Source organism: Pseudomonas sp. 6D_7.1_Bac1, from assembly GCF_025465945.1.
GTDB lineage: Bacteria > Pseudomonadota > Gammaproteobacteria > Pseudomonadales > Pseudomonadaceae > Aquipseudomonas.
In genome coordinates this window covers 1-57,671 of sequence record NZ_JANLNW010000004.1, presented here as the reverse complement: position 1 = coordinate 57,671, position 57,671 = coordinate 1, and the positions used below count along the sequence as shown (strand labels likewise).

The window sequence follows — 57,671 nt, the reverse complement described above, 5'->3', positions numbered from 1 at the left end:
ACCCGCCAAGCCCGCAGCGAAGCCCCAGAGTGCGGCGCCGCCATTGCCTGAAGCAGCCTGTGCTAGAGACGCGGACAGCGTTACATGGGGATAGAGGTTCGCTGTCGCGACTCCAACGGCGGCATTGGCCATCTGCAATTCAGCCTCTGCTTGCAGTACATCGGGCCGGTCGTGGGCCATCTCAGAGGGCAAGCTCACTGGCACGTTTGACGGCAAGACAAACTCGGCAAGATCGAAGTCAGGCGCGATCCAGTCCCCTGGGCCTTTTCCCGTCAGAATCGATAGAGCGTGCCGTGCCGAATCACGCTGCTGAGCGAGGGGCGGCAACAGCGTGCGGTCCTGAGCGAGCCGCGTCTCGGCCAGCGAAACGTCGATCTGCGTGGTGGTGCCATTGGTGTGCGCCATGCGCACGAGCTCGAGATTCTTTACGTCATTGGCGAGCAGTTTCTCGACGGCTTCCATCTGTGCGTTTGCAGAGGCAACCAACAACGCTTGGCTCGCGACATCGCCAGTCAGGGTCAGTTACGCCGCTTCGTATCGATGCTTCTGAAGATCCGTAAACGCTTCCTGCTGCTCGACCTGCCGCTTGTTACCGCCGAACGCGTCAAGGTCGAAGCCGACCCGCGGGCCAATCGAATAGAAGTTGGAGACCGATGGCTCGGGCCCGTTGTGTACCCGTTGACGGCCAGCCTGAGCGCCAAAGTCGACCTGCGGATACAGTGCGCCCTGCGCCGCGGCGACAGAGGATGCCGCTTGCCGGATCGTTGCGTCTGCGGCCACGAGCTCAAGATTGCCGTCAATTGCCCGGCGTACAACCTTGTCGAGTTTCTGCGAATGGAAGGCAGACCACCATTCACCGCTGACCTTCCTGCCCAGGTCGATGTGTTGTTCACCGAGCTTGTTGCCACTCTGGCCAAGACGCTGCTCGGCCTGTTGATCGTAGTGCTGCGACAGGCTTGCCGCGGGCGTTTGAAAGTCAGGGCCGACGGTACAGGCGGACAGGAACATAAGAGCCGACACCGCACCAATTGTCGTTGGGAGCCGATGTCTGTTGATGACGAATGCATGGGATTTCATTTGGCAGACTCCACGATAACTAGTTGGTCGGAACGGGTTTGCGAAGAAACATAACCAGCGGGCTCACCACCACCATTGCCAGCATCAAGATCTTGAACTGGTCGATAATCGCGATAAAAGCCGCCTGGCCGGTGATCATTTCGTTGAGTCCCCCAAGTGCCTGCAAGGACATCGACGCCATCATCGAATGTGCAGCGGCGCGATAGGGCGTCAGATTGCTTGCCAGCGCCAGGTGCATCGCTTGCGTATTGTTGAAAAAGAAGGTTTGCACGACCGCAACGCCGATCGTGCTCCCGTAGACACGTGCCAGATTGAACAAACCGGTACCTTCCGGGCGGAACTTGGGGTCGAGTGTGCTGAACGCCACCTTGGTGATCGACGGCATCAAGACACCGAGGCCAACACCCTGGATTGCACCGGCAATCGCCACGGGCGACCAGTCCATCCCAGGCGAGTAACCGAGCATCAGCCAGTTGGCATAAACCACCACGGCTACGCCTGCCGCAACGAAGGGTCGACGGTCGATACGATCGGGAATGCGGCCCATCAGGATGAATGCACCTACAAGCCCTACACCTCGCGGTATCGTCAGGTAGCCTGTCGTGTTCGGAGGGAACCCCAGCAGCTCATCCAACATCGGGGATGTCAGGGCCATCGTCGGCAACAGCACAAAACCGAGTGCGAAAAAGATGATCGTCGACAGCACGAAATTGCGGTCTTTGAACAAATTTTTGTTGAGAAAATGCACTTTCGCAGTCAGTACATGAACAACGAACAGGTAGAGCCCTACTGCTCCTGCCACCGCTTCCAGCCAGATCTCGGGCGAAGCAAACCAGTCCAGACGCTCACCACGATCCAGCAACATTTGTAACCCGATCATGCCTAGCGTGAAGGTGCCGACGCCAAAAAAGTCAAAAGACGGACTTTTCTCGGACTTTTTCTCGGCAAGCAAAAGCGTCAACACCAGGAAGATAAACACCGATAGCGGAAGGCTGATGTAGAAGATCGAGCGCCATTCGTAATGTTCGCTGAGCCAACCACCGATACCCGGGCCGCTGACGATGCCCAAGAGCACAATGGCCGTGAACATCGAACCAAATTTCGCGCGCCGCGCAGGTGGCAGTGCCTCTATTGCAATGGTCATCGAAAGCGGTGCCAGCACGCCACTCGCAGCGCCTTGAATAATGCGCGCACCGACGAACTCCAACGGGGTCGCCTGGGCGCCACGCGCGCGCTAGCTGCCGGCTTCGACGGCGTCGAGATCCACGGTGCGAACGGTTATCTGATTGATCAGTTCATCCAGGATGGTACGAACCTGCGTACCGACTCCTACGGTGGCCGGGTGGAAAACCGCGTCCGTTTCCTCCTCGACGTGACCAAGGCAGCCATCTCGGTGTTCGGTGCTGATCGCGTGGGGGTGCGCCTGTCGCCGGCCGGCGAATTCGGCGGCATGGCGGACAGCAATCCGATGGCGACCTTCGGTTATGCTGCCGGTCAACTCAACCCATTGGGCGTCGCCTACCTGCACATTATCGAGCCCCGCGTAAAAGGCGAGGTGGATATTCGCGAAGGCGGAGCGCCGGTGGCTGCACAGCATCTGCGAGTGATATTCAACGGCCCGATCATCGCCGCCGGTGGCTTTGATGCCGAGTCGGCTGCCGCTGCGGTCCGAGACGGAGACGCCGACCTGGTCGCCTTTGGCCGAGATTTCGTCGCCAACCCTGATCTGCCGCATCGCGTGCAGAACGACCTGCCGCTCAATGCCTACGACCGCAGCACGTTCTACACCAGCGATCACCGCGGCTACAACGACTACCCGTTCGCTACGGTTTAAATCCTGCATGCAGGCCGACTGACGCTGTGCAGGTCAGTCGGTCGGTAAGGGCACCAGCAGCGGACAACGCCCCCCCTTTTCCGCTTTCATGGAGGAAGTACTCTTGCTCGCCGTCCCAGTGGAGCCAAGCAAGAGCACTCGGTTGTTTCAGGTGGGATCGCTATCGAGAAAGACATAGAGCGCCGCTATCTTCCCATCGCGAACGATGATCACATCCCAGCCCGTGTAATCAGGTGACTCACCGCGCGGACCAGAGCCCCAAGCCAGGCGACCGGCATTGTGGAGCGCCTGCGGCTTACTGTGCGGGGTGTACACGAAGTGCGGGTGCATCGCGCGAAGATCTCCGGCAAGTTTGTCCAGCGCGTCGTGCCCGACAAACACACCTGGAGGCACGTAGATCATGCAATCCTCTGTGTAGAGTTCCATGATGGCCTCACGACGACGGGACGCGTCACCTTCACCAAAGACCTCCTGAAGGTTGCGAAGCAGCAGTTCATTGATGCGAGCACTCATGATTCTTCTCCTTAGTCATTGACTGTTGAGCGAGTGGGCGTTGCGTTATTGAGCCAGCGCCAAAGTCTTGTTGATGGCCGTAACGACTGCGGGTCGCGCCGAGACGTCTTCGTACCAGCGAGTCACAAACGGGAACTGGGCGAGAGAGGCGCCGATTGCCTGGTGACGCCACACCCACCCGAAATGTGCGATATCGGCAATGCTGTAGGTCTCACCAGCCACATAAGGACGCTGCTCAAGATTGTGGTTGAGCACCCCCAGAACTCGATCGACTTCCGATAAAGCACGTGCTTGGGCTTCAGCTTGCGGTGACGACTGCAGGTTGACCAGGAACGCCTGCAGGAACGCGGGACTCAGGCCGGACGCGTGGAAGAAGAGTTGTTCGAATACCTTGCCACGATGAATGCCATCATTCGCAAGCAGTTGCCCGGTTTTCTCTGCGAGGTAGACCAGGATGGCGGCGGACTCACCGAGCACCACATCGTCGACGCCTGGCTCGGAGGAGCGGTCAATAAGCACGGGCACTTTGGCGTTGGGATTCAAGGCTCTGAAGGCTTCGCTCTTCTGTTCCCCCTGACGCAAATTGACGGGGACGAGCCGGTAGTCCAGCCCCAACTCTTCCAGCGCGATGGAGACCTTGAGGCTGTTGGGCGTGGCAAAGGCAAACACTTCAAGCATGGTCATATCCTCTTTCATTCAATTGACGAACCATCCGCCCAGGCCAGTCGTCAGACTTGGGCCTGCCCTCCATCGACGAAGAGCTCCGTACCCGCGATGCAACCTGCGTCGGAGGAAGTTGGGTGAGACAAATCTATGGCCATGCGCTATTTTTCGAAATAGAAATGAATGAAAACCATCGTTGCAGGAATGTCATGTCGAAGCTGCCAGATTTCGAAGGACTCGCGATGTTCGGGAAGGTCGCCGAAGAAGGTTCATTTGCGGCGGCGGCGACAGCCATGGGTGTCTCGGTGGCGACGGTCTCGCGGGCCGTTACCCGCCTCGAAGAGCGGTTAGGAGGTCGATTGTTCAACCGCACCTCCCGACGACTTGCGCTCACGGACTATGGCCGCTCGCTCGCCGATCGAGCGGCAAGGATCTACGCAGAGGCCGAGGACGCCGAGGATTTCGCACGTGAGACATCGAGTCGACCACGCGGTCTCGTAAAGCTCGCGGTACCGCTTTCCTTTGGGGCGCGCTGGGTCGCCCCGTTGCTGCCCGAGTTCTTTCGGACCTATCCAGACATTTCCATCGATCTTCATTCCGCAGACGCGCAAGCTGACTTGATTGGCGAGGGCTTTGACGCCGCCCTGCGCATCGCGGTCATGGAGGACTCGTCACTCGTTGCCCGTCTCATTGCACCGGTGCGCCGGTTCCTGGTGGCGTCCCCTGACTATCTGTCCCACTACGGTCGCCCGCAACACCCGAGCGAGTTGGGTGCTCACCAGTGCCTGAGTTACATCAACAGAAATAGGCATGACATCTGGCGCTTTACGCACACAAAGAGCGCTGAGGAATGCACTGTTGTGCCCGTCGGTGGGTTGCGGGCAACGAGCGTGGAGGTATTGTTACCTACCGTCCTTGCCGGACAGGCCATCACCGAGATTCCCGAGTTCATCGCGACACAGTATTTGCGCGACAAGCAGCTTGAGCCGCTGTTGACCGATTGGCGCTTGCCTGAAGGGGGTCTTTATTTCGTCACCCCCACGGCTCGTGCACGGCCAGCGAAGGTAAGCGCCTTGGCCGATTTCTTTACCTCCAGACTCGCCGCGGCGCAATGGAGAGTCGAGACAGTCCTGGACCAGAAGCCATGAAACCGGTGAAGACGGTGAAGACGGTGAAGACGGTGAAGACGGTGAAGATTGCGGCGCGGAAAAGCGGACGCAACAGACTCTATGTTCTCTCCATCATCGCCAACAGCAATCCCAGCGTGCCGCATAACAGCAAAGTTAAACCCAAGGTCTGGGACCACGCGGCAACTATCATGGGCAAGTCCTTGGTGATTACGTAGCATCAGGTTGATTCGTGTCCTGGCGCAACTGCATGAGTTCTGCGGATGTCTCAGCCAAGAGCCGTCTGGCCTCTGTTGTCTGATCGTTGGCCAGCGCTACAGCCTCGTCAAGCTGCTTGGCTTCATCTCGCAAAAGACCTAGCTGCTCTTGCAGCATTTCCTTCGCCCCTTGCGCCTTGGCAACGGTCGTTTTCATTCCATTGATTTCACCTGTGAGGCGCTGCATTGAACCCTCCTGCGCCGCCATGACTTTCGCTTGCTGTCGTGCCTCGCTCAGCAAACGCTCGTTATCCCGATTCAACCGAGTCAGCTCATCCTGCTTGATGATCAGGGTCTGCTGGAGTTGGCGCAGCTCAACCTGAACCTGTTGCAACTGTCCTTCGTGCCGACGCTGCTCCTGGTCACGCTGTTCCTTGATGGCGTTGCGGTAATGCTCAAGCGCATCCCGTGAGTGCAGGTGCTTTTCCTCCAGGGATCGGATCTGCTCATCCTTCTCTTGAACGCGAAGCTCCAGGTCACTGCAGTTTTGGCTCAGGCGAGCATTGCGGGTGATCTCGGCTTGCAGGCTTGTCTGGCTGGTCTGCAACTCGGCTGTCTGAGCCTCCAGTGCGACACGTTGGCTATCGAATTGGCGCTGCAAGGAGACGAGTTCCGAGTGCGAGGCGCCGAGCTTTTCCTCCAGGTCGGATCGTTGCTTATCGAACATCGCCTGAGCGTGAGCGATGGCCTCCCTACCCTCCTCTGTCATTCGCTCCAGCAAGCGCGATACGAGCTCGGTTAACTCTTCGCTCAACCGTTCTCGGGATGCCTGTGGGCGCGGATCAAAGTCCTCTATCTCCTTCAAATAGCGGTGAATAGTGGTCTTTGAACCCGTATTTCCAAGCTCTATACGCACGGCGTCAATGCTGGGGTTCTCTCCGCGAGCCAGCAGCGCTTCACGCGCTTTCTGCACAATTGCCTTGTTTACGCCACCACGGGCCATTTTCTGCTCCTACGATTTCGTACTGTTTTACATACCATGTATTTACGTTCTATTTTTATGCGAAGTAAAGACCTATAAAGCCTCAGTCATCTGATAAAATAATTGAGCGTTATCGCATCAGATAGGCAAAAATCGTACTTTCCAATGCCGGAAAAGGTACGTTTACGGTGGGGTCGAGATGAACAAGGCGGATCGCTACCTGCAGGCCGGCACCCGGGAAAACACCCGCCGTAGCTACCGTGCTGCAGTCGAACATTTCGAAGTGACCTGGGGCGGGTTTCTGCCGGCGACCGGCGACGGCATCGTGCGTTACCTGGCGGAATACGCCGACCAGCACACGGTCAGCACCCTCAAGCAGCGCCTGGCGGCGCTGGCCCAGTGGCACATCACCCAGGGCTTTCCCGATCCGACCAAGACCCCGGCGGTGCGGCAGATGATCAAGGGCATTCGCACCTTGCATCCGGCTCAGGAGAAGCAAGCCGCTCCCCTGCTCCTGCAGCACCTGGAACAAGCCGTTCATTGGTTGGAGCGTGAGGCGGAGCAAGCAGCAACGCGGCACAACCTGACGGGCATGTTGCGCAGTCGGCGCGACATCGCATTGATACTGATTGGATTTTGGCGTGGGTTTCGAGGGGATGAACTATCGCGATTGCAGGTGGAGCACACCCAGGTGCAAACCGGTGTGGGCATCACCTTCTACCTGCCGCACAGCAAAGGCGATCGCCAGCACCTGGGAACGACCTTCCGCACACCCGCACTGAAGAAGCTCTGCCCGGTTCAGGCCTATGTGAATTGGATCACCGTGGCAGGGATTGCGCAGGGCCCAGTCTTCAGAAGGCTCGATCGTTGGGGACACCTGGCGGAGGATGGCTTCAATGCCAACAGCCTGATCCCCTTACTGCGCCGGATCTTTAGCCGGGCGGGCGTGCCTGGCGAGTTGTACACCAGCCATTCATTGCGTCGAGGGTTTGCGACGTGGGCTACCGCTAATGGCTGGGATATAAAGGCGCTGATGACGTACGTCGGCTGGAAAGACATGAAGTCGGCCATGCGCTACATCGACACGGCCGATTCATTTGGGGAATTAGCTATGGCGCATTCGCCCCCTCCTTCGCCAATTCCTCGAAAACATGCCAACGTTCTCGCCGAAAAGCTCCAGGAAGTGACATTAATTCAAGTTACCTGATAACCGCTCAACAGGGGGCGATGGCTGGCTGGTGAAGCGCGACGCTAAGCGGAGCTTACGCCCCTGTGCAGAACTGAGGATCCTGGGGAGTCCTCATCAACCTTCAATACGCTACAGTCAAACCCCAGGGGTGGATTTTTCGCCTCGTGTCAGTTGGTAAATTTGCGCCGACTCAAGCACAGCTTCAGCTGTGCCATATCGCGCAATCGATAGCATCGCTTGACCAATTATCTCTGTGCTTAGCACCTTCTCAGGAAAGACATAACGCACAAACGTGAGGAGTGGGCCTGTCAGACCGTAAAAAATTCGGTAAGACCTGGTCTTTGACTTAGCGCCGTGCAACGGCTGGATAACGGCGGGCCGCAGTACGTGCACTCGCTTAAAAGGAAGACGAAGCAAACTGTTCTCCGTCATGCCGCGTACCCGGGCCCACATCGTTGAACTGTTTTCGGTGCTGTCGGCACCCGCCCCCGAAACATACAGGAACGTCGCTTCGGGATTGAGCGTGCAAAGACGCTGCGCAACGGCCAGCGTCAAACGGTAAGTCATCTTCGTGTACTGCTCCTCCGTCAAACCAGCAGCCGTGACGCCAAGGCAAAAAAAGCATGCATCAACATCGCGCAAGTCATCGTCGCCCAAGGTGGACGGCTCTGCTGCGAAGTCTGGTCTTATTACTTGCTCAAGCTTGGCGTGCTGAATATCCAGAGGTGTTCGACTGATCGAACGAACAGACTCAACATCCTGCGCGCCCAGACATTCGCGCAGGACGCCGCTACCGACCATACCAGACGCACCAAATATCAATATTTTCATGGGGATAAGCTGGCCTCAGTTATTTGGAATGTTGCCCAGTTCACGTGTTGATTTCCAAGGCCTTCCACAAACCACGCTTATGGACTCACCCCTAAGGCCAACCAAGGCACTCAATCAATTCAGTCAGGTAGTCTCGGTAGGCTATTTCAGTTCACTCGATTGCGCCCGTTGCGCTTGGCTCGGTAAAGCGCGTCATCGGCACGGATCAGGAGGCTTTCCACAGTGTCACCCGTTTTGGCAAGAGCGACGCCAAATGACGCAGTGACTGTGTCGAGCACCTCGTCAGTGCCCCGTGCCTTGATCCGCAACGACTGAATTTTCAGACGCAGCTGTTCAGCGAAGGTATGGGCGATAGTGGTATCGGGGCAGTTCTGCAGGATCACGCAAAACTCTTCGCCACCATAGCGTGCAGCCAAGGCTTGCGCTGGAAGTGAATTGCGTAACACTTGACCAACATGCTCAAGTACGCGATCGCCCAACGGATGACCATACTGATCATTGAATTGTTTGAAATGGTCGATATCCAGCATGACCAACGCCACTCCATCAGGAGCGTTGCACAGCGCACGCTCCAGCAAGCGAGTGAAGGTGGCTCGGTTCAGTACCTTAGTCAGACCATCCAGCGTCGCGGCCAGTTGGGCTCGCTCGAGCTTGTTCCTCAGACTTTTAATCTCGTTTTGTGCAGAGTGCAGCTGAGAAAGAAAAAGCGCTTGCTGATCCTGCATGACCTGGGTGCTCTGTTGCAGCTCGCTGAGTATAAGCGGTAACATCTGGTCGGCCGGTTCTGCAAGCATTTCCAGGCAGTGCCCAAGACTGGCCTGAAAACTGACACTGCCATTCACACTACGTGAGAGATCACGTGCCATGTCATCAACCAGATTGATCGCTTGTTGCTGCCCGGCGCGGGCATCCTCCAATTCGTCGCGAATGATGTAGTCGCGAAACAGCTTCGAAGCGGATTCGGGAGGGAAACAGTCGAAATCTTTGACAACCCTTTCCAATTGACGATTGAGCTCCGGTTCCTGACCTTTGCTGTAGGTGTACCAGAGAGCATAGTGCACGGGATTTGGTGGAATGTTGTGACGCACCATCAGTGGTACAGCCTGCTTCAGCAGAGCCGCTGCCTCGCGGGAGTCCTCGGGATACAGCGCTAGAGCAGTTGCGCGCGTCTCTGATTGGCTCATAACGTCCCTGTGGTTGGTTTTATTGGCAACTATGAAGTCGGGACAGCATATCCGCACGTATAGCAAACGGCCATCCCAATGTATGCCTGCCACCCACTGGACTCACTACAAACCGGGCTCGACTACAGAAATTTGCTGATGAAATAGCCCCAACCGTTGCGGCGAAGCCCTTTGTTTACGCCGTTGGCGATTAGTGTTTAGACATCAAACCATGAAGAACACCGAGCCTTAGCCCCGGCTCGGACGGGGTCATATGCAAGATGCCAAACACCTTGAACGCCGCCAGCATGACCACCAGGCCGCCGGGCAAGATGCTCAGGCGATGGGTGGGTAAGCCCGCTAATTTGAGTTGTTTCACATGCCCCACTTCCAGCAGGCGTAACGACAAGCGCAACAGACCGCCGTAGGTGATGCCGCTTTGGCCATAGTCGTTCAATCCGTTGGCCTTGAGCACTTTGGCCAGCACCCGTGCGGTACCTGACGAGCCGATAGTCTGCTGCCAACCCAGTGCGCGATAACGACGCGCCACTTTTTCAAACTGTAGAGTGGCCACACGCTCAGCCTCGAGCAGCGCCTGAGCTGTAATACCACCGCCCGGAAAGTAACGTGCACCAAAGGTACCGCTGCCGATGGCAATACTTTCGGTCAACAGGGGGTGAACACCCTGCCCCAGAATCAATTCAGTAGAGCCACCGCCAATGTCCACTACCAGTCGCTTACTCGCTGTACCAGGTATCGTGTGGGCAACACCGGCGTACACCAGTTGGGCCTCTTCATGCCCAGAGATGACATCAATCCGAAAACCCAGGTGCCGCTCCGCGCTGGACAGAAAAAGTTGAGCATTATCGGCTTCGCGCACGGCACTGGTCGCCACCGCACGCACACGACCCGCCTCAAAGCCGCGTAACTTTTTGCCAAATCGCGCAAGCGCTTGCCATCCCCGATCCAGCGCCAACTCGTCCAGCGCCCCACCCCGGAATCCCTCTGCCAGACGGACCGGCTCTCGCAGGGTTTTCACTTCTTGGATAACGATCTGCTGGTTCCGTTTGACTGATTGGCCAATCATCATGCGAAACGCATTGGAACCCAGGTCAATGGCCGCAAACAGGGAGGCGTCTCCTTTCATACGGTTATTCCTTGCAAATTCATCAGCCAGCAGACGGAGCTCTGCAGAGCGCTCAAGACGGTTTGCGAGGATCTTGCCATTGGTTCGATGACGCCAAGATGACACCGACGATCCATTTTCAATCGAAGCAGCGGACACAAACTCCGGCTGGCGTGCAGTGATCGATACCTGGCGCGTCAGTGTGCCGCAGTCGTGGGATCGGCTGTCGGGTCCGTCATGCGATATACCAACACCTCCCCCTCAACGAGGATGGTCACTTCATCACCTGGCCGCGGGCATAGATGGCCTGGTAAACGTGCAGTCAGCACTGTAGATGAGGCAGCATCACCGCAGAGACTCAGGTGTACGCAAGCATCGTGGCCGTAATAATCCACCTTCAATACCCGCCCCCTGGCCTTGGCAGCACCGATACCTGCGTCGTCATGAAAGGGTACAAGCCTTATCTGTTCTGGTCGCAGCAACACCTGTACCGCTCCCTCGGGCATCCCGGCCATCAGTCGCAACTGTCCCAAGGCACAGATCACATGTGTGCTATCGGCTACCCCAGGCAACAGCACGGCATCGCCAACGAAGCGGGCGAGCTCAGGGCTCACCGGCATACGGTACAACTGCTCGGGGCTCGCCACTTGTACCAGTTGGCCATTCCATAGCACTGCCACCCGGCTACCCATCGACAACGCCTCGGACTGATCATGAGTGACCAGCAAAGCGGTGGCACCCGCAGCAGACAGGGCCTGCGCCACTGCCTGCCGGGTTTCCACCCGCAAAGCGGCATCCAGCGAGGAAAACGGCTCATCAAGCAGTACCAAGGCAGGTGCGGGCGCGAGTGCACGCGCCAGCGCAACCCGCTGCTGCTGCCCGCCTGACAGTGCATGCGGTGATCGACTGGCAAAGCTGGTGGGCAACCCGACCAGTTCCAATAACTCGTCCACCCGGTACCGCGCCTTGCGCAGTTGGCGTGGCAGGCCAAATACGATGTTGTCGGCGACCGACAGGTGCGGAAATAGCGCGCCTTCCTGTGGCACATAGCCAATGTTGCGCTTCTCGGACGGAACAAATACGTTGGGGCCGGTTACCCTCTGGCCATTGATCTGAATTGTCCCCGCATCACCGCGCTCGAAGCCACACAACAAACGCAACAGGGTGGTCTTGCCGCTGCCGGACGGGCCGAGAATGGCGACCAGGCTGCCGGAGGACACCGATAAATCGACGCCACGCAACACCGGGGTGTTGCCGAACTTTTTGCTAAGGCCATGAATGTGTAGGTCAGCCATGATCGATGCCTATGGTTGGATACTACCCAGTACTGCCGATTTGCCGAACAGCGACATCAGCAGCCAGGTGGAAAAGAGCGAAATACCGACCAGCATGGCTGCATACGGCGCTGCTGCGGCAAAAGCCAACGCAGAGGTATCGACCCAAACCTGAGTGGCGAGGGTCCGCGTGCCAATGGGCGATAGCAATAATGTGGCGGTCAGCTCTGTGACGATGGTGATGAATACCATCGACGCAGCAGCACCGATGCCTGGCCCGGCCAGCGGCAAAATCACACGCCATGCCGTTTGCCACCCGCTTAAGCCCAACGAGCGGGCCGTATCCTCAAGGCGGGGTTCGATCTGGACCAGCGCAGCGTGCACACCAACCAGTGCCAACGGTAAGAACAGGATCGAATACGTGAGCACCAACAACGCAGCACTCTGGTAAAGCGGCTGAATGATATGGATCGAGATCGAAATCACCGCCAAGGCGATCACAATCCCCGGAACGCCTTGTCCCAGATAAGCAATACGTTCGAGCACAGTGGCAATTCGGCCTGGATAGCGCACCAGTAAAAAGCCCAACGGCAGCGCCAGCAAAGTAGTGAGTGCCGCCCCGGCCAAGCCAAACCCGAGAGAAGCACAGGTGGCGTTGATCAGTTGCTCTACCGACACCTCGACCGGAGTCACAGCAGCCTCGCTGTGTTGCAGCAGCCAGTAACCGATCATACCTAGCGGTAACCCCAGCGTTGCAGTCGTCAAGCCGGCAAACCCGGTCCAAACCAGCCATTTCCCCCAGCCCAGTTCGTAGCGAATGGCTGATCGGCGCGTGCCGCGGTCGAGCCGATCGTAGCGCGTGAGTCCGCGTACCTTGAATTCCGCCACCAGGCAAATCAGGCACAACAGCATCAGGATGCAAGCAAGCAAGGCCGCACCGGATCCATCGAAGCTGGCGCGATACTCGGCGTAAATTTCGGTGGTAAAGGTGCGGAAACGCAATAGCACGAACGCGCCAAACTCAGACAATACGCTGAGGGCAACCAGTAGCACTCCCCCCAGCAATGCGGGTTTGAGCTGCGGCAACACCACGCGAAAGAAGCACCTCCACGGCCCGAGCCCGAGTGAGCGGGCGGTTTCCTCCAACGCCGGATCCATGCCCCTGAGCGCAGCGGATACGGGGAGATAAACCAGTGGAAAGTAGGCGGTGGTGACGACCAGCAAGGCGCCGGCGAAGTCCTGCAACGACAGGCTGAAGGATAACCACGCGTAGCTGGTGATGAAGGGCGGAACGGCAAGCGGCACGGCCGCGAGCACCGCCCAGATACGTCGGCCGGGCAGATGTGTACGCTCTACGAACCATGCCACGCCAGTACCGATCACCGCAGAAGCGAAAGTGGCCGTACCTACAATGAGTAAGGTATTGAAGGCCAGCTCCCCGACGAGAGGGCGAAACAATAGCTCGATCGCGTCATCGTATCCGAAGCCTGCCGCCTGCTTCAGCGTGAAGACAAGCGGCAACAGCACCAGCAGCGCCACACCGAAACAAACGACAAAAAGCCCGAACGGCGTACGCCGTTCGGACTTGGCTGCAACAGCCAGGTTTTCCATTTACAGCAAGCCGGCCTGACGCAGCAACTTGGCAGCGTGGCTATCGTCACCCAGCGCTTTCATATCCAGCGCTGGCGGTGAAAGCTGGCTGAACGGCGTGAGCAGAGGGTCGGGAGCCACACCTGCGCGTAGCGGGTATTCGTAGGTCACCTTGCTTTGCGCCATCAGTTGTTGAGCGCTCTCGCTGGTCAGGTACGCGAGGAACTTATGCGAAGCGTCCTGGTTGTGTGCGGTCTTCAGGACTGCGACGCCCGACACGTTGATCAGCGCGCCGACATCAGCGTTACCAAAGTGATAAAGCGCACTGTGCGTACCCTTGTCACCCAGTTCGGTATGCAGGCGAGCCCAATAGTAGTTATTGATGATGCCGGTAGCGACCCCGCCACGGTTGACGGCAGCGGTCACGCCTTCGTTGTCGTTGAAAATCTGAGCGTTGGTGCGCAGGCCTTTCAGCCACTGCAAGGTGGCGGCTTCACCCTTCATCGCCAGCACTGCGCTGACCAGTGGCAGAAAATCGCCATCGGACGGAGCAATGGCCAGCTTGCCTTTCCAGGCTGGCTCGGCCAAGTCGAGCAGAGAGGTTGGCAACTCAGCAGGTTTGATCAGCTTGGTGTTGTAGATCAGCACGTTCTCACGCGCCACCACCCCTACCCACTCGCCGCTCGGCGAATTGTAGCGGGCCGGGATAGTGGACAAGGTGGCTGGCTCCACTTTCGCCAGCAGGCCCTTTTCTTCCAGCAGCATCAGTTCGGGAGAGTTCGAGGTGAAATACACATCGGCTGGTGAGGCGCTGCCTTCGGCCAGCAGTTGCGCCGCCAGTTCCGGCCCCTCACCGGTACGCACTTTCACCGAAATACCGCTCTGTTTTTCGAAATCCTTGACCAGCAGATTGACGGTCTGCTCATGCTGCGCGCTGTACAGCGTCAATGAGGCCGCCTGAGAGATGCCCGAGGCCAGTACCGCAGCAGCCACGAAAGCGAGTTGGAAAGTACGCGGCAACTTGCCGTTGAAAACCTTGAAAGACATTCGCAATGCTCCAAATACAACGATGGTTACAGCCTATGGAGCACATCCTCTATAGACGATGCGCTCCTGCTCAACAGCCCTTACCCTTCCAGCCCTTCGAACAACTTGGCGCCGATGAACGAACCCTCTGTGACCCCGGGTGGACAGGCGAAAATCGCGCTTCCCACATGGGTGGTGAACTGATTCATGATGTCTTCGGTGGCCAGTTTCTTGTTGAGCTTGATAAAGCCGGTGCGCGGGTCGCGTTGATAGGCGATGAAGAACAACCCGGCGTCCAGCATGATGCCCTGGCGCCATGGCGGCCAACGCTCGGCATAAAAACCGACACCGTCGTTATAGGAGTAGGCACGACGCAGGATTTGCGCACCGTCGTTTTGCGCGGCGGATGACAAACGCGCATGCGCGTTGGCCGGGATCACCGGGTTGCCGTCCTTGTCTTCAGCGTTCAAGTCTAAAGGGTCGAACTCGTGGGCCTTGCCCAGCGGTGCGCCATTGGCCTTGTAGCGGCCGACGACTTCCTCCTGAAAACCAAGCTCTGTCTTGTCCCAGTGCTCAAGTGCGATGCGAATGCGGCGCACCACAACATAGGAGCCCTCCTTCATCCAGCCGCCTTCATCGCCAGCCCAAACCACCTTGTTCATCGCATCACTGCTCTGAGTGGAAGGATTGTTGGTGCCGTCTTTGAATCCCATCAAATTGCGACCGGTGCCGCCTGCCGCCGGTGGACTGGCGAAGCCGGACTGCATCCACTTGATCGAGGCGACGCCACTTGCCAGGCTGACCAACTCGCGCAGCGCATGGAATGCCACTTGCGGATCATCGGCACAGGCCTGAATGCTCAGGTCTCCACCCGATTTTTCCGCAATCAGCTGGTCGCCATTGAATTTCGGCAAGTCGACCAGCGCTTCCGGGCGGCGCGCCGCCAGACCGTAGCGGTCCGCGCCGTCGCGGATGAACAGCCCCGGCCCAAAGCCAAAAGTAAGGGTCAAGCGAGCAGGTGTAAGCCCCGCCGCCGAGCCACCATCAAGAGGTGCAGCATCCTTGGGTTTGTTCAGCGGCTGCGCGGATTCACCACGGCTCATACGGTTGGCCGCGTCGGTCCAGCGCTTCAACAGCGCGATAACATCCGCCCGTGCGCTGGTTTCAAGATCGAACGCGGCAAAAATGGAGTGCGTTTGCTGCGGCGTCAAGATTCCGCCCTGATGCACGCCAAAGAAGGGTTCAACCATGGGCTTTGCGCTGGCGGGACGGTGACTCTTGGCCAGGCTTTCTGCAGCGGCCACACCGCTGGTCCCGATCGCACCCGCGGCAACGGCCAGACTGCCGGCAGCGCTCAAGAAGCCGCGCCGAGACAGACCGGGCGTGCTGGAGTCGTACTGGCTCATTTGGCCAGGACCAGCATGTTCACGTCGTCTTCCACGTAGTAGAAACCGTCACCAGCGGGCGTCATGGCAATGCCGAACAAGTCGCCATTGCCTGGCGGTGTTTGTGCTTTGTTGGCGTCGATCCACTGGGCATAGAGTTGCTTACCGCTTTGCGGGTCGATCTCCACCACCTTGCCGTTCAGGCCGTTGGTCACCAACAGATGGCCATTAGGTGCGGTGGCCATCGCCAGCGGACGCAGTAACATCCCATCCTTGGTCAGCGTGCGGCCGACACCCGCGCTGGTGGTACGGGTCGTGGCATCCCAGATTTCGCTGATGCGGTTGGCGAGCGTATCAGAGACGTACAATTTGTCGTCCTTGCCCATCGCCAGGCCTGTAGGTCCGACAAGAAACACGCCTTTGTCAGCCTGTGCGCTGAAACCGCTGCCGACGACGGTCTGGCTGTTGATCACCGGTGGTTTGCCCTCCGGGATCGACAGGTCCAGGCGCAATACCGTGGACTGCATCACCACCGGTGGAGTCCCTTTGGCGCTGCCGAGACCAAAGCCCGCATTGCTGACAAACAACGTCGCGGTAGAGCCGTTGTCGATCACCGCCATGTTGCCCCAGGGATCGTTGATGTTCGGGCCGGACCAGACATCGACGACCTTGCCGTTCGGGTCGAGCACCACCAGGCACCCCGCGCCCTTGGTGTCGGTGGTCCCGTCATTGCTTGGTGTACTGCCGACGATCACCCAACCACTCTTGAGCATGGTCATCGCTGTACTGAGGCCTACGCCCCCCGGGCACTGAGGCAAGTCATGGGGCAATTGGGCAAACAACGACATCTGCCTGGTGGTCGGGTTGTAATCGACAATGGTCGTGCCGACACCCTGCAGGTTGGCGGCGTTGTTGAAGTTATCAACCAGCACATCACCCTTCTGGATTTTCCCTGCGGAAACCGGCGCCACTGCAATGGCGTACGGGTTCTGATCGCCATTATCCGGGACCGTGGAAGTCAGGGTGATGTGCTTATGGATGTTCTGCAAAAAGCCCTGCGGCTCATCTGCGTGCACCACCATGCTGGCGTTAACGGCAAACAGCGTGGCTAACGCCACCATGCCTTTGCCCAGGCGCGGCAAGCTCAAATGCGTCATGCAATACTCCTAATATCTCGAACTCATCAGGCCCTGTTTGACAGGGCAAAATAAAACAAGCGCTCCACCCTGCTCGGCTTAGAGCGTGATGTTGGTGCGTAAACCCCATACCAGGGTGTTGCCGAGTCGTTGTGTCGAATCGTTCGGGCTCTGGCCTGCGCCAGGGTTGATCGTGTACTGAACGTCCGGTTGCAGTTGCCACCAGGGTGTCAACTGATACTGATAGGTCGCTTCCACATAGGTTTCGCCGTTACGCACCCGGTTATCGGCATCGATATCCAGCCCACGAACATGGCTCCCGACCTTGGAATAACCCATGCCCAGGCTGACCGTATCGGTGTCGCGCCCTGCGAATGGGGCGGTAAGGGTTACCCCGGCATTGGCACTGAAACCGATCAGGTTGCGATCGCCCGGCGCCTCCATGACCCGGGCAAACACGCCCACCGAACGCGCGCTGTCTGCGGCCTGGCGCCAGACCATCTGGTCGGCCACGGCATAGACGCTGTAGTTACCCGAATGCTGGGTCGGATCACCATTGCTGGCCGGATCGGCGAGCGACAGCCCGTCGGTGCCGTAGCGCTGGTCGGCGAAGTTCTGCGTGTTGTACCAGGCGCCCAGTTTGTAGGTGCCCGGCAGGCCGGCGTTGGCCGTCTCCGTTTGACCCAGCGAGGCTTGGTTGACGCCGTACTGCAACTCGGCAATGTACAGCGCGCCGGTATGCAGATCGAAGTTGGTGCCGTGGGCGTTTTGCCGTTGTGGATCACCGTCGTTGGTGCCGGCCGGGTTACCGTCGTAGACGCCCGCGAGTACGGTGATCGCATCGGTCGGATGAGCACGCAGGCGTATCCCCAATGCGGACAACGGGTAGGCGGGGCCACCGGCCGGCATGTCGTAGGACGGCACCGCCGGCCAGCCGAACATGGTGTTGACGAAGGTACTGGCGTACTGGCTGACCATGAACTCCTGGTCGATGCTCTGCTGCCCGGCCCGGACGTCCAGGGTCTCATCGAGGAATTTCTGCTGATACCAGGCTTCCCACAGACGGGTACCGGTGTCCGCCTCGATGCCGCTGGCGGTTTGCAGGGTGCCCAGCTTGTCCGCGCTCAGGTTACGCCCGTGAATGTTCACTGCACTGATGTTGAGGGTGCCGCCTGCCAGGCCGAAGAGCTTGAGGGTGTCGAGCTTCAGCGTCATGGTCGTGAGACCGTCGTAGTCCCCACCGCGCTTCAAGCCGCCCTTGGCATTGTTCAGGTATTCGCTGGTTTCCGTCAGCGCCAGGGTCACGCCATAACCCGCGAGGGCCGAGCGCAACCCGCCGATATCGCCGAGCATATTTTGGCGAGTCCAGAAACCGGTCCACTGGTCGGCTGGCGCGGCCTTGATGGCCAGATCAGCTTCGGGCAGGTCAACGGGGTTGATATCGTCGGCCACCACTGACGGAGTGCCGGCAGATTCTGCTTGCGCTGCAAAAGCAGGGCTGACCCATAGCCAAGCCAACGAGCAGGTAATGGCTGTGGCAAGAGCTCGGCTCGGTTTTGATCGATGGTACGACATTGCCCGCATCTATAACTCCGTATCCTTTGGCCTTCCCTACCCCGCAGCTCGCTCGATCGCAGCTACGAATAGGTATCGCATGAGAATGGTAATGAGAACGACTAGCGAATTCGGGCGCATCTTAGCGCCTGGATTTTTTTAATACAAATTGTTTCTGCGAGTGATTTTTCCGTCCCCGATGAGCGTGATTTATCCAGACTCTGGACGGGTGCGGTAGGAACGGCAGTCACTTGCCCCCCTCAGCACAGGCCGAAGAAAAAACTTAACGTTGTGTCGAGAGATGAGTTGATTGCTACAGGAAATGGCGGAAGGCAGCGGGAGTCGAACCCGCCCGGGAGCGGTTGCCGCCCCCAACCGGGTTTGAAGCCCGGCCGCGCCACCGGACGCGATTGCCTTCCTTGAAGTCAGTCCTCGGGTCGCTGTGCCAGAGCATTGTCTGCACGAATACGACGCTGGTCGCCAAACCGCCGGGTCAAGCCGATCCGGTCGAAGAACTCGAGTATCTGGATGCTGCGTTTGCGGCCGATGCCTACTTTGTCGCGAAACGCCGCCGCCTGAATCACCGGGTTGTCGGCGACCAGTTGCAACAGCATAGCCACCAATTCGCGCACCGTAGTGTCAGGGTAAAACAGGTCACGAACGACTTGGTGAACGCGCCCTAATCTGGCCATCTTGCGCAGCAGCAAGCGCACAGCCGCTTCGTCACAACCCAAAGTGCTGGCCAGGTTGCGGACCCAGGGTGGGTCGAAGCCAGTCTGTTCGAACAATGGCTGCAACCGTTGCCACAGGGCCTCGTCCTCCTCACTCAGTCGCACCCGGTGTTCGGGTAAGTGCAGCCACGGTCCACTGGCTGCAATGGCGCCGCTGGACAGCAGTTCGTCGAGCAGGCTGATGAATGTCGGTCGCTCCAGCGACGTGGCCGCGAACCGGCGCAAGCGATCCCGGTCGGGTCCCAGTTCGTCCGGTTCACCTTGATGAAAGCGCGCCAGGTGCTCCAGCAACGCAGCTTTCAGCGCCTCCCACCGTACGGTGTTGAACAATAACGGACCTTGGCGCGTAGCAATGACACGAACATCTGCCGGCAATTGCCAGGTGCTGCGCAGGCGATTGAACTGGCGCTCCAGGCGCAGCGGGTCGAGCCCGGTGTCACTGTTGGCAAGCAGCACCGGCAGTATCTGCTCCAGACTTTCGCTTGCGGCCAGGGTCTGCAACTGCGCCAGCCTGCTCGGACTGCGACGCTGGCGGGCCGGTGCAAACGGGTCAAGCACCCGGCCGCCGCCGAGGGTGCGCCGGGCGCTCTGGTCACGCAGAACCAGGCGGTCGCCATGCACCGCCTGCAACGGCGTGTTCAGCAACAGTTGCGCGAACATCCGCTCACCCGGCACCAGGCGTGTGCCTTGCAGCAGTGCGATCCGTGCAGTGACATTCTGAGTCCCCAGATGCACATGGACGGGGGTGAAATGCTCGAAGGCGCATGGTTCGCTGGCCAGCAACTGCATCTCGATGTCCAGGCGCTGCGTAGGCGCGAACAGCCACTCGGCCAGCAACCAGTCGCCACGATGGATCTGTTCCAGGGCCAGTCGCTCGGCACTCAGGTTCAACGCCACTCGCTGACCGCCCCAAGCCTCGACGGCGACGTGGTTCTGCGCATGCAAACCACGCACCCGCACAGGCTTGCCAGCCTGGCCCAACAGGAGGGTGTCGCCCACCTTCACCTGCCCGGCCAGGGCCGTGCCGGTGACCACAATACCCGCTCCGGCTACGCTGAAGGCGCGGTCGATTGCCAGACGGAATCCGCCGCAGGCGCTGCGCTGCCGGACCTCACGCTGAGCGGCCAACAATGCTTGGCGCAGAGCCTCGATGCCCTCCCCGGTCAGGCTCGACACGGCGAACTGAGCCGCGCCGCAATAGGGCCCAGGTTGTAGTAATGCCGCGACCTGGCTTTTTACCGATTGCACCCGTGCCGGTTCGACCCGGTCGCATTTGCTGATCGCTACCAGTGCCTGGGGGATACCCAGTAGCTCGACGATCGCCAAATGCTCGCAGGTCTGGGGCATGACCCCGTCATCGGCAGCCACCACCAGCAACACCAGGTCAATGCCCTGGGCGCCAGCGAGCATGTTGTGGATGAAGCGCTCGTGACCCGGTACGTCGATAAAGCCGGTCAGGGCCGCCCCGGGTTCCAGCGGCGCGTAAAGGAAACCCAGGTCGATAGTGATGCCGCGTTCGCGTTCTTCCCGGCGACGGTCACCGGCCTGCCCCGTCAGGGCCTTGAGCAACGCTGTTTTGCCATGGTCGATGTGTCCGGCGGTGCCGACGATCACCTTGCCTCCCCCGCCCCTTGCATCAGGTCCAGTTGAGCGAGCCAGGCCGCCTCGTCGTCCAGTTGCCGCAGGTCCAGCCACAGGGCATCGTCGTCGATACGACCGATCACGGGGATGGGCAAGGCCCGCAAGGCTGCTTCCAGGCCATGCAGTTGCCGTCCCCGCAACCGCTTCGGCACCTGCGGGCGCAGGCACAGGGCGGCACTTGGCAACCGGGCCACCGGTTGGCTGCCGCTGCCGATCATGCCCAGTGCCGGCAACGCGGCCACCCTCCAACCGTCGCCCAACACGTGCGCCAGCAGCGGACGCAAGCGTTCGACTTGAGCAAGGATATCGGCTTGCGGCCGAGTGAGCAGGCGCAGGCTGGGCAAGCGTTCGGCCAACCGATCCGGGTCACGGTACAGCCCCAGCACGGCTTCGAGGGCGGCCAGGGTCAGCTTGTCCACCCGCAAGGCCCGTTTGAGCGGGTTCTTCTTGATCCGGGCAATCAGGTCCTTGCGACCGACAATCAATCCCGCCTGGGGACCACCCAGCAACTTGTCACCGCTGAAGGTGACGATATCGGCCCCGTCGGTCAGGGCCTGGCGCACCGTAGGTTCGGCCGGCAGGCCCCAACGGGTCAGGTCCAACAAACTGCCGCTGCCCAAGTCTTCAAGCAATGGCAGTCCGTGCCGGTGGGCCAGTTGCGCCAGTTCGGCGGTCGGTACCTGGGCCGTAAAGCCCTGAATGCTGTAATTGCTGGTGTGTACGCGCATCAACAAACCACTGCGTGGGCCGATGGCGGATTCATAGTCGCGGGCATGGGTGCGGTTGGTGGTGCCGACTTCATGCAGTTTGACCCCGGCCCGAGCCATGATGTCGGGGATGCGAAACGCACCGCCGATTTCGATCAGTTCGCCACGGGAAATGATGCCCTCTTTGCGCGCCCCCAGACTGTTGAGCGCGAGCAACACGGCGGCAGCATTGTTGTTGACCACCGTCACCGCTTCAGCACCGGTCAGCTCGCGTATCAGGTCTTCGATCAGGTCGTCGCGGTCACCGCGCTTGCCACTTTCCAGGTCGAATTCAAGATTGAGCGGATAGCGGGCAGCCTGTTGCACTGCTTCGATCGCGTCCTCAGGCAACAGCGCCCGACCAAGATTGGTATGCAGCACCGTGCCGGTGAGGTTGAACACCCGTCGCACCCGACTGCGGTGTTGGGTTGCCAGACGCTCGCCGGCCCTCCCCGCCAATACCTGAGCCGTGAGCTCAATGGCGTCAAGCTGGCCCCGTTGAACCGGTTCGCGCAGGTCATCGAGCAACTGTCGCAGGGTGGCAAGCAAGGCGTCGCGGCCATAGCGTTCGGCCAGAGGTTGGCACGCGGGGCTGCGCAGCAGACTGTCGATGGAGGGCAAGTGCGGGGGGACGGTGGCGAGTCTTGCGGGCATCAAGCAGGCTCCCTGAAACGGTTGACCGTCGCGGTAGCGCAATTGAACAGGCGCCGGTCCCGGAAACCTGAGTGTAGCCGCTGTGATCAATCTCCCCCAGGCACCAGCATCAGGTTCGGCGCCAGGCGCTGGTAGCCTTCCAGGTCCAGGCGCATGTCCAGCGTCAAGCTCGCCAGGTCCGCCGAGAGAGCTTCGGCGTCAGCGTCATTTTCCAGGTAGAGCAGTTTCAGGTAGCTGTTGCAGCCGGGGCAGATTTCAGCCCGCAGTGGCGCCTGGTTGGCCGTATGGCGGTCATCCTCGAAACTGACGTAATTGAGCCCCTTGCTTTGCTCGCAGTAGACGCATTTGACCCGCACCACATGCCATTCGCAGGCACACAGCGAACACACCAGGTAACGCAGCCCATTGTATTTGCCCCGCTGGTGAATCACTCCGGCCATGGCCGGCGAACCACAAGCCGGGCATTGGGCAAGGCTGGCGCAAGGCTTCAGTTCGCACGCCGGCAGGCTGAGCAACCAGTGGCTCCAGGCCGCCTGCAAGGCCGCGCCCAGAAACGGCACCAGCGCCGCCGGCAGCCCCGCATACTGGCCACTGAGCAAGGCAATCGCCCAGACTTTGCGTTGCCCGACGCTGGCGTTGTGCAAGGTTGCCACGGCACTTTTCACGGCAGATCGCGGCGGTGCCTGGTAACGCCGCAGCAAGACGTCCAGGTACGGTAGCCAGCCGTCCTCGCGCACCAGACTGTCGGCGGCCAACGGTGGCAAGCCATGCTCCTGACACAGCAACAGGCGTTCGGGGGCGGGTGCCTGCGCCAGCGGCGGCTCGTCCAACAGGCTCTGCTGGAGGTGGCACAGACCGGCGACCAGATGCAGGTAGTCGGCCAGTGGATGCCCGCTGGCCAATCGCTCCAGGCGCACAGCACGCAAGGTGAACAGGTTGTGCGGCGGCAACCGCAGGAACGGTGGCGTGCTCGCCGATGCCTCTATTTGTCCGGGCTCGAGTATCGTGCTCAAGGCATCATCCTTTTTTGGTTACCTGGCTGTCGGGCTTCTCGTCGCGCGTCACCTCGCGGTACCAGAGCTCATGGTGTTTCTTCGCCCAGGCGCGACTGACCCAGCCATGCAACATCGCGCTGACCGAGCCCTTGATCCAGATGCCGGCGTAGATGTGCACGATGATGCTCAGCACCAGAACGAACGCCGCCAGAGCATGCAACAGCATCGCCAGGCGAATCGAAGTGATACCGAAGTATTGACTGAAATAAACCCGCCAGATCACCACCCCGCTAAACAGCAGCACCAGCATGCAGACCAGCAGGGTCCAGAACAGCAGCTTCTGCCCGGGGTTGTATTTGCCGATCGGCGGCACGCCCTCCTCCTCGTTGCGTATCACCCGGTCGATTCGTTTGAGCCACAGGCGGTCGTTGGCAATAAAAAAATTGGCCCGCCAGAAGCGGATGACCAGCGCCATGAAAAACACGAACATCAGCACCCCCATGAACGGGTGCAGAATGCGTGTCCAGGGCCCGCCGCCGAATAGCTGGCTCAGCCAGAACAACGACGGGTGGAACAGGGCCAGACCCGACAGGGCCGCCATAAAGAACAGAATCGCCACCAGCCAGTGATTGGTGCGTTCGTTGGCGTTATAGCGCTGGATCGTTTTGTCTTTCATGGTCGTTTCCCCTCCTGCGATCCAGGTGTGTTCGGGTCATAGACATGCACGGCCGGGTCGACCTCGTGCACGCTGGGGTCCTTGCCGGGCGGGTGCTCGTCTTCCTCAACGCGCTGTGGGCCGATGCGCACGTAATGGAAGAATCCCGCCAGCACCGCAGCCCCCATTGCCAACAACGCCAGTGGTTTGCTTACGCCTTTCCACAGCCCTACCAGCGGGCTGATGACCGGCTGATTCGGCAAGCCGGCGTACAACGATGGCTGGTCGGCGTGGTGCAGGACGTACATCACGTGGGTGCCCCCGACACCGGCGGGATCGTAGAGGCCCGCGTTGTCGAAGCCCCGCGACTTGAGGTCAACGATGCGTTCGGCCGCATGCTCTTTCATGTCTTCCTTGCTGCCGAACACAATGGCGCCGGTCGGACAGGTCTTGACGCAGGCCGGCTCCAGCCCGACCGCCACCCGGTCCGAGCACAGCGTGCACTTGTAGGCCTTGTGGTCTTTTTGCGAAATGCGCGGAATGTTGAAGGGGCAGCCGGTGATGCAATAACCGCAGCCGATGCAATGGTCCTGGTCGAAGTCGACGATGCCATTGGCGTGCTTGATGATTGCCCCGGGGCTCGGGCACGCAGCAAGGCAGCCAGGTTCGGCGCAGTGCATGCAACCATCCTTGCGGATCAGCCATTCCAGGTTGCCGGCGTCGGTTTCGTGCTCGGTGAAACGCATCAGGGTCCAGGTCTGGGCGCTGAGGTCCTGAGGGTTGTCGTAGGTGCCGTGGTTGTGACCGACCTCGTCGCGCAATTCATTCCATTCCGAACAGGCCACCTGGCACGCCTTGCAACCGATGCACTTGGTGGTATCGATCAGCTTGGCGACTTCCTCTTGTTGACGTACCGAGGGTGGCAGAGTCGTGGTGGCCGAACGGGCAATGATGTCTTGGTTGGCCATCAGATTTTCTCCACGTTGACCAGGAACGACTTGGATTCCGGGGTCTGTGTATTGCCATCACCGAGAAACGGCACCAGGGTGTTTGTCAGGTAGCCATGCCGGGTTGCCCCAGTGAAACCCCAGTGCAACGGGATGCCAATCTGGTGCACGGTCTGGTTGTTGACCTGCAGCGGACGGATCCTCTTGGTCACCACCGCTACTGCTTCGATATGCCCGCGCTTGGAGCTGACCCGCACCCGGTCGCCAGCGGCAATCCCCTTCTCCTTGGCCAGGGCTTCACCAATCTCGACGAACTGCTCGGGCTGGGTGACGGCATTGATCGGGCAATGCTTGGTCCAGAAGTGGAAGTGCTCGGTCAACCGGTAGCTGGTGGCGGCATAGGGGAAGTCCTTCGCCGTCCCGAGACTCTCCCAGACCGAGTCGAAGATGCGTCCGGCCGGGTTGCTGGTCGCCTTCTTGTTGGTGGGGTGCAGCGGGTTGATGCCGATAGGCGTTTCGAACGGTTCGTAATGTTCCGGGAAAGGGCCTTCGTTCATCTTGTCGAGGGCGAAGAAACGCGCCACCCCTTCGGGGTTCATGATGAAGGGGTTCATGCCCGCTTCCGGCGCCACGTCGGCCTTGTAGTCGGGCACGTCGGTGCCGCCCCAGGTCTTGCCGTTCCACCACACCAGGCGCTTTTTCGGATCCCAGGGTTGCCCCTTCAGGTCGGCCGAGGCGCGGTTGTAGAGAATGCGTCGGTTCATTGGCCAGGCCCAGGCCCACCCCAGGTTCTGCTTCATCCCGAAGGGGTCACTGTTGTCGCGGCGGGCCATCTGGTTGCCCTGCTCGGTCCAGCTGCCGCAGAAGATCCAGCAGCCGGACGCCGTGCTGCCGTCGTCCTTGAGCTGGGCGAAACCGGACAACTGCTGTCCGGCCTTGAGCGTCGCTCCCGTGGCGTCGGTGACATCGGCCATGGCGTAGCCGTTGAATTCCTTGGCGAGCTCTTCCGGCGTAGGATCGTCGGGCACCTTGTAAGGCCAGCTAAGCTTGAGAATCGGCTCGGCGAAGGCACCGCCGTTGGCCTGATAACGCTGACGCAAACGGATGAACAGCTCGCTCATGATCTTGATGTCGGTGCGTGCTTGCCCCGGGCCGTCAGCGCCCTTCCAGTGCCATTGCAGCCAGCGGCCGCTATTGACCAGTGAGCCGTCCTCTTCGGCGAAGCAGGTGGTGGGCAGGCGGATGACTTCGGTCTGGATGCTCGCCGTTTCGACATCGTTGTAAGGCCCGACATTGCGCCAGAACTCCGAGGTCTCGGTGGCCAGCGGGTCCATCACCACCAGCCACTTGAGTTTGGCCAGCGCGGCCATCACACGGTTCTTGTCGGGCAAGGCGGCGATGGGGTTGAAGCCCTGGCAGACGTAGCCGTTGACCTTCCCGTTGGACATCATGTCGAACACTTTCAATATGTCGTAGCCGGGGATGTCGAGCTTGGGCAACCAGTCATAGCCCCAGTGGTTGTCGGCGGTGGCGTTGGCGCCGTACCAGGCCTTCATCAGGCTGACATGGAACTTGCCGTAGTTCTGCCAATAGGACAACTGCCCGGGCCGCAATGGCTTGAGCGCACGCTTGGCAATGTAGGTGTCGTAATCCTGCTCGGCATCGCCCGGCAGCGTCAGGTAGCCCGGCAGCAGGTTCGACAGCAGCCCAAGGTCGGTCAGGCCCTGGATGTTGGAGTGCCCGCGCAAGGCATTGACGCCCCCGCCCGGCATGCCGACGTTGCCCAACAGCAGTTGCACCATGGCCGCACTGCGAATCATCTGCGAGCCGGTCGAATGCTGGGTCCAGCCCAAGGCATAGAGAATCGTCATGGTCTTGCCCGGTTGTGAGCAGGTGGCGATCTCTTCCCAGATTTTCTGCATGGCGTCTTGCGGCATGCCGCAGATCTGGCTGGTCAGCTCCAGGGTGTAGCGGCTGTAGTGCTGCTTCATCAACTGGTAGACGCAACGCGGGTGTAACAGTGACGGGTCGACTTTGGCGAAACCGTCTTCGCCGATTTCATAGCCCCAACTGGACTTGTCGCTGTAGGTGCGTTTGGCCGCGTCGTAGCCGGTAAACAGCCCGTCCTCGAAGCCGAAGCCCTCCTTGACGATGAACGACACGTCCGTATAGGCGTGCACGTACTCGTGCTGGATTTTGTTTTCCGTGAGCAAATAGTTGATCAGACCGCCCATGAAGGCGATGTCGGTGCCGGTGCGAATCGGTGCGTAATAGTCGGCCACCGAGGCGGTACGGGTGAAACGCGGGTCGATCACGATCAGTCGCGCGTGGTTGTGCGCTTTGGCTTCGGTCACCCATTTGAAGCCACAGGGGTGGGCTTCGGCGGCATTACCGCCCATCACCAGAACCAGATTCGCGTTGGCGATATCGGTCCAGTGGTTGGTCATCGCACCTCGGCCATACGTTGGGGCAAGACTTGCCACCGTCGGGCCATGTCAGACACGTGCCTGGTTATCGAACCCCAGCATGCCCAGACTGCGAACGACCTTGTGGGTCATGTAACCGGCTTCGTTGGAGGACGCCGATGCGGCGAGAAAACCCACCGACAGCCAACGATTGACCGTCTGGCCCTGAGCGTTCTTCTCGATGAAGTTGGCGTCACGGTCGGCCTTCATCAGGTCGGCGATGCGATCCAGCGCGTCATCCCAGGACACCCGCGTCCACTCCTTGCTGCCCGGCTTGCGTACTTGCGGGTATTGCAGCCGGCTGGGGCTATGAATGAAGTCCAGCAGGCCTGCACCTTTGGGACACAGCGTGCCGCGGTTGACCGGGTGGTCGGCGTCACCTTCGATGTGGATGATGCTCTGGGTGACGTTCTTGGCCGTATCGCCCTGGCTATACATGATCAAGCCGCAACCCACCGAACAGTAGGGGCAGGTATTGCGGGTTTCATGGGTATGGGCCAGCTTGAAGTGGCGGACTTGCTCGGCGAAGGCTGGCGCTGGTGCCATACCCAATGCGGCGAGGCTGGAGCCTCCAAGGCCGATAGCGGCGACCTTGAAGAACTGACGACGGTTGAGGTCCATCGTGCACTCCTGATCAGGTGAAGTTGCCCGGTAGTTGGCCGGGAAATCCTGGACGATCACGGTGGTCGCAGTACGGCCACCGATAGTTGAAACTCTAGTCAAGATTGCAGGGGACGTAACGAAACCCGATCATCGGCGATGTACTCAGGAGCCCAGCTCGCCATCGCGGGAAAACAACAGGCGCCGACAACTGGTTGGAGCTGGACGCCTGAACCGTCAGCTGCCATAAACCTTCGCTGCTGGCACCGCTTGCGCCAGCAATTGCTGTACCGCCTCACCCACTTCGTCCACGGCCCAGCGCCCTTGCCTGTCCAGCTGCGGACCACGGCGCCAGCCATCGGCAATCGACAACTTGCCGCCCTCCACTTCAAACATCTGGCCATTGACCGCGCCAGACGCTTCGGACCCCAACCACACCACCAGCGGTGCGACGTTCTCCGGGGCGAAATAGTCGAAACCTTCCTGCGGTTTTTTCATGGTGTCAGCGAACACTTGCTCGGTCATACCGGTGCGTGCAGCCGGGGCCAGGGCATTGACGGTAATCCCGTAACGCCCCAGTTCAGCGGCCTGAACCAGGGTCAACGCGGCGATCCCGCCTTTGGCCGCAGCATAGTTGGACTGGCCGATGGAGCCCTGCAACCCGGCGCCGGAACTGGTGTTGATGATCCGTGCGTTGACCCGCGCACCGCCCTTGGCCTGCTCACGCCAGTAACGCGCGGCGTGGCTGGCGATGCAGAAATGCCCCTTGAGGTGCACTGCCACCACCGAGTCCCAATCGGCTTCGCTGAGGCTGGTGAACATCCGGTCGCGGCAGATGCCAGCGTTGTTCACCACCACGTTCAAACCGCCGAAGGTTTCGATGGCCTGACGCACAATCAGCGCGGCGTCGTCGTAGCGGGTGATGTCGTCGCTGTTGGCCACGGCGCTGCCGCCCTGTCCGAGAATTTCCCCGACCACGGCCAGTGCCGCGTCACGGTTGATGTCGTTGACCAGCACCTTGGCGCCCTCGGCGGCAAAGGCCAGCGCGTAGGCACGGCCCAGTCCACCACCGGCTCCGGTGATGATCACGACGCGGTTTTCACAGCTCTTCATGCTCATGTTCCTTTCAAAGATGTCGCTTACAAGCGTTCGATAATCGTCACGTTGGCCTGGCCACCGCCTTCGCACATGGTCTGCAAACCGAAGCGCCCGCCGCTGCGCTCCAGCTCATGCAGCAAACTGCACATCAAACGCGTACCGGTAGCGCCCAGCGGATGGCCGAGGGCAATCGCGCCGCCGTTGACGTTGGTCTGGGCATGGGGGTAGCCGGTTTCCTTGAGCCAGGCCATCGCCACCGAGGCGAAGGCCTCGTTGATCTCGACCCGGTCGATGTCTTCCAGCTTCATGCCGGCGCGTTTCAATGCGTAAGCGGTGGCCGGGATCGGCGCGGTGAGCATCCAGATCGGGTCTTCGGCGCGCACGCTCAGGTGATGGATGCGCGCACGCGGTGTCAGGCCATAGCGTTTGAGCGCAGTTTCCGAGACGATCAGCAGGGCACTGGCGGCGTCGCAGGTCTGGCTCGACACTGCAGCAGTGACCCGATCACAGCCGAACAGAAACTCCAGCTCGACCATTTTTTCCAGGCTGGTCTGGCGCGGTGTTTCGTCATGCACGACGCCGGCCAGCGGCACGATCTCGCGGGCAAAGCGGCCCTGCTCGATGGCGTGCAAGGCCCGTTGATGGGACTCCAGCGAATAGGCCTCAAGATCGGCCCGCGACAGGCCCCACTTCTCGGCGATCATCTGCGCCGAGCGAAACTGCGTCGGCGGTTGCGCACCGTAACGCTGGACCCAGCCTTGCGAGCCGCTGAACGGATCGCTGAAACCCAGCGGTTCGGCAGCGATCATCGCCGAGGAAATCGGGATCTGGGTCATGGTCTGCACACCACCGGCAACCACCACGTCCTGGGTGCCGCTCATCACTGCCTGGGCGGCAAAGTGCACGGCCTGTTGCGACGAACCGCACTGGCGGTCGATGGTGGTACCCGGCACCGCGTGCGACAGGCCGGCGGCCAGCCAACTGGTGCGGGCGATGTCCCCGGCCAGCGGGCCGATGGTGTCGACACAGCCAAAGATCACGTCGTCGTAATCCTCATCGGGAATGCCGTTGCGCTCGACCAGCGCGCGCAACACATGGGCGCCCAGATCGGCGGCGTGAATCTGGCTCAAACCACCCTTGCGGCGCCCGGTGGGCGTACGCAGGGCGTCGACAATATAGGCTTCAGGCATGCTCTACCTCGATTCAAGAAAGAAAATCAGTTGACTGATGCAGCGCTTTCGCGAGCGGGCCCTAATGCCAGTCAGTTAAGGATGGGCATTTCCCTGTGGCGAGGGAGCTTGCTCCCGCTGGGGCGCGAAGCGGCCCCTCTCTTCACAAAAGAAGGGGACTGCTACGCAGTCCAGCGGGAGCAAGCTCCCTCGCCACAGGTTCAATATTCGGCTTAACTGATCGGCATTAGGACAAGCCCGCTCCCACACTTGATTGGCGTCGTGCACAAGTACTGCGTCCGCCACAGATCCCTGTGGGAGCGAGCCTGCTCGCGATGAGGCCAGTACCGCCAACATCTCTGCTGGCTGGGCCACCGCTTTCGCGAGCAGGCTCGCTCCCACAGGTTTCGCGTTGGCCTTGATCAGAATGTGCTGCTTGCTCCCAGGGCCATGGCGCCGTCGAACAGCGCATGGCGCACGCGAGCCTTGTGCAGGCCGCGATCGCCCCAGACCTTGTCCAGCGCCCAGGCGCGTTTCATAAACAACTGCAAATCGACTTCCCAGGTGTACCCCATGGCGCCGTGGGCCTGGATCGCGTTTTTCGCCGCGAGCATGGCGGCTTCGGCCGTCGCCAGTTTGGCGTGGGACACCTGCACGTCCTGCCCCGGCAGCTCATGAGCCACCGCATAGGCGGCGCGATACAACGGGCCTTTGGCGAACTCGATCTGCACTGCGACGTTGGCCATCAAATGCTTGACCGCCTGGAACGAGCCGACCGGTTTGCCGAACTGTTTGCGCTCGAAGGTGTAATCCACCGCCAGGTCGACCATGCGTTTGGCCAACCCCAACAATTGCGCGGCGCTACCAAGGGCGCCGCGATTGAACGCTGCAGCCCACAGGCGTTTGCCTTGCTCTGCGCTGGCCACGCAGGTGGCGGCGGTCGGCGTCCACTGCACCTGGAACAACTGCCGGCTCGGGTCCACCGAGACATTACGGGTCAGGCGGACAGCCTCGGGCTTGAGCGCGTGGACTTCATCGCCGTGAGCCAGCAGCAGCAAGTCGGCGACATGGGCGTCGCTGACCAGCGGGTTACCCGGTTCGGCCACCGCCAGCCGCGCGCTGCCCTCGGCGACACTGGCCAGCCAGTACTGCTTGAGCGCGGCGTGGCGTTTATCAAGACCGGCGAGCAGCGGCACGCCGATCAACATCGTGTCCACCAGCGGCTCGGGCATACCGGCGTAGCCACATTCCTGAGCCAGCAGGACGAAGTCCAAGGCGTGCATGCCCATGCCGCCGAATTCTTCGGGGACAGTCAGCGCACTCAGGCCCAGCGCCACCAATTGCCCCCAGAGTGCATCGCTGCGACCGGTGTCGCTGTGCCACAACTCGCGAATGCGCTCGGGGGTGACTTCGTTGATCAGAAAGCTGCGAACGCTGTCCTGAAACAGCAGTTGATCGCGACTGAAACTAAAATCCATGGTGTTTGTCCTCAGGCCCGCGGCATGCCGAGCATGCGTTCGGCAATGATGTTGCGCTGGATCTCATTGGTACCGGCGTAGATCGGCCCGGCCTGGGCAAACAGGAAACCGTCGAGCCAATGGCCGACGTCACCGGCCGCCGGGGCTTCGGGCAGCAATTCGCCACGCAGGCCGAGAATGCTCATCGCGGTGTCGTGCATGCGTTGGTCGAGCTCGGACCAGAAGATCTTGTTGGTCGACGATTCCGGGCCGATTTTGCCGCCCTGCACCAGCTGCGAAGCGGTCATGTAGGTGTTCAAGGTGTAGGCCTCGGCGTCGAGCCAGGCGCGCATCACCGCCTCGCCGATGGCCGGATCACGGTCGGCGGACTCGCGATTGGCCTGGTACAACTGAACCAGACGCCGGGCGGTTTCCTGAAAACGCGCCGGCGAGCGCAGCAACAAACCACGTTCGAAACCAGCGGTGGACATTGCCACATGCCAACCCATGCCCTCGCCGCCCAGGGCGTTCTCTACCGGCACCTTGACGTCGTCGAAGAAGATCTCGGCAAACCCCGGCAAGCCGTTGAGCTGCGGGATCGGCCGCACAGTGATGCCAGGCGTGTCCAGTGGCAGCAGAATGAATGTCAGGCCTTGATGGCGCTGGGAGTTGGGGTCAGTGCGAAAGATCCCGAACGCCCAATCGGCCCACACGGCCCGGGTCGACCAGGTTTTCTGGCCGTTGATCACGTAATGGTCGCCGACCCGCTCGGCCCGCGAACGGATCGCCGCCATGTCGGAGCCGGCGCCGGGCTCGGACCAGGCCTGGGCCCAGATGTCTTGCCCGGTCGCCATGCGTGGCAGAAAACGGGCTTTCTGCTCCTCGCTGCCGTACTCCATCAGGGTCGGGCCCAGCAGGAAGATCCCGTTCTGGTTGACCCGCGCCGGCGCGCCCGAGCGGTAATATTCTTCTTCGAAAATCAGCCACTCGATCAGGTCGCAACCGCGCCCGCCGAGTTCGGTTGGCCAGGTCACCATGCCCCAACGACCGTCATTGAGTCGGGCCTCCCAGGCGCGATGCTCGGCAAAGCCCTGTTCGGTGTCGAAGGACGCCAGCGGTTCGCTGGGCACGTTGGCGGCCAGCCAGGCTCGCGCCTCTAAGCGCAGGGCCTGTTGGGCCGGGGTATAAGTCAGGTCCATTGGAATGCCTTCAGCCGTTGAAGTGGGCAGCGCGTTTCTCGACGAACGAGTCACGAGCTTCCTGGGAGTCGAGCGAGCGATAGGCTTCGAGGGTCAAGCCTTGCTCGCGGCGGTATTTGTCTTCGAGGTTGCCGTCTTCGATGCCATTCAAGGCTTCCTTGGCCAGGGCGATCATGCCCGGGCTTTTCCCGGCGATACTGCGGGCGATCTGCAACGCCGCTTCACGCAGCTCTTCGCGCTTGACCACCCGCTCCACCGCGCCGAGGCGCCAGGCTTCGGCGGCGTCGATCATCTCGCCGGTGAAGTACATATGACGGACCTTCTGCACCGGGAACAACCGCTGCAAATGCGCCCCGCCGCCCATGGCGCCACGGTCGACTTCCGGCACGCCAAACCGCGCACACTCGGACGCCAGCAGAATGTCGGCCGCGCCACAGATGCCGATGCCACCGCCGAGGACGAAACCGTGCACGGCGACAATCACCGGTTTCGGATTGCGGTGAATCGCCTTGAAGGTGTCGTAGTTGCCCTTGTTCACCGCAACGATCAGGTTGCTGTCGGCGGCCAGTTCCTTGATGTCGACACCGGCGCAGAAACCCCGGCCTTCGGCGCGGATCACGATCACCCGCACCGAGTTATCTGTGCCCAGTCGTTCGATTTCGCTGGCGATATCGGCCCAGCCCTGACAGTTGAAGGCATTGACCGGAGGCTGGTCGAACACCAGCTCGGCGATGCCGTTATCGATACTCACGCTAAATGCTTTCATCGGTTGTTCCTTCACGATACGCGGCGGCACAGCTCGCCCAGACGCGCTTGCGCGTCGCGGACGATCTGTTCAATCAGTTCGGCGCAGCTGGGCAAGCTGTCTATGCTCGCGGCAATCTGCCCGGCCGGCAGCACACCTTCGGCGGGCTTGCCATCGACCATGGCTTTCTGGATCACCATCGGCGCGTTGGCGGCCATCAGGCTTTGCGCGGCGGTCAGCTCGCCGCTGCCGCGCATCTTCAGCGCGCTGCCCAACAGTTGCATCAGGCTCAGGCCGCTATGGCGCCGATACGCCAGTCCACTCTGGAACGCCAGCAACAAGCGCCGGAACGCGCCGCTGTCTTCCAGTTGGTCGAGCAATTCATTGCGGATCATCCGTTGCGGCATGCCATCGATGGCGCGGCTGATGATGATCGCGGCAGGGTCGGTGACCGCCAGGTAACGGGCCAGGGTCGCCGCCGGCACCGGGCTCTCGGCGCACATCAAAAACCGCGTGCCCATGGCGATGCCTTCGGCGCCGTAGGCCAGGGCCGAGATCAGTCCATGGCCGTCCTTGAAACCGCCCGCCGCCACCACCGGCACCGATACGGCCCGAACCACCTGGTCGAGCAACAGCGACGTCGGCACCACACCGGTGTGACCACCGCCCTCACCGCCCTGCACGGTCACCGCATCAGCGCCCATTTCCACGGCTTTTTGCGCGTGCTTGAGGGCGCCCACGGTGGGGATGCACACCACCCCGGCATCCTTCAAACGACCGATCATCTGTTTACCGGGCGAGCGGCTGTAACTCACCGCCCGCACTTTGTGCTTGAGCACCAGTTCGACGATCTCGGCCGCGTTGGCCTGGTACATATGAAAATTCACCCCGAATGGCTGCGCGGTCAGGCGCCGGGTTTCGAGGATCGCCGCCTCCATTTTCTGCGGTTCGATGGTCGCCCCGGCGAGAAAGCCGAAGCCGCCGGCATTGCCGGTGGCCGCCACCAGTTTCGGGTCGGCGACCCAGCCCATGGCGGTCTGGATGATCGGGTAACGGCAACCGAGCAGCTCGGTCAGACGGGTGTTCAGAGAAACCGTCATGTTCAGGCTCCGTCGGCGGTGCGTTGGGCGCTGGCCATGGATTTGGCGTCGTAGCCGCCAAGCCGGTCGCCGGACACCAGTTCGTTGTGCGCATGGGCGAAGTGATGCAGACCGAACACCATGTCCATGGTCGCGCGCTTGCCCATCAGGTCTTCGGCGTTGTTCACCGCCTGCTTGCTCAACTGCAGCCCCAAGCGCGGCATCTGCGCGATGCGACCGGCGATGTCCAGCGTGTCCTGTTCCAGGGTTTCACGCGGCACCACGCGGTTGAGCATGCCCATCTGGTAGGCCCGCGCTGCGGGCATGCGCTCACCGAGGAACAGAAATTCCTTGGCGATGCGCGGGTTCAATTCATGCACGTGGGCGAAGTACTCCACGCCGGGAATACCCATGCGCACCACCGGGTCGGCGAAGTACGAATCTTCACTGGCAACGATCAGGTCACAGACCCAGGCAAGCATCAGCCCACCGGCAATGCACGCGCCCTGGACCATGGCGATGGTCGGCTTGGGCATCTCGCGCCAGCGTCGGCACATGCCAAGGTAGACCTCCTGCTCGCGGGCATAGAGAAACTCGCCGCCCGGCTTGTTGGTGTGGTCGTACCACAGGCTGGCGCGGTCGAATGTCTGGTGCACGTCCCGTCCCGGCGTGCCGATGTCGTGCCCGGCGGAGAAATGCTTGCCAGCACCGCGCAGCACGATGACTTTCACTTCATCGTCGTCGCAGGCCCGGCGAAACGCCGCGTCCAGCGCGTAAGTCATCCGCGAGTTCTGCGCGTTGTGGTACTCGGGGCGGTTCATGGTGACCAGCGCCACCGCACCGCGCACCTCGTAAAGCACCACCTCGACCTTGGTCTCGGCTTCGTTATAGTCGTTATGTTCAGCCATCACTTTTCTCCGAAACGGGACTGCAAGGGCTGCACTCAGCGCTGGCCGGGCGGGTTGTCTTTGAGTTGACTGGCGCGCAGGTTGTGCGGGTCGAGGCGCTGGATCAGTTGCAATTGCTCAAGGGTTGGCGCCGCCGTGGTCGGGCACTGCGCTGGCGCATGCAAGGCAAAACCTGTGTTGTCTTGAACCTCGGCCAGGGTCACGCCGGGGTGCAGTGAGCGAACCCGCATCTGGTGCTCCGGGCCTTGAAAATCCAGCACGCAGAGGTCGGTGACGATCAACCGGATGTCGATCTCGTCCAGCGACCAGCCACGGGCCAGGCGCGCCGGGTTGTAGCCGACCGAAGCGACCATATCGACCTCGCCTTCGACAAACACCCGACGGTTATGGCTGGACACGCAAAAGGAGTTGGCGTGGCTGATGGAGTTGCCGGGAAAACCACGCACCCCGAGCATCTGCGCCTTGGGTTTGGCGTAGTCACCAATGCAGGAAATGTTTGCCTGGCCGAAGCGGTCGATCTGGGTCGGGCCAACCAGCGCATGGCGCTTGCCACCCCAGACGTTGTCGAAAATCCGCGAAAAACCCATCCAGCTGTCGCGCTTGGGCTGGTAGCCGTTACGCGCACCCAGCGGCACCGGTTCGGCGACCATGTAGGCTTCGGAGTCGGTCATCAGCAGCTGCGGGTTGCTGCTGAGCATGGCCAGCGATGCCGCCAGACGCGGGATCACGCCGATGCCGGTGGCCAACACTTCGCCGTCATCGCGCCAGGCTTCGGAGGCCGCGCAGATCATCAGTTCGGCGAGGCTGTAAGTCGTAGTGCTCATCGGAAGGCTCCCTTAGAAAATCGGCAACGGCAGTTGACGGATCGCGGCCAGGCCACCGACCTTGTCCAGGTACTGTTCGTGGCTGCACTCGACGTAGTCGCGAACGTAGGCCAGCCAGCCATCAGGGGCCTGGGCAGAGGCGTTGTAGGTCTTGAAGTGCGGCACATCGAAGCCATACAACGGCGCGCAGGACGATGGGTGCGCCCCGCCAGGCACGTGGGCCACGCCGGTGGTCAGGTTGCGTTCCCAGAACACTTGATGGGCGTGGCCGGCGTCGGCGTGGAAATACTCGCTGTCGACCAGTTCGTCGCAGGTCACGTAGCTGCGAGCCGCCGCACGGACGAACAGGTCGTCCATGTAGTGATCGGGGCCGCTGATCTGGCACACGCCACGGGCATCGGCGCGGTCGACATGCAGCAGCGCCGCATCGAGCTTGAGCGCCGGCATCGCCACCCAGTCCTTGCCGTCGGCATAGGGCGAGGCAATCAGCTTGATCTGCGGGGTGTGGCGCAGCACATCAGTGCCCAGCCCTACTGCCGTCGGAATGAACGGCACGTTCATCGCCGCTGCACGCAGGCCGAGCAACAACATGCCTTCGTCGATTTCCATGATCTCCAGCGCAGCCTCCTGACGGGCCTTGCGGAAGTACGGCTCCAGTGGAATGAAATCGAGGGAGACGAAGGCAAACACCAGTTTCTTGATCTTGCCGGCCGCGCAGAGCATGCCGACGTCCGCACCGCCATAGGCGACCACGGTCAGGTCCTTGAGGTCGGAGCGCAGAATCTCGCGGATCAGCGCCATCGGCTTGCGCCGTGGGCCCCAACCGCCGATGCCGATCGTCATGCCGTCACGCAGCTCGCCGACGATTTGCGCGGTGGTCATTCGCTTGTCCATGGTCATCGTCCTCATGGCCGGCCCACGCTGAAGTCATGGCCCCAGTGGCTGACCACGGTGCTTTCAAACGGCGTGTGCCGATCCCAATCCACCACCAGCCCATCGCAACCGTATTCGAGGTCAAAGCCCGACGGCGTCTTGATGTAGAACGAGATCATCTGGTCGTTGGTGTGCTGGCCGAGGGTGGCCGAGAGCTTGACGCCGTTGGCGTGCACCCGGTCCAGCGCCCTGCCGACTTCATCGAGGGCATTGACCTCGACCATCATGTGCACGCAACCGTGGGGCATCGGGTATTCGAAAATCGCCAGCGAGTGGTGGCGAGCGTTGTTGCAGTGCAGGAAGTGAATGGCTTTTTCCGGCTCGGCCAAATCTTCCGTGAAGCGCACCTTCATCAGGTCCGACAGGCCGAAACCCATGACCTGCTCGTAGAAGTCCCGGCAACGGGCGAAGCTCGGCGCAGGCAATACAACGTGGCCCATGCCCAGCTCGTTGGTGACAAACCCTTTGACCCCGACTGGCGAAACGAAACGGGCGAAGTCCTGCAACGGCCCCCAGAACAGCTCGTGGCGGTTGCCGTCCGGGTCGCTGAAGCGCACCAGTTCCTGAACCTTGCGCACGCCGGCCTCGGCCGCAGTACCGCGCTCGACCTGAACATCAGCCTCTTGCAACTCAAGGATCGCCTGCTCAAACGCAGCCTTACCGGCGACTTCCCAGCCACAGGCGCCAAAGCCGTCTTCGGTGCTTTTCTGCACCAGGAGGCGGTAGTGGCGGTCGTCCATTTTCAGGTACAGACGCTGATCGTCATCGCTGCCCGCCGAGACCATCATGCCCAGCACCTGGCTTGCGTAATGACGCCACTGCGCCAGGTCGCGCGACAACAGGGTGACGTAACCCAGACCACGGATATCCATGGATGCACTCCTCGTTTTAACCAGCCCGAGCCACCCCCGCAGGGAGGCCTTATGGACAACGATTTAAACGGCTTGCGGCGGCGCCAACATCGTCCAATGGGACTAGCGCAGCAAACACAAAAAGACGGGGCCTGGAGACAAATGTGGGAGCGAGCCTGCTCGCGAAAGCAGTGGGTCAGGTGACATTGATGTCGACTGACACACCCTCTTCGCGAGCAGGCTCGCTCCCACATGTTTTGCGCGTTAGCTGACTGATGTCAGCCGATCCTCAGGCCTTACGAAAATACGGAATCACCTTCTCGCCAATGTTGCGCAACGTCTCCAGCTGCGCCCATTGCGGGACGGTGCCCATCTGGCAGATGAAGAGGATTTCGTCGGCGCCGGCATCGATCAGCCGTTGCACGTAACCGATGCAATCCTCCACCGTGCCGTAGGCGTGGTTGGGGTTCATCATGGCCATGGTCGGGTCGGAGAAATCGACGCTGACCTCTTCCGAGGCAAAGCGCGACTTGATCACGCTCTGGCCGTTGCCATCGACGAAGGTGTCGTCTTTCCACTTCTCCGGGTCCGGACGCTCACCGCCGCCGTACCAGTAACCCAGCGACTCCATGAAATAGCGCTGACCACGAATACCGATGCGACGCGCTTCTTCGTTGTTTTCCAGAACGATCGCCGGGCACAGGGCCGCGATGTGCCGGTTAGGACGGAAACCCACCTGCTTCTTCAGGTCACGGTTGTCCCACGCCTCGTGGTACACCTCGACTTTTTTGGCGATTTCTTCCGGGCCACCGAAGCCCAGCACCAGTGCGCCCATGCCGCGACCGCCGGCATTTTTTAGCGACTCGGTGTTGGTGCATGCCAGGTACATCGGCGGGTGCGGGTCTTGATACGGCTTGGGGTGGATCGGGCGTTTCGGAATCTGCACGAAGTCGCCGTGGTGCTCGATTTCGTCCTGGACGAAGATTTTCGGGATCAGGTACATCATTTCGTCGATCTGCGGTTGCAGGGTCGCCAGGTCGTAGCCGAAGGTGCCGGCCTCTTGCTGGGTACCGCCCTTGCCGACGCCAAAGTGCACACGGCCCTTGGACAGCAGGTCGAGGGTGGCGATGCGTTCGGCGACTTTCACCGGGTGGTTCATCGCCGGTGGCAGGCAGACCACGCCGTGGCCGATACCGATGCGCTCGGTTTTACCGGCGACGAAGGCCAGTACGGTTTCCGGGGCTGACATGTGCGAGTAGTTGCTCAGCGCGGTGTGCTCGACGCACCAGAAGGTATCGAAACCGAGTTGGTCGGCAAGCACCGCCTGCTCGACGGTGTCTTCGAAAATCCGCCGGTCGCCCTCACGGCTGGAGTCCACTGTCTGGGCTTCGTAAATCAATGAGAATTTCATGCTGGATCCTTGTTATCAGGGGATGCGCGGTCGGCGCCAGGAGCCGCGCCTTGTGGTGCATGCTCGGTCAAAGCCGGGTCGCTCGAATCACGCAAACGGACTAGCTAAAGTCGATGGTATTCAGAGGAAGAAGTCATTGCTGTCCTGGCCCATGCTCACGCCGCCGAGGTTCCAGGCGTACTTGGCCGGGTTGTTGGCCACGTGGGCGCGTCCGGTATGAATGTCGCGGAATGCCCGGTTGATCGCGTGGCTGCGAAAGATCGTCGAAGCGCCGCTGTTGAACATCAGATCCGCCACGGCTTTGGCGCATTTGTCAGCCACCAGCGCCGAGTCGTAACGCATCTTCACTCGCTCCGGCATGCTCAGCGGCTCACTGCTCTGTGCACGTTCAAGCATCAAGGCGAAGTTACGCAGCAGCACGGTCTTGCACTCGTCGACACAGACCATCGCATTGGCCAGCGCACTCTGGGCCGCCGGGTCCTGGACCATCTTGCGTCCATCATTGACCCCGACCCGCGCGCGGTTGTGGACAACAAACTGATCGACCGCGCCCTGCAAGGCACCGATGGCCGAGGACGACACCGCCCGCACGAAAATCTGCCCGAACGGCAGGCGAAACAGCGGCGCGCTGTTGACCGCATTGCCTGGGCTGTTCTGCATGAAACCGTCGAAGGCACGGTGAGTGCGGTACTCGGGAACGAAGGCGTTTTCCACCAGGATGTCGTGGGAACCCGTTGCTTCCAGGCCCATGACATTCCAGTTATCGAGAATCTGATAGTCACTGCGCGGCACCAGAAAGGTTCGATAATCCGGCGCACCGCCCGGCTCTTGCGGCGGCACCAGGGCGCCGAGGAACACCCAGTCGCAATGCTTGCTGCCCGACGAGAAGCCCCAACGGCCGCTCAGCTTGAAACCACCCTCGACCACCTCGACCTTGCCCACCGGCATATAGGACGAGGAAATCAACACGCTGGAGTCGTTACCCCACACGTCTTGCGCGGCGCGGTCATCGAACAGCGCCAGTTGCCAGTTGTGGATCGCCACCACCCCCAGCACCCAGGCCGACGACATGCAGCCTTCGGCGAGGGTCATTTGCACTTCAAAAAAATCCTTGGGTTCCAGTTCATAGCCACCCCAGCGCGCAGGCTGAAGCATGCGGAAGAAGCCGGCCTCGTGGAAATCGCTCAGGGTTTGCGCCGGCAACTGGCCTTGCTGCGCGGCGTGCGGTGCGCGTTCACGCAACACCGGCACCAACTCGCTGGCCCGTTGGCGCAAACGCAGGCGTTGCAGATCGTGGTTGAGCATCAGGTTGTTCTCCTTGGGAACCCCGTCCGCCGGGGCGCGCGTGCAGCGGCCCATTCAAACAACCCCAAAGACACCGGACATCCCTCAAACGGACCATGTGCCAACACCGCTGCTAACAACCAACACAAAACCCTGTGGGAGCGAGCCTGCTCGCGAAGGCGGCGTGTCAGGCAACATCAATGTTGAATGTTATATCGCCATCGCGAGCAGGCTCGCTCCCACAGGGTAATGCGGTGACTAGTCCCCTTGGACGATGTTGCCACGAGCCCACGTTGCAAGAATTCATCGCACTCCATGCACCACGAGAGGGCTGTGCGATGAATGATGTCAATCTGAAAGCCGATATGCTCCAGGCCATGCGCCGCCTGGCCAAGTCCGTCACGATTATCAGCACCAGCAATGGCGCCGAGCGCTTTGCCATGGCCGCCACGGCGGTGGATTCGCTGAGCACCGAGCCGCCGTCGCTGCTGATCTGCGTGAACAAGACTGCCTCACCTCACGCCGCACTGGCGACCGGCGCCGGGTTTTGCGTGAACATCCTCGGCGTCGAACAACAGGAGCTGGCGCACCTGTGCAGCGGTGCGATCAAGGGTGAAGCGCGGTTTGGCAGCGGCAACTGGCTGACCAGCGCCGAGGGCATTCCGTACCTGGCCGACGCGCAGTCGGCGATCCTTTGCCGTCAGGACGGACACTTCAGCTATGGCACCCACACCGTGTTCATTGGCCGCATTGTGCAGATTCACACCAGCGCCATGATCACCCCGCTGGTCTACCTCGATGGCAGCTACACCACCACCGCCAAACCGACCCCTTCCCTCGCCGCAGCCGGTTGAGGTCGCGACCATGGACGCTTTGACGCCATTGCGGGTGAGCAGCGCCGAGCAACTGCGCTGGGACGACAGCTGCGATTTGCTGGTGGTCGGTTTCGGCGGCGCCGGGGCCAGCGCGGCCATTGAAGCGACCAGTCGTAGCTTGAACGTGCTGGCCGTGGATCGCTTCGCCGGCGGCGGCGCCACAGCACTGAGTGGCGGCGTGGTCTATGCCGGGGGCGGCACGCCGTACCAGCAACAGGCCGGTTACGCCGACAGCAGCGAGGCGATGTTCAACTACCTGCGCCAGGAAGTCGGTGAAGCCGTCAGTCCTCAGACCCTGCGTGATTTCTGCGAACGCAGTGTCGAGCAACTGGCCTGGCTGGAACGCCAAGGCGCACGCTTTGAAGCCAGTGTGCCGCCGCATAAAACCTCGTACCCCAGCGACCGGTTCTACCTTTATTACTCCGGCAACGAAGCCCTGCCGAACTACGCCGCACACGCCGCACCAGCCCCACGCGGGCATCGCTGCAAAGGCGCGGGCATGTCCGGCGCCAGCCTGTTCGCCGCGCTGAAAAACAGCGCTTTAAACAACGGCGTACGCCTGCACAGTCAATGCGAAGTGCGGCGTTTGGTGCTCGACGGCAACGATCAGGTGATCGGCGTTGAAGCCTGGCAACTGCCACCCGACAGTCGTGCCGCCCGCCAACACGCGCGACTGAGCCGCTGGGCCAGCGCGATTCATATGTACGCGCCAGCGCTGGCGGACAAGCTGCGCGTACGACAGCGACGTATCGAACAACACAGCGCCGAGCGCCGGCTGATCCGTGCCAGCCACGGCGTGCTGTTGAGCAGCGGCGGCTTCATCTTCAACCGTGCGCTGGTCGCCCGGCACGCGCCGCAGTACCTGGCCGGTTTGCCGCTGGGTGCGACCGGTTGCGACGGCAGCGGCATCGCCCTCGGCCAAAGCGCCGGTGGCAGCGTCACGCGGATGGAAAAGATCAGCGCCTGGCGCTTCATCAATCCACCGCTGGCCTGGGCTCGCGGCGTGATCGTCAACGCTCGCGGGCAGCGCTACGCCAATGAAGAACAATACGGCGCGACCCTCGGCCATGCGATGGTCGAGGAACAGGACGGCCGGGCGATTTTGATTCTGAACCGGGCGCTGGTGCGCGAGGCGCTGCGTCAGGTCGGCCCGGGCAAGGTCTGGCAATTCCAGCGCCTGCCGGTGTTGCTCAACCTGCTGTTCAACGCCAGGCGCAGCAACAGCCTCGCCGGATTGGCCAAGCGCTGCAATCTGCCGCCCGAGCAACTGCGCCAAAGTGTCGAGCGCTACACCCGCGCGGCACACGGCGAGATCGCCGATGAGTTCGGCAAATCGCCGGCAATGCTCGCCTCACTCGAACACGGCCCGTGGTACGCCCTTGACCTGTCCTTCGACAGCAAATTGTTCCCCTGCCCGGTGATCACCCTCGGCGGGTTGAAGGTCTGCGAGCAGAGCGGCCAGGTCCTCGATCATCAAGGCACACCGATTCGCGGACTCTACAGCGCCGGACGCAACGCCGTGGGCGTCGCCTCCAACCTGTATGTCTCGGGCCTGTCACTGGCCGACTGCATTTATTCCGGGCGCCGGGCCGCATCCCACGCGTCCGGGCACGCCGCTGTTAAAACCACACGATCAGGAGAATCACCATGCAACGTGTAGAAGGCAAAGTCTGCATCGTCACCGGCGCCGCCAGCGGCATTGGCCGCGAAGACGCTCTGCTGCTGGCCAGCCAGGGCGCCAAGGTCGTGCTCACTGACCTCAACGACGAGTCCGGGCGCCAGGTCGCCGCCGAGATCGGCAGCAACGCACTGTTCATCCGCCACGACATCGCCAGCGAAAGCGATTGGCAGCGCGTAATCAAAACCACCGTCGAACACTTCGGCCGTCTCGATGTGCTGGTGAACAACGCCGCCATTCTGGCCCTGGGCAGCATCGAGGACACTACGCTGGAGCTGTGGCAGAAGGTGCAGAAGATCAACGGCGAGGGCTACTTCCTCGGCTGCAAGTACGCCATCGCGGCGATGAAGGAAACCGGTGGCGGCTCGATCATCAACATGTCGTCGGTAGCGGCGCTCGGCGCCATGCCGATGTTCTGCGCCTACTCCGCCTCCAAAGGCGCGGTGGCGGCGATGACCCGTTCGATTGCCTTGCACTGCAAGCAACAGGGCTACCGCATCCGCTGCAACAGCGTGCACCCGGACGGCGTCAACACGCCGATGACCCAAGCCTTGACCGGCGGCCAGGCGATCCCTCAGGAAACCCTCGATCAGGACCCGATGAACCGCATGTGCGCGCCGCTGGACATCGCCAATGTGGTGCTGTTTTTAGCCAGCGACGAGTCGCGTTTCGTCAACGGTGCCGAGATCCGCGTCGACAACGCCCAATTGATCAGCGGGATCTGAAGCCGAGGTGAACATGGGCACGCAACAGCTGAACCTGAACCCGGCCGAACCGTCGATCACCGGCAGCTACCTCTTGCAGGTGAGCGCGGTGATCGACGAAACCTTTGATGCCCGCTCGCTGGTGTTTGAAGTGCCGCCAGCCTTGCGCGAGCGCTTTCGCTACCGGCCGGGCCAGTTCTTGAGCTTTCGCGTGCCGTTCGCTGGCAAGTTGTTGACCCGTTGCTATTCCATGGCCAGTTCGCCGCTGTGCGACGCGCTGCCCAAGGTCACGGTGAAACGGGTCGAGGGCGGCCGGGTGTCGAACTGGATGAACCAGGTGCAGGTCGGCGACTGGCTGGACGTGCTGCCACCGGCCGGGCATTTTTGTCTGGATTCACCGCGCAACACCGATGAACAACGACCACTGGTGCTGTTCGGCGGCGGTTCGGGCATCACCCCGGTATTTTCCATTCTCAAGTCAGCGCTACACAGCGGGACGCGGTCGATCACCTTGATCTACGCCAACCGCGACGAAGCGTCGGTGATTTTCAAGGAGGAGCTGCGGCAACTGGCCAAGGCTCATCCCGAGCGGCTGGAAGTGTTCCACCTGCTGGATTCGGTGCAAGGTTTTCTCAGTGATGCCCAGGTTCGGCAACTGGTGCGCCATCGCCGGGCGGGTGAGTATTTCATCTGCGGTCCAGGACCGTTCATGGACACCGTGGAAGGCGCGTTGCTGGCCCTGGGCGAATCCCGCGAAACCATTCACGTGGAGCGTTTCGTCTCGCCACCCGACCCGGATCAGCTTGAGGCGCTGGAGATTCAGGCCCGGGCCGCCGCTGCCGAATCGGTCTGCGAGGCGTTGATCGTCGAACTCGACGGCCAGCAACACGAAATCGCCTGCCAACCCGGCGACACTTTGCTGCAAAGCTGCAAGGTCGCCGGGCTGGATGTGCCGTCGTCGTGTGAAGAAGGCTTCTGCGGCGCCTGCATGTGTGTGATCAAGGAAGGCCAGACCCAGCTGGCACGCAACGATGTGCTCAGCGAGCGCGAACTGGCCGACGGCTGGACCCTGGCCTGCCAGAGCCGCCCCACCGGCGCTCGTGTGCATTTAAAGTTTCCCGATTGAGATTCAGTGCGCCAATAGTCCCAACGGACGATCACGGCAGGCCGGACTGCAGTTAGACTCGGCCGCAACCTGCTGGCCCACAACAATAAAAGAGGTTCACTCATGGCTCGTTTGCAGAACAAGGTCGCGGTGGTTACCGGCGGCGCTTCGGGTATCGGTCTGGCCTGCGTACGGCGCTTCGCTGCTGAAGGCGCGCAGGTCGTGGGGCTGGACATCGGCGCTGCACCCGCAGACTTTCCCGGTCTGTTCATGACCCTCGACGTGCGCGACGAAGCGCAGGTCGAGCAGGTGATGAAAGAAGTCCTTAACCACTTCGGTCGCATCGACGTACTGGTGAATGCCGCAGGCGTCGCCGACCAGGGCAGCGTGACCCAGACCACCACCGCCAACTGGCAACGGGTGCTGGACATCAACCTGACCGGCAGCATGCTCACCAGCAAGTACGTGCTGGGCACAATGGAGAAACAACGCAGCGGCTCGATCATCAACGTCGGCTCGATCTTCGGCCTGCAAGGGTGCGACGGCAACGTGGCGTACAACGTGTCCAAGGGCGGCATCAACCAGCTGACCCGCTCGATGGCGGTCGACTACGGTTACGCCAACATCCGCGTCAACGGCCTGTGCCCTGGGCTGATCGAGACGCCAATGACCAGCATGGTCCGCGAACAGGCCGAGTTCCACGCCTACTTCGCCTCGCAGCACATGCTCAACCGCTCCGGCCAGCCGGACGAGGTAGCAGCGGTCGCGCTGTTCCTCGCCTCGGATGATGCGTCCTTCGTCAGCGGCCAGATGATCGCCGTGGACGGCGGTTTCTCCGCCGGCCGTCGCTTCGCCCCGCCTGCGGCCTAAGCGACTATTGCGGCCGGGCGCCCTGCCCGGCCTGCTCCCTTTTTTGAATTCATCCTCTACCTGAGGAGGCACCATGCCGCCTGTCGCACACGCTCCGAGCATCGCGCACCTGTTCGCCCACGCAGCCCATGCCTATGGCGACCTCCCGGCCATCGAAGACGGCGCTCGGCACATCAGCTATCGGCAACTCGATCAACTGCGCCAAACCGCTGCCCGCGCCCTGCTGGCGCTGGACGTTCAGGCCGGGGATCGGGTGGCGGTCTGGGCACCTAACATTTGGGAATGGATCGTCGCCACCGGTGCCCTGCACAGCGTCGGCGCGGCCCTGGTGCCGCTCAATACCCGAATGAAAGGCAGCGAGGCCGGCTACATCCTGCGCGAGAGCGGTGCCTGTGTGTTGTTCACTATCGGTGAGTTTCTCGGCGTCGACTATCCGCAGATGCTCGCCAACGAAGCGCTGCCTGACTTGCGGCAGATCGTCAGTCTGCGCAGCGACAAGCCCGGCACCCTCGGCTGGGAAGCGTTTATGGCGCTGGCTGCCGACGTATCGCCCGCCACCCTGCTGACCCGCGAATCGGGTGTGGGACCAATGACACTGTCGGATGTGCTGTTTACCTCCGGCACCACTGGCAAACCCAAAGGCGTCATGACCCGGCACGGGCAAAACCTGCGAGTGGTGCGTGACTGGAGCGAAGTGGTCGGGTTGCACCAGGGCGATCGCTACCTGATCGTCAATCCGTTCTTCCATTCCTTCGGCTACAAGGCCGGCTGGCTGGCGGCGCTGATGCGCGGCTGCACGATCATCCCGCAACCGGTGTTCGACGTGCAGGCGGTGCTGGATTGCGTGCAGCGTGAGCGGATCAGCGTACTGCCCGGTCCGCCAACGCTGTATCAGTCATTGCTGGCCCATCCGCGACGGGATGAATACGACCTGTCGTCGCTGCGGGTCGCGGTGACCGGCGCGGCGGCGATTCCGGTGGAGATGATCTGGCGCATGCGCGACGAGCTGGGGTTCGCCACCATCGTCACCGCCTATGGTCTGACCGAAGTCTGCGGTTTCGCAACCATTTGCCGTCCCGGCGATTCCCCTGAGCTAGTCGCCAACACCAGTGGCCGGGCGATGCCGGGGGTGGAAATTCGCTGCGTCGACCTCAACGGCCGCAGCCAGCCGCCCAACATCCCCGGCGAAGTGCTGATTCGCGGCTACAACCTGATGCAGGGCTACCTCAACGATCCGGCGGCCAGTGAGGAACTGCTCGACACAGAGGGCTGGTTGCACACCGGAGACATCGGGGTGCTCGATGAGCAAGGCTATTTGCGCATCACCGACCGCCTCAAGGACATGTTCATCACCGGTGGTTTCAACGTGTACCCGGCGGAGATCGAACAGTGCCTGTTGACCTACCCCGGCGTGGCGCAGGCCGCCGTCATTGGCATCCCTGACGAGCGTCTTGGCGAGGTGGCCATGGCTTTTCTGCTGCCGGCACCAGGGCAGATGATCGAGCCCGGCGCGCTGATCGCCTGGTGCCGCGAGCAGATGGCCAACTACAAGGTTCCGCGTCGGGTGCAAGTGCTCGACGCCATGCCGCTGAACGCGGCGGGCAAAGTGACCAAGAATGTCTTGCGTGAGTGGGCGACCACGACACTGTAGGTGCACGGCTTGCCGGCGATGGCGGTCTCATGGACGCCTTCGCTGGCAAGCCATTCTGCGATCCGTAGCAGCTGGCGAAGCCTGCGTTCGGCGGCGAAGCCGTCGTAGATGGCATCACCACCGTTTACCTGAAAGACCTTGCTGCCTGATCTTGCGGCCGCTTCGCAGCCGAACGCAGCCGAACGCAGCCTTCGGCAGCTGCTACAGGGAATGCGTTACGCCAGAGTCAGTGAACATTCAGATAATCCGTGCCGGATGCTGCTGACGCGGGTCACCGAGCATGGCCCGGTGTGACGGCGGTTGCCGGCCCTGGTCTTCGCTGATGCCATAACCAGGGGCGATTTCGGCGGTGATCAAGGTCTGGCCGGACAGGCTCATCACCTTTGGATCATTGAGCAGCGCGTGAATCACCCGCCCGTTGAACTGCGGTGTCTCGGCGTCAGCCAGAAACGCCTGGTACTGCTCGCCATGCTGTTCACCGGCGATCCGTGTGCGCTCGGTCAATTGCGGGCCCAGCCATAGCGACACTGCCGCCACCCCGCGCCCTTCAAAATCAATCGCCATGTCCGCCGCCAACTTGTCGACACCGGCCTTCTGCGCGCCGTAGGCCGGGCCGTGCATGTAACACCCGGCACCGAACGAAGAGGTGAAACAAATCAGCCCCTGCTCGCTGCGCAGCAACAAGGGCGCGGCGTGGTAGCTGGCGATATAGGCTGAACGCAGACCCACATCAAGAATCCGCACCAGCTCCAGCGGTTTCTCCCAGAATGGCCCGGGTTCGATCAGCTGGTCATGGATGAACGCCGCATTGTTCACCAGCAGATCCAGATGCCCGCATTCCTCCTGCACCCGAGCAAACAAGGCTTTCACCTGCTCGTCTTCGGCATGATCACAGACCACCGCGACCCCTCGCCCGCCCGCTGCCGTAATCGCAGCAGCCGTGTCGTGCAGTGAACCCTGCAGTGCTTGCCCATAAAGGTTTGAGCCGCCCTGCCCCGGCGCACGGCCAGTGACGAACACCGTCATGCCCAACGCACCAAGGGCCAGGGCAATCCCTTGACCCACCCCACGACTGGCGCCGGTGACGACCGCTACCTGATTGTTGTTCAAGGTCATTTGCAACTCCCCGTCACAGCCCTGGCCGACAGCGCCTGGCGCTGACTCTGCTGCTGAATGTGATTGGCCGCCACATAACCGAAGGTCATCGCCGGGCCGATGGTCGAACCGGCGCCGGGGTACGTGCGGCCCATCATAGACGCCGCACTGTTGCCAATCGCGTACAAGCCGTTGATCGGTTGCCCGTCCTCGTGCAACACCCGTGCGTGCACATCGGTGAGCAAACCACCCTTGGTGCCGATGTCGCCGGCATCGACGCGCACCGCGTAGAACGGCCCTTTGTGCAGCGGCGCCAGGCACGGATTAGGTTGCACATTCGGGTCGCCGTAATAGCGGTCGAACAAGGAATCACCCTTGTGAAAGTCTTCATCCTTACCCTGCAGGGCCATGCCATTGAAGCGTTCGACGCTGCGCACCAGCCCCGCGCCATCGACACCGATCTGCGCCGCCAGCTCCGGCAGACTCGGCGCCTTTTGAAAGTAATCACGCAAGTGTTTCGGCACTTGCCAGTCAGGCTGAGCGTACCCTGGCATCAGTGCGCCACACGGGTATTTGCGCCGGAATTCAGCGTCGAAAATCATCCAGCACGGCACGCTGACCGCCTCCGGACGATTATTGGCGTACATCGCGTAAACGATGTCGGTATAGGGCGCGGCCTCGTTGACGAAGCGCTCCCCGGCCGAGTTGACCAGCACACAACCGGGCAAGGTTCGCTCGACGAACAACGCACGCTGTTTTTCCTCACCTTGAACATAGGTGGTCGGTGCCCACCAGCTATGGTCCATCAGCGCGGTGCGTGCACCGATCGCCTGACCGGCGCGGATGCCATCGCCGGTATTGTTCGGCGGCGTGGCGCTCCATTCGGCCTTGGATGGCTGCGGCAGATACGCTTCGCGCATGGCCTGGTTTCGCTCGAAACCACCGGCGGCGATGATCACTCCATGGCGAGCCTTGATGTTGAGCATCTGCCCGTTGCGACACACCCGTGCGCCGCCGACCCGATCACCGACGATCAGCAATTCTTCCAGCCCGCAGTTGAGCCACAGCGGTCGACCGCGATCCTGCAACGAGCAGCGCAGCGCGCCGATCAAGGCATTGCCCAAGGTCAGGAAGCGGTCGCGACGGGACAGCCGGCGGCCTTCACGGTCGCGCCAGTAGCGCCACATCACCCGCAGGGTCAGGCCAAGCCAGCCGCGTCCGCGACACAGCAGCACCTGCGCCTCTTTCATAGTCATCGCCATGCGACCCATCATCAGCGTTCCCGGTGACGGTGCACGCATGCGCAAGAACTCTTCGTCCAGTTCTGCGGCGTCAAACGGCTGCGGATCCATCGAGCGATAACCGGGTTTTCCGCCGGGTACTTCCGGGTAGTAATCGGCATACCCTGGCTGCGCTTCGAATCGCACCCGGGTCTGCGCCTCAAGGTACTCGACCATCTCACGGCCCTGCTCGACGTAAGCTTCGATACGCCCATCGTCGATTTCGCCATGGGTCACAGCGCGGATGTAGGCAATGCCTTCGGCCGCCGAGTCGTTACCGCCCAGGGCTTGAATGCGGTGGTTGTTGGGGATCCAGATACCGCCGCCGGACACCGCCGACGTGCCACCGTACTCGGCGCTCTTTTCAATCAGCAGTGCGTTCAGCCCCAGGTCGTGAGCCCGCAACGCGGCAGTCATGCCCCCCGCGCCCGAGCCGATCACCAGCACATCGCAGCACTCATCCCATTTGATCTCGGCATCTTTCATCCGCACATCTCCGCAAAGCGCCAACAGGCAAGAAGCCGCCGCCACCGGCACTTGGCCTGGCGCAGTCGGTCTCGGGATTGTTGGTGGGCTGACGCGCCCGGACATCGTCCGATGGGACTAGCGCAAAGCCGCCGCACATCCGCACCAAAACGCTTAGTCCGGTTGGACGATGTTGCGTTGCAAACGTGACTCCATAGTCGCCCCTGCTTCACTTCCCAACCCTGAACTGCAGGTCGGGCAGGCCTGATCCTTAAGCATGAGGACGACATGATAAAAACAATAATCGCCCCACCACTGCTGCACACGTATGCAAAAACGCACGTCATGAAGATGCGCGTAAAAATGGCCGTACTGATGCTGGCCGGGGGCCTGGGCGGTCAAGCCAGCGCCATGACCTTCCAGCCCAGCGACGACCTGAGTGTCGACTGGGACACCACGCTGACCTATAGCCTGGCCTGGCGGACCGAAGGGCGCGATCCCAAGTTGACCGCCAATGCCAACGCTAACGACGGCGACAACGCCTTTGCCAAAGGCAGCCTGATCAACAACCGCAGCGGCTTTTTGACTGAAGCCAACGTCAAGTGGCAAGACGACTACGGGTTGTTCGTCCGTGCTGACGGTTTCTACGACAATGTCTACGACCGCAGTAACGACAACAACACCGGCACTTCGAACTGCTTCGCTGGTGGCCAGTGCAGCCGGCCGGACCGCTTCCCCCAGGGCACCATCGACCAGCATCGCAACGACCTGCGCCTGCTCGATGCCTACGCCTATGGGACCTGGGATTTGTCCGGACACAACCTCAACGCGCGGCTCGGCAACCAGGTCGTGAGCTGGGGTGAAAGCCTGTTCTACCCTGGCATCTCGGCGGCGCAGAGCCCGGTGGATGCGACCAAGTCGACCACGCCCGGCGTCGAGGTCAAGGAAATCCTGTTGCCGGTCGGCCAACTGTTCACCCAGTTCAGCCTGACCGAGAGCCTCGATGTGCAGGCCTACTACCAATACAAATGGCAGAAGACCGATCTGTTCGGTGTCGGCAGCTACTTCTCGACCACCGACTACATCGACCGGGGCGGTTTCAACGACGCCAGCGGTTTCGTCCGTCGCCTCCCGGACGACACACCGAGCGACAGCGGCCAGTACGGTCTGGCGTTCACCTACGCGGCGGCCTCGTTGAACAACACCGAGTTCGGCGTCTACTACTCGCGTTATCACGACAAGACCCCGCAGCTGGATTTCCAGAGCCAGCTGGGCAGCTACCGGGCGATCTACTTCGACAACATCGACCAATTCGGCGCGAGTTTCTCCACGGTGCTGGGTGATACCAGCATCGCCGGTGAAGTGAACTACCGCGACGGTCAGCCCGTGATGGTCGACAACGGTTTCGGCAGCCCGGTGCGGGCCAAAACCATGCAGGCCCAGGTCTCGATGATCCACGTGCTCGGCCCGACATCCTGGGCGGACAACACCACGCTGGTGGGCGAGCTGGTCTACAACAGCGTGCTCAGCAACGACAGCTCGGTGCCGACTCAACTGGCGCCAGGCTTCAGCCTGCCGGGCACCGACAAACTGTTCTACGACCGCTCGGCCTGGGGCTACACGCTCCAGTCGACGTTTGACTACAACGACGTGTTCAGTGGCTGGGACATGTCGGTACCGGTCACCTTAAGCATTGCCGCCCACAACGACAGCTCGCTGGTGGGCTCGATCAACATGGGCCAGGGCGACAACCGCGCAAGTATCGGCAGCTCCTGGCGCTACCTCGGCAACTTCACCGTCGAGGCCCGTTACAACGCCTACCTGGGCAATGCCAACAACAGCCCGCTGGCGGACCGCGACAACGTCGCCCTCAACTTCAAATACCGGTTCTGATTCCCCTGATGGAGGAGCACAGCATGTCCAGCATTACCCACACTTTGTTGCGCACAGCGCTGGCCGTGAGCCTGTTGGGCGCAACCTTTGCGTCACAGGCCAAGGTCAGCACCGAGGAAGCCGCCCGCCTGGGCCAGGACCTGACCCCGGTCGGCGCCGAGAAAGCCGGCAACGCCGACGGCAGCATTCCGGCCTGGTCCGGCAAATGGCAGGGCCTGCCGCCACAGCTCAAATACGCCGGCCCCGGCACCCCGTACCCGGACCCGTACGCGGCGGAAAAACCGCTGTTCGTGATCAACGAGCAAAACATGGACAAGTACGCCGCCAACCTCACCGACGGCGAGAAAGCGCTGCTCAAGCGCTACCCGACCACCTTCAACATTCCGGTGTACCCCTCCCACCGGGACTTCCGTCTCGATCAGCGCAGCTACGACGACATCAAGAAAAACGCGGTAACCGCCGAGCTGGCCAATGACGGCAACGACACCCAGAACGCCTGGGGCGCCTCGCCGTTCCCGATTCCGAAAAACGGCAGCGAGCTGATGTTCAACCACACCCTCGCCGGGCGCGCCAGTACCGAAGAGGCGAACTACCAGCAGGCCGTGGTCTATGCCAACAAAGAGCGGGTGCTGGAACAGGTCAACTACAAGATCAACTCGATCTGGTCGACCCCGGACAAAACCCTCGAATCCTCCAACGGCATCCTCACCAACTTCCTGATCACCACCCTGGAACCGGTGCGCAAGAAAGGCGAAATCGTCGTCGGCCACGAGTTCATCAACCCGACCTCCTCGCCGCGTCAGGCCTGGCAGTACACGCCTGGACAACGCCGGGTCCGTCGCGCCCCGACCGTCGGCTATGACTCACCGACCGGCGCGGGCGGCTTCCGGGTGTATGACGAAGACCGCTTGTTCAACGGAGCCCCGGATCGCTACAACTGGACCATCGTCGGCAAGAAAGACATCTACATCCCGTACCACAACTACAAGATCGACGACCCGAGCGTCAGCACTGATCAGATCCTCGCTACCACCGGCCACGTCGATCCGCAGTACATGCGCTACGAGAAGCACCGGGTCTGGGTGTTGCAAGCGACCCTCAAGGAAGGTGCGCGGCACGTCTATGCCAAACGCGTGCTGTACCTCGACGAAGACACCTGGGCCGCCACCCTGGCCGACAACTACGACAGCCGTGGCCAACTGTGGCGCACCAACATGCAGACCTCGATCTACGCCTACGAGATGCAGCGCTACCACGCCCGCCTCGGCATCTACCATGACCTGATCGCCGGTTCCTATCTGGTTGACCGGCTGTTGGTCGACCAGAAGCCGGCCAAACTCAACGCCAGTAATTTCGTCGATGAAGACTTCACCCCGGGCAACCTGCGCAAGCTCGGCACCCGCTAAGTGTTGACGGGCCCCGACCGAGTCACTCGGTCGGGGCCTTGTTGCATCTCCCTACCCGCCTATACGGACATTCCCCATGAACAAACTGCTCACCGGCGCCATTGCCCTGGCCAGCCTCGGCCTGTCACTGAACGCCAATGCCCTGAACATTCTGCTGACCAACGACGACGGCTGCCGCGCCCCCGGCATCGACGCGATGTACCAGGCGCTGACCGCCGCCGGCCACGACGTGACCTTGGTCGGCCCGTTGAATGACAGCAGCGGCATCGCCGCCGCCAGCGTGGTGATCCCCGGCCAGGCCCTGGCCATCACCGAACTGGCCCCGCACAAATTCTGCGTCGGCCCACCGGACGGCTATAGCGCGCCGGCCGGCAAGACCTCCGCCATCGGCACCCCGGTGGACGCGGTCAACGTCGGTTTCGACCTGCTGCTCAAGGACCATCGCCCGGACTTGGTGGTGTCCGGCAGCAATTTCGGTGAAAACGTCGGGCCGCTGACGCAAATGTCCGGCACCCTCAACGCCGCCGTACGCGGAATGTTCAAGGGTGTGCCAGGGGTGGCGGTGTCGACCGGGATTGATATGGACCTGATCATCCGCGACCAAAAAGCCGGCTACCGCAAAACCCTCGACGCCATGCCAGCCACTGCAAGCTTTGCCGTGCGAGTGATTGCACAGGCCAGTGAAGCCGGAACCAAGGCCCGCGCCCAGTGCAAAAAAGATCATCAGGCCTGTGAACTCAACGTCCTCGGTTTGCCGGGCGTCAACGGCCTGAACCTCAACTACCCGGCGTTACCGGCCAGTGAAGTCAAAGGGGTGAAATTCGCGCCTATCGGCGATTGGGATCGAGTGAACTTCACCACCCAACGCGGCGAAGACGGCATCGTGCGGGTCAACCTGGTCGCCCCACCGGCCCCAACCAAGACCCAGCAACAGGCGGATGCGTGGTTGTTGTCACAAGGCAACGCCGTGATCACCGTGATCGACGGCAACCACACCGCACCGCAAGCCCAGCAGGATCGGGCGCAGAAGATGTTGCGGGGAGTGAAACCCTGATACCCGCTAATCACTGACTAAACCCCGTGGCGAGGGAGCTTGCTCCCGCTCGGCTGCGTAGCAGCCGAAAATCGGCAAATACGGTACGCCTGAAGAAATGGATTGCTGGTGTTGGGGCCGCTGCGCAGCCCAGCGGGAGCAAGCTCCCTCGCCACAAAAACTGCGCCCGACCAAATCCCGTGGATTACAGCCCTGAGGCATTAACAAACGCGCAACAAAAAGCCCGCACATGGCGGGCTTTCTGTTTGATGGGGTCAAATCCTTTTGTCAGTTCAATCTGCGCTCCAGGATGTGAGCAATTCGTGAAAAGCATGTCGCAGGATTGAGAAGACGACAGACCGCACCAAACTCTCTATTTAACTGAATCCAAAACGGGCTCCGGCAACCGCCGCCCGAGCACATCCAGCAGATCACAACCGTCGCGCAGCGGAATCGCACACAGCAACGCGAAGTCGTTGAGGATGACCGAGTCGCTGGCAATCTCGCCACGCATGGCGAGGTTCTCCAGCACCTGAGTCACCGCACGAATGCGATATCCGGCAGCGTCGAGCAAGATATCAAGCGGTGCGTGGGTATCGACGAACAAGGTGGGCATGTCGCTGCAGTTGCTGGTGAGGGCCATGTAGCGGTTGGAGGGATGGGAAGTTGGGGGGACGTAGGGTGGATCGGGGTTATAGGTGTTCATATTGAAGCCTCTAGTAGGAATGGAAGCTGCCACCGGCCTTCCTACAGACTTGGGTGGCAGCTATACGCGGGGTAGGAATACCGAGTACCAGAGAAACTCGACCACGCCGAAGCGTGCCCGCGCATAGCCGCCGCAACTGATCTTACGGACGCACAATCACGACCGCAAATCAGGTGTCGACGCTTACGCGTCTCTCATGGTTTCGAAGGGTTCCTACACCCCGCCACTGAACGTGCAGTGACACCTGAAGCCTATCGATGGAGCTCATTTCACACCAGTTCATGCACACCGCCACAACGTGCGGGAAATCTCCGACGAGTTTGCCCGACCGCCATCGCGGCATAGGTATCTACACAACGTTGAAATACGGTGAAAGACCACGCCCGTAGCAGCTGTCGAGCCTGCGAGGCTGCGTTCGGCCGCGCAGCGGTCGTAAAATCAGGCACCGCGTTCTTTCAAGCAAACCGCGTACCCAGGATTTGCGAGGACTTCGTCCTCGAACGCAGCCTCGCAGGCTCGGCAGCTGCTACGAGAGCTAGACAATCAAATGTGTAGATACCTATGGCCATCGTGGACAATCAGGGCTCGTAAGCAAATAAATCAGTTCGCGCTAACTGCAGAACGCCACGTCAATCCGGTCTACTTTTATCCTTAAAAATTTCTCATTGAACGACGGGTATTCGTAGTGAATATCCTGATCCGAAAATTCAATAAACGACCTGAAGACACCCCCGTCCAAAAAACCATAGAGAAAACACGAAAAACCCTCACCGCACATTTCAACCATGGACTCCTTTTCTTCAGCTATCACGATGAAGTCGCCGTCTGGAAGGACCATGTCCATCTCAATGTCATAGCTTCCTCCCACCTCAATATTTCCAGGGCAATAACTCAAAAAACACTTAACGAGAGTACTGTTAACGAGTAGTACAACCTCTTCCTCGACTGCCTCACTTATCGCAACCACCAGAGCACGTTCTGTTTTACTCATTCGAGGGCCTCACCACCTTGTCGTGCGCATCACCATTTATAGATCTCCAGAAATCCTTCCCGCTTTTTGTATGCAAAGTCGTAATTTCCTTATTGTTGTTTGTGCCGACAAAAGCAAATTTCGCATCACCTCTACGATTATTACCCATGAACTGCAAGTAACCCGCCCGTATCTCTCCCTGATATTTGTACTCAACTCGTGTTCCTTTACTCACAACATCACGAGCCATGAGCAAATACTCCTCTTTGCTCAGCGCTCCAAACTCCGCACCGTGCTTTTTGTAATGACCATGAAGCTTTTCCTCACTTCCAAAATTTTGAGGTTCCCCTTTCGGTTTTGGAACCTTCGGTTCACCCTCATCAACCCGCGCCTTCCGCGCCGGGTCTTCCACCCCAGCCGCCGGCTTGCACCCATCCGCGCCCGGGCAGTTGCTCAACCCCAACGGATCCACCCACCCCGTCGGGTTCGGGGTGTACTGATACCCGTTAATCCCACCGGTGAGTTTGCTCGGATCGGGCGTCAGGTACCGGCCAATATCCGGATTGTAGTAGCGATGCCGGTTGTAGTGCAGGCCGCTTTCCGCATCGAAATACTGCCCTTGAAACCGCAGCGGTTGCTCCAGTTGCTCTTCGCCAAACTGCTGGAGGCTGGCGAGTTTGCCGTAGGCCTTGTAGGTGGCGGACCAGACGATCTCACCGCTGTAGTCGGTGAGTTCCTGCGGGGTGCCGAGGTGATCGAGTTGGTAATAAAACGGGCAGGCTTTTTTCGGGCCGAAGCCGTCGAGCATGGCCAGCGGGCGGAAGCTGCCGGGTTCGTAGACATAGCTGCGGTGGTGCTCGCGGCTGTGTTCGGCGATCAGT

The 57,671-nt window shown here is 61.1% G+C and carries 48 protein-coding genes, 1 tRNA gene and 2 pseudogenes (1 of these 51 running past the window's edge); 13 read left to right on the top strand and 38 right to left on the bottom strand.

Annotated elements, in window-relative coordinates; all coding sequences use genetic code 11:
• Window positions 1-1,077: pseudogene (locus NTD87_RS00950) on the bottom strand (efflux transporter outer membrane subunit); it reaches 426 nt to the left of the window's first position.
• 19 nt (window positions 1,078-1,096) lie between these two features.
• A pseudogene (locus NTD87_RS00945) lies at window positions 1,097-2,290 on the bottom strand (MFS transporter); the annotation flags it as partial.
• Here NTD87_RS00945 and NTD87_RS00940 point away from each other — a divergent pair.
• Window positions 2,255-2,911 carry a hypothetical protein gene (locus tag NTD87_RS00940; RefSeq protein ID WP_262111232.1) on the top strand — a complete coding sequence of 219 codons (657 nt, stop codon included), beginning with the start codon at window positions 2,255-2,257 and terminating at the stop codon, window positions 2,909-2,911. The pseudogene NTD87_RS00945 and the gene NTD87_RS00940 sit on opposite strands and share 36 nt — an antisense overlap.
• Before the next feature lie 147 nt (window positions 2,912-3,058).
• On the opposite strand, the gene NTD87_RS00935 is transcribed toward NTD87_RS00940, so the two are convergent.
• Window positions 3,059-3,424 carry a nuclear transport factor 2 family protein gene (locus NTD87_RS00935; RefSeq protein ID WP_262111231.1) on the bottom strand — a complete coding sequence of 122 codons (366 nt, stop codon included), beginning with the start codon at window positions 3,422-3,424 and terminating at the stop codon, window positions 3,059-3,061.
• A gap of 45 nt (window positions 3,425-3,469) precedes the next feature.
• Complete coding sequence (locus NTD87_RS00930; RefSeq protein ID WP_262111230.1) at window positions 3,470-4,108, bottom strand: glutathione S-transferase family protein; 639 nt, start codon at window positions 4,106-4,108, stop codon at window positions 3,470-3,472.
• A 188-nt stretch (window positions 4,109-4,296) separates the two neighbouring features.
• On the opposite strand from NTD87_RS00930, the gene NTD87_RS00925 reads away from it, so the two are divergent.
• Both NTD87_RS00925 and NTD87_RS00920 read left to right on the top strand, forming a co-directional pair.
• Window positions 4,297-5,235 (top strand): LysR family transcriptional regulator, encoded by a 939-nt coding sequence (locus NTD87_RS00925; RefSeq protein WP_262111309.1) that lies wholly within the window; start codon window positions 4,297-4,299, stop codon window positions 5,233-5,235.
• Complete coding sequence (locus tag NTD87_RS00920; protein WP_262111229.1) at window positions 5,232-5,432, top strand: hypothetical protein; 201 nt, start codon at window positions 5,232-5,234, stop codon at window positions 5,430-5,432. Before NTD87_RS00925 ends, NTD87_RS00920 begins: the two co-directional genes overlap by 4 nt.
• Here NTD87_RS00920 and NTD87_RS00915 read toward each other — a convergent pair.
• Window positions 5,425-6,414 (bottom strand): DNA-binding protein, encoded by a 990-nt coding sequence (locus NTD87_RS00915; RefSeq protein WP_262111228.1) that lies wholly within the window; start codon window positions 6,412-6,414, stop codon window positions 5,425-5,427. The two genes, NTD87_RS00920 and NTD87_RS00915, sit on opposite strands and share 8 nt — an antisense overlap.
• Window positions 6,415-6,592: 178 nt before the next feature.
• On the opposite strand from NTD87_RS00915, the gene NTD87_RS00910 reads away from it, so the two are divergent.
• Window positions 6,593-7,600, top strand: coding sequence for a site-specific integrase (locus tag NTD87_RS00910; RefSeq protein ID WP_262111227.1), 1,008 nt, complete (start codon window positions 6,593-6,595; stop codon window positions 7,598-7,600).
• A 117-nt stretch (window positions 7,601-7,717) separates the two neighbouring features.
• Here the strand turns inward: NTD87_RS00910 and NTD87_RS00905 are convergent, their stop codons facing one another.
• The 28 genes from NTD87_RS00905 to NTD87_RS00770 all read right to left on the bottom strand — a co-directional run bounded on the left by NTD87_RS00905 (window position 7,718) and on the right by NTD87_RS00770 (window position 41,080).
• Entirely contained in the window at window positions 7,718-8,413 is a 696-nt protein-coding gene (locus NTD87_RS00905) for an epimerase (protein WP_262111225.1), read from the bottom strand.
• Between the two features lie 146 nt (window positions 8,414-8,559).
• Complete coding sequence (locus tag NTD87_RS00900) at window positions 8,560-9,597, bottom strand: GGDEF domain-containing protein (RefSeq protein WP_262111224.1); 1,038 nt, start codon at window positions 9,595-9,597, stop codon at window positions 8,560-8,562.
• 190 nt (window positions 9,598-9,787) lie between these two features.
• Complete coding sequence (locus tag NTD87_RS00895; RefSeq protein ID WP_262111308.1) at window positions 9,788-10,723, bottom strand: Ppx/GppA family phosphatase; 936 nt, start codon at window positions 10,721-10,723, stop codon at window positions 9,788-9,790.
• A gap of 176 nt (window positions 10,724-10,899) precedes the next feature.
• Window positions 10,900-11,997, bottom strand: coding sequence for an ABC transporter ATP-binding protein (locus tag NTD87_RS00890; RefSeq protein WP_262111223.1), 1,098 nt, complete (start codon window positions 11,995-11,997; stop codon window positions 10,900-10,902).
• 9 nt (window positions 11,998-12,006) lie between these two features.
• The gene (locus tag NTD87_RS00885) at window positions 12,007-13,587 is read right to left on the bottom strand and encodes an ABC transporter permease (protein ID WP_262111221.1); all 1,581 of its coding nucleotides are present in this window, start codon (window positions 13,585-13,587) and stop codon (window positions 12,007-12,009) included.
• Complete coding sequence (locus tag NTD87_RS00880; RefSeq protein WP_262111220.1) at window positions 13,588-14,613, bottom strand: iron ABC transporter substrate-binding protein; 1,026 nt, start codon at window positions 14,611-14,613, stop codon at window positions 13,588-13,590. It lies immediately after the preceding gene.
• A gap of 80 nt (window positions 14,614-14,693) precedes the next feature.
• Window positions 14,694-15,998 (bottom strand): iron uptake transporter deferrochelatase/peroxidase subunit, encoded by a 1,305-nt coding sequence (gene efeB / locus NTD87_RS00875; RefSeq protein WP_262111218.1) that lies wholly within the window; start codon window positions 15,996-15,998, stop codon window positions 14,694-14,696.
• Window positions 15,995-17,134 (bottom strand): hypothetical protein, encoded by a 1,140-nt coding sequence (locus tag NTD87_RS00870; protein ID WP_262111216.1) that lies wholly within the window; start codon window positions 17,132-17,134, stop codon window positions 15,995-15,997. Before NTD87_RS00870 ends, efeB begins: the two co-directional genes overlap by 4 nt.
• Window positions 17,135-17,212: 78 nt before the next feature.
• Complete coding sequence (locus tag NTD87_RS00865; protein WP_262111214.1) at window positions 17,213-18,568, bottom strand: carbohydrate porin; 1,356 nt, start codon at window positions 18,566-18,568, stop codon at window positions 17,213-17,215.
• 422 nt (window positions 18,569-18,990) lie between these two features.
• Window positions 18,991-19,086: transfer RNA gene (locus NTD87_RS00860), tRNA-Sec, on the bottom strand.
• Window positions 19,087-19,092: 6 nt separating this feature from the next.
• Window positions 19,093-21,012, bottom strand: a complete 1,920-nt coding sequence (gene selB, locus NTD87_RS00855; RefSeq protein WP_262111213.1) for a selenocysteine-specific translation elongation factor — start codon at window positions 21,010-21,012, stop codon at window positions 19,093-19,095.
• On the bottom strand, window positions 21,009-22,439 hold the full coding sequence (gene selA / locus NTD87_RS00850) for an L-seryl-tRNA(Sec) selenium transferase (RefSeq protein ID WP_262111211.1): 1,431 nt from the start codon (window positions 22,437-22,439) through the stop codon (window positions 21,009-21,011). Before selA ends, selB begins: the two co-directional genes overlap by 4 nt.
• Window positions 22,440-22,525: 86 nt before the next feature.
• The gene (gene fdhE / locus NTD87_RS00845) at window positions 22,526-23,452 is read right to left on the bottom strand and encodes a formate dehydrogenase accessory protein FdhE (protein WP_262111209.1); all 927 of its coding nucleotides are present in this window, start codon (window positions 23,450-23,452) and stop codon (window positions 22,526-22,528) included.
• A 4-nt stretch (window positions 23,453-23,456) separates the two neighbouring features.
• Window positions 23,457-24,110, bottom strand: coding sequence for a formate dehydrogenase subunit gamma (locus tag NTD87_RS00840; protein WP_262111207.1), 654 nt, complete (start codon window positions 24,108-24,110; stop codon window positions 23,457-23,459).
• A complete protein-coding gene (gene fdxH, locus NTD87_RS00835; RefSeq protein WP_262111205.1) occupies window positions 24,107-25,057 on the bottom strand; it encodes a formate dehydrogenase subunit beta in 951 nt (316 codons plus the stop codon). Before fdxH ends, NTD87_RS00840 begins: the two co-directional genes overlap by 4 nt.
• Window positions 25,057-28,122 (bottom strand): formate dehydrogenase-N subunit alpha, encoded by a 3,066-nt coding sequence (fdnG, locus tag NTD87_RS00830; protein ID WP_262111203.1) that lies wholly within the window; start codon window positions 28,120-28,122, stop codon window positions 25,057-25,059. The genes fdxH and fdnG overlap by 1 nt, the downstream gene beginning before the upstream one ends.
• Window positions 28,123-28,338: 216 nt before the next feature.
• A complete protein-coding gene (locus tag NTD87_RS00825) occupies window positions 28,339-29,214 on the bottom strand; it encodes an SDR family oxidoreductase (protein ID WP_262111201.1) in 876 nt (291 codons plus the stop codon).
• A gap of 26 nt (window positions 29,215-29,240) precedes the next feature.
• On the bottom strand, window positions 29,241-30,389 hold the full coding sequence (locus tag NTD87_RS00820) for an acetyl-CoA C-acetyltransferase (protein WP_262111200.1): 1,149 nt from the start codon (window positions 30,387-30,389) through the stop codon (window positions 29,241-29,243).
• 401 nt (window positions 30,390-30,790) lie between these two features.
• Window positions 30,791-31,846, bottom strand: coding sequence for an acyl-CoA dehydrogenase family protein (locus tag NTD87_RS00815; protein ID WP_262111199.1), 1,056 nt, complete (start codon window positions 31,844-31,846; stop codon window positions 30,791-30,793).
• 11 nt (window positions 31,847-31,857) lie between these two features.
• A complete protein-coding gene (locus NTD87_RS00810; RefSeq protein WP_262111198.1) occupies window positions 31,858-33,024 on the bottom strand; it encodes an acyl-CoA dehydrogenase family protein in 1,167 nt (388 codons plus the stop codon).
• A 10-nt stretch (window positions 33,025-33,034) separates the two neighbouring features.
• Window positions 33,035-33,790 carry an enoyl-CoA hydratase family protein gene (locus NTD87_RS00805; RefSeq protein WP_262111196.1) on the bottom strand — a complete coding sequence of 252 codons (756 nt, stop codon included), beginning with the start codon at window positions 33,788-33,790 and terminating at the stop codon, window positions 33,035-33,037.
• 11 nt (window positions 33,791-33,801) lie between these two features.
• Window positions 33,802-34,869, bottom strand: a complete 1,068-nt coding sequence (locus tag NTD87_RS00800) for an NAD(P)H-dependent flavin oxidoreductase (protein ID WP_262111194.1) — start codon at window positions 34,867-34,869, stop codon at window positions 33,802-33,804.
• Window positions 34,870-34,871: 2 nt separating this feature from the next.
• Window positions 34,872-35,756, bottom strand: a complete 885-nt coding sequence (locus NTD87_RS00795; protein WP_262111193.1) for an enoyl-CoA hydratase — start codon at window positions 35,754-35,756, stop codon at window positions 34,872-34,874.
• Between the two features lie 35 nt (window positions 35,757-35,791).
• Window positions 35,792-36,580: a CoA-transferase subunit beta gene (locus tag NTD87_RS00790; protein WP_262111191.1), complete on the bottom strand. Its 789-nt coding sequence runs from the start codon at window positions 36,578-36,580 to the stop codon at window positions 35,792-35,794.
• Window positions 36,581-36,592: 12 nt separating this feature from the next.
• On the bottom strand, window positions 36,593-37,474 hold the full coding sequence (locus NTD87_RS00785) for a CoA transferase subunit A (RefSeq protein ID WP_262111190.1): 882 nt from the start codon (window positions 37,472-37,474) through the stop codon (window positions 36,593-36,595).
• An 11-nt stretch (window positions 37,475-37,485) separates the two neighbouring features.
• Window positions 37,486-38,385: a VOC family protein gene (locus NTD87_RS00780; protein WP_262111189.1), complete on the bottom strand. Its 900-nt coding sequence runs from the start codon at window positions 38,383-38,385 to the stop codon at window positions 37,486-37,488.
• A gap of 268 nt (window positions 38,386-38,653) precedes the next feature.
• Window positions 38,654-39,775, bottom strand: a complete 1,122-nt coding sequence (locus NTD87_RS00775; RefSeq protein WP_262111188.1) for an LLM class flavin-dependent oxidoreductase — start codon at window positions 39,773-39,775, stop codon at window positions 38,654-38,656.
• A 120-nt stretch (window positions 39,776-39,895) separates the two neighbouring features.
• Window positions 39,896-41,080: a flavin-dependent monooxygenase gene (locus tag NTD87_RS00770; protein ID WP_315975255.1), complete on the bottom strand. Its 1,185-nt coding sequence runs from the start codon at window positions 41,078-41,080 to the stop codon at window positions 39,896-39,898.
• A gap of 317 nt (window positions 41,081-41,397) precedes the next feature.
• Between NTD87_RS00770 and NTD87_RS00765 the strand changes: the two genes are divergently transcribed.
• The 6 genes from NTD87_RS00765 (at window position 41,398) to NTD87_RS00740 (ending at window position 47,942) form a co-directional block, all read left to right on the top strand.
• Complete coding sequence (locus NTD87_RS00765) at window positions 41,398-41,913, top strand: flavin reductase family protein (RefSeq protein ID WP_262111186.1); 516 nt, start codon at window positions 41,398-41,400, stop codon at window positions 41,911-41,913.
• Window positions 41,914-41,923: 10 nt separating this feature from the next.
• Window positions 41,924-43,594 carry an FAD-binding protein gene (locus NTD87_RS00760; protein ID WP_262111185.1) on the top strand — a complete coding sequence of 557 codons (1,671 nt, stop codon included), beginning with the start codon at window positions 41,924-41,926 and terminating at the stop codon, window positions 43,592-43,594.
• A complete protein-coding gene (locus NTD87_RS00755) occupies window positions 43,582-44,337 on the top strand; it encodes a glucose 1-dehydrogenase (RefSeq protein ID WP_262111183.1) in 756 nt (251 codons plus the stop codon). The genes NTD87_RS00760 and NTD87_RS00755 overlap by 13 nt, the downstream gene beginning before the upstream one ends.
• Before the next feature lie 13 nt (window positions 44,338-44,350).
• Window positions 44,351-45,442, top strand: a complete 1,092-nt coding sequence (locus NTD87_RS00750) for a ferredoxin--NADP reductase (RefSeq protein WP_262111182.1) — start codon at window positions 44,351-44,353, stop codon at window positions 45,440-45,442.
• 102 nt (window positions 45,443-45,544) lie between these two features.
• The gene (locus NTD87_RS00745) at window positions 45,545-46,291 is read left to right on the top strand and encodes an SDR family NAD(P)-dependent oxidoreductase (protein WP_262111180.1); all 747 of its coding nucleotides are present in this window, start codon (window positions 45,545-45,547) and stop codon (window positions 46,289-46,291) included.
• A gap of 73 nt (window positions 46,292-46,364) precedes the next feature.
• Window positions 46,365-47,942: a FadD3 family acyl-CoA ligase gene (locus NTD87_RS00740; protein ID WP_262111179.1), complete on the top strand. Its 1,578-nt coding sequence runs from the start codon at window positions 46,365-46,367 to the stop codon at window positions 47,940-47,942.
• A 237-nt stretch (window positions 47,943-48,179) separates the two neighbouring features.
• On the opposite strand, the gene NTD87_RS00735 is transcribed toward NTD87_RS00740, so the two are convergent.
• Window positions 48,180-49,058: an SDR family NAD(P)-dependent oxidoreductase gene (locus NTD87_RS00735; protein ID WP_262111178.1), complete on the bottom strand. Its 879-nt coding sequence runs from the start codon at window positions 49,056-49,058 to the stop codon at window positions 48,180-48,182.
• The gene (locus NTD87_RS00730) at window positions 49,055-50,803 is read right to left on the bottom strand and encodes an FAD-dependent oxidoreductase (protein ID WP_262111177.1); all 1,749 of its coding nucleotides are present in this window, start codon (window positions 50,801-50,803) and stop codon (window positions 49,055-49,057) included. The genes NTD87_RS00735 and NTD87_RS00730 overlap by 4 nt, the downstream gene beginning before the upstream one ends.
• 267 nt (window positions 50,804-51,070) lie before the next feature.
• On the opposite strand from NTD87_RS00730, the gene NTD87_RS00725 reads away from it, so the two are divergent.
• The 3 genes from NTD87_RS00725 (at window position 51,071) to surE (ending at window position 55,135) form a co-directional block, all read left to right on the top strand.
• A complete protein-coding gene (locus tag NTD87_RS00725; RefSeq protein WP_262111176.1) occupies window positions 51,071-52,675 on the top strand; it encodes a DUF1302 domain-containing protein in 1,605 nt (534 codons plus the stop codon).
• 23 nt (window positions 52,676-52,698) lie between these two features.
• Window positions 52,699-54,081, top strand: a complete 1,383-nt coding sequence (locus NTD87_RS00720) for a DUF1329 domain-containing protein (protein ID WP_262111175.1) — start codon at window positions 52,699-52,701, stop codon at window positions 54,079-54,081.
• A gap of 76 nt (window positions 54,082-54,157) precedes the next feature.
• Window positions 54,158-55,135 carry a 5'/3'-nucleotidase SurE gene (surE, locus tag NTD87_RS00715; RefSeq protein WP_262111174.1) on the top strand — a complete coding sequence of 326 codons (978 nt, stop codon included), beginning with the start codon at window positions 54,158-54,160 and terminating at the stop codon, window positions 55,133-55,135.
• A 352-nt stretch (window positions 55,136-55,487) separates the two neighbouring features.
• On the opposite strand, the gene NTD87_RS00710 is transcribed toward surE, so the two are convergent.
• The 3 genes from NTD87_RS00710 to NTD87_RS00700 form a co-directional block, all read right to left on the bottom strand.
• Window positions 55,488-55,820: a hypothetical protein gene (locus NTD87_RS00710; protein WP_262111173.1), complete on the bottom strand. Its 333-nt coding sequence runs from the start codon at window positions 55,818-55,820 to the stop codon at window positions 55,488-55,490.
• A gap of 610 nt (window positions 55,821-56,430) precedes the next feature.
• A complete protein-coding gene (locus NTD87_RS00705) occupies window positions 56,431-56,811 on the bottom strand; it encodes a hypothetical protein (protein WP_262111172.1) in 381 nt (126 codons plus the stop codon).
• The coding region (locus NTD87_RS00700; protein ID WP_262111171.1) for an RHS repeat domain-containing protein at window positions 56,804-57,671 on the bottom strand (868 nt) is incomplete at its 5' end. The genes NTD87_RS00705 and NTD87_RS00700, both read right to left, overlap by 8 nt.

Excerpts from the sequence above, each read along its gene's own strand:
- NTD87_RS00935 (WP_262111231.1), bottom strand. The coding sequence starts at position 3,424 with ATGAGTGCTCGCATCAATGAACTGCTGCTTCGCAACCTTCAGGAGGTC.
- NTD87_RS00930 (WP_262111230.1), bottom strand. The coding sequence starts at position 4,108 with ATGACCATGCTTGAAGTGTTTGCCTTTGCCACGCCCAACAGCCTCAAG.
- NTD87_RS00925 (WP_262111309.1), top strand. The coding sequence starts at position 4,297 with ATGTCGAAGCTGCCAGATTTCGAAGGACTCGCGATGTTCGGGAAGGTC.
- NTD87_RS00920 (WP_262111229.1), top strand. The coding sequence starts at position 5,232 with ATGAAACCGGTGAAGACGGTGAAGACGGTGAAGACGGTGAAGACGGTG.
- NTD87_RS00915 (WP_262111228.1), bottom strand. The coding sequence starts at position 6,414 with ATGGCCCGTGGTGGCGTAAACAAGGCAATTGTGCAGAAAGCGCGTGAA.
- NTD87_RS00910 (WP_262111227.1), top strand. The coding sequence starts at position 6,593 with ATGAACAAGGCGGATCGCTACCTGCAGGCCGGCACCCGGGAAAACACC.
- NTD87_RS00905 (WP_262111225.1), bottom strand. The coding sequence starts at position 8,413 with ATGAAAATATTGATATTTGGTGCGTCTGGTATGGTCGGTAGCGGCGTC.
- NTD87_RS00900 (WP_262111224.1), bottom strand. The coding sequence starts at position 9,597 with ATGAGCCAATCAGAGACGCGCGCAACTGCTCTAGCGCTGTATCCCGAG.
- NTD87_RS00895 (WP_262111308.1), bottom strand. The coding sequence starts at position 10,723 with ATGAAAGGAGACGCCTCCCTGTTTGCGGCCATTGACCTGGGTTCCAAT.
- NTD87_RS00890 (WP_262111223.1), bottom strand. The coding sequence starts at position 11,997 with ATGGCTGACCTACACATTCATGGCCTTAGCAAAAAGTTCGGCAACACC.
- NTD87_RS00885 (WP_262111221.1), bottom strand. The coding sequence starts at position 13,587 with ATGGAAAACCTGGCTGTTGCAGCCAAGTCCGAACGGCGTACGCCGTTC.
- NTD87_RS00880 (WP_262111220.1), bottom strand. The coding sequence starts at position 14,613 with ATGTCTTTCAAGGTTTTCAACGGCAAGTTGCCGCGTACTTTCCAACTC.
- efeB (WP_262111218.1), bottom strand. The coding sequence starts at position 15,998 with ATGAGCCAGTACGACTCCAGCACGCCCGGTCTGTCTCGGCGCGGCTTC.
- NTD87_RS00870 (WP_262111216.1), bottom strand. The coding sequence starts at position 17,134 with ATGACGCATTTGAGCTTGCCGCGCCTGGGCAAAGGCATGGTGGCGTTA.
- selA (WP_262111211.1), bottom strand. The coding sequence starts at position 22,439 with ATGCCCGCAAGACTCGCCACCGTCCCCCCGCACTTGCCCTCCATCGAC.
- NTD87_RS00840 (WP_262111207.1), bottom strand. The coding sequence starts at position 24,110 with ATGAAAGACAAAACGATCCAGCGCTATAACGCCAACGAACGCACCAAT.
- fdxH (WP_262111205.1), bottom strand. The coding sequence starts at position 25,057 with ATGGCCAACCAAGACATCATTGCCCGTTCGGCCACCACGACTCTGCCA.
- NTD87_RS00825 (WP_262111201.1), bottom strand. The coding sequence starts at position 29,214 with ATGAAGAGCTGTGAAAACCGCGTCGTGATCATCACCGGAGCCGGTGGT.
- NTD87_RS00820 (WP_262111200.1), bottom strand. The coding sequence starts at position 30,389 with ATGCCTGAAGCCTATATTGTCGACGCCCTGCGTACGCCCACCGGGCGC.
- NTD87_RS00815 (WP_262111199.1), bottom strand. The coding sequence starts at position 31,846 with ATGGATTTTAGTTTCAGTCGCGATCAACTGCTGTTTCAGGACAGCGTT.
- NTD87_RS00810 (WP_262111198.1), bottom strand. The coding sequence starts at position 33,024 with ATGGACCTGACTTATACCCCGGCCCAACAGGCCCTGCGCTTAGAGGCG.
- NTD87_RS00805 (WP_262111196.1), bottom strand. The coding sequence starts at position 33,790 with ATGAAAGCATTTAGCGTGAGTATCGATAACGGCATCGCCGAGCTGGTG.
- NTD87_RS00800 (WP_262111194.1), bottom strand. The coding sequence starts at position 34,869 with ATGACGGTTTCTCTGAACACCCGTCTGACCGAGCTGCTCGGTTGCCGT.
- NTD87_RS00795 (WP_262111193.1), bottom strand. The coding sequence starts at position 35,756 with ATGGCTGAACATAACGACTATAACGAAGCCGAGACCAAGGTCGAGGTG.
- NTD87_RS00790 (WP_262111191.1), bottom strand. The coding sequence starts at position 36,580 with ATGAGCACTACGACTTACAGCCTCGCCGAACTGATGATCTGCGCGGCC.
- NTD87_RS00785 (WP_262111190.1), bottom strand. The coding sequence starts at position 37,474 with ATGGACAAGCGAATGACCACCGCGCAAATCGTCGGCGAGCTGCGTGAC.
- NTD87_RS00780 (WP_262111189.1), bottom strand. The coding sequence starts at position 38,385 with ATGGATATCCGTGGTCTGGGTTACGTCACCCTGTTGTCGCGCGACCTG.
- NTD87_RS00775 (WP_262111188.1), bottom strand. The coding sequence starts at position 39,775 with ATGAAATTCTCATTGATTTACGAAGCCCAGACAGTGGACTCCAGCCGT.
- NTD87_RS00770 (WP_315975255.1), bottom strand. The coding sequence starts at position 41,080 with ATGCTCAACCACGATCTGCAACGCCTGCGTTTGCGCCAACGGGCCAGC.
- NTD87_RS00765 (WP_262111186.1), top strand. The coding sequence starts at position 41,398 with ATGAATGATGTCAATCTGAAAGCCGATATGCTCCAGGCCATGCGCCGC.
- NTD87_RS00760 (WP_262111185.1), top strand. The coding sequence starts at position 41,924 with ATGGACGCTTTGACGCCATTGCGGGTGAGCAGCGCCGAGCAACTGCGC.
- NTD87_RS00755 (WP_262111183.1), top strand. The coding sequence starts at position 43,582 with ATGCAACGTGTAGAAGGCAAAGTCTGCATCGTCACCGGCGCCGCCAGC.
- NTD87_RS00750 (WP_262111182.1), top strand. The coding sequence starts at position 44,351 with ATGGGCACGCAACAGCTGAACCTGAACCCGGCCGAACCGTCGATCACC.
- NTD87_RS00745 (WP_262111180.1), top strand. The coding sequence starts at position 45,545 with ATGGCTCGTTTGCAGAACAAGGTCGCGGTGGTTACCGGCGGCGCTTCG.
- NTD87_RS00740 (WP_262111179.1), top strand. The coding sequence starts at position 46,365 with ATGCCGCCTGTCGCACACGCTCCGAGCATCGCGCACCTGTTCGCCCAC.
- NTD87_RS00735 (WP_262111178.1), bottom strand. The coding sequence starts at position 49,058 with ATGACCTTGAACAACAATCAGGTAGCGGTCGTCACCGGCGCCAGTCGT.
- NTD87_RS00730 (WP_262111177.1), bottom strand. The coding sequence starts at position 50,803 with ATGAAAGATGCCGAGATCAAATGGGATGAGTGCTGCGATGTGCTGGTG.
- NTD87_RS00725 (WP_262111176.1), top strand. The coding sequence starts at position 51,071 with ATGATAAAAACAATAATCGCCCCACCACTGCTGCACACGTATGCAAAA.
- NTD87_RS00720 (WP_262111175.1), top strand. The coding sequence starts at position 52,699 with ATGTCCAGCATTACCCACACTTTGTTGCGCACAGCGCTGGCCGTGAGC.
- surE (WP_262111174.1), top strand. The coding sequence starts at position 54,158 with ATGAACAAACTGCTCACCGGCGCCATTGCCCTGGCCAGCCTCGGCCTG.
- NTD87_RS00710 (WP_262111173.1), bottom strand. The coding sequence starts at position 55,820 with ATGAACACCTATAACCCCGATCCACCCTACGTCCCCCCAACTTCCCAT.
- NTD87_RS00705 (WP_262111172.1), bottom strand. The coding sequence starts at position 56,811 with ATGAGTAAAACAGAACGTGCTCTGGTGGTTGCGATAAGTGAGGCAGTC.